At 66.5% G+C, this 55,941-nt stretch carries 52 protein-coding genes, 4 tRNA genes and 1 pseudogene (1 of these 57 cut by a window edge); 41 read left to right on the top strand and 16 right to left on the bottom strand.

The genetic code is table 11. The features are described from left to right. The first annotated feature begins 1 nt into the window (after nt 1). From plsX to nagZ, 20 genes are all read left to right on the top strand, one after another. Entirely contained in the window at nt 2–1,108 is a 1,107-nt protein-coding gene (gene plsX / locus ACTRWB_RS12465; protein WP_129514060.1) for a phosphate acyltransferase PlsX, read from the top strand. Then, a complete protein-coding gene (locus ACTRWB_RS12460) occupies nt 1,109–2,098 on the top strand; it encodes a beta-ketoacyl-ACP synthase III (RefSeq protein ID WP_048249554.1) in 990 nt (329 codons plus the stop codon). 83 nt (nt 2,099–2,181) lie between these two features. Further along, the gene (gene fabD, locus ACTRWB_RS12455) at nt 2,182–3,114 is read left to right on the top strand and encodes an ACP S-malonyltransferase (protein ID WP_446902093.1); all 933 of its coding nucleotides are present in this window, start codon (nt 2,182–2,184) and stop codon (nt 3,112–3,114) included. A gap of 36 nt (nt 3,115–3,150) precedes the next feature. Then, the gene (gene fabG / locus ACTRWB_RS12450; RefSeq protein WP_129514062.1) at nt 3,151–3,900 is read left to right on the top strand and encodes a 3-oxoacyl-ACP reductase FabG; all 750 of its coding nucleotides are present in this window, start codon (nt 3,151–3,153) and stop codon (nt 3,898–3,900) included. Nucleotides 3,901–4,044: 144 nt separating this feature from the next. Further along, nucleotides 4,045–4,284 carry an acyl carrier protein gene (gene acpP, locus ACTRWB_RS12445; RefSeq protein ID WP_004197638.1) on the top strand — a complete coding sequence of 80 codons (240 nt, stop codon included), beginning with the start codon at nt 4,045–4,047 and terminating at the stop codon, nt 4,282–4,284. Between the two features lie 163 nt (nt 4,285–4,447). Continuing rightward, a complete protein-coding gene (fabF, locus tag ACTRWB_RS12440) occupies nt 4,448–5,680 on the top strand; it encodes a beta-ketoacyl-ACP synthase II (RefSeq protein WP_446902092.1) in 1,233 nt (410 codons plus the stop codon). Nucleotides 5,681–5,691: 11 nt separating this feature from the next. Next, nucleotides 5,692–6,147 carry a hypothetical protein gene (locus ACTRWB_RS12435; protein WP_129514064.1) on the top strand — a complete coding sequence of 152 codons (456 nt, stop codon included), beginning with the start codon at nt 5,692–5,694 and terminating at the stop codon, nt 6,145–6,147. A 91-nt stretch (nt 6,148–6,238) separates the two neighbouring features. Next, nucleotides 6,239–6,838, top strand: coding sequence for an RNA polymerase sigma factor RpoE (gene rpoE, locus ACTRWB_RS12430; RefSeq protein ID WP_006490873.1), 600 nt, complete (start codon nt 6,239–6,241; stop codon nt 6,836–6,838). 86 nt (nt 6,839–6,924) lie between these two features. Beyond that, the gene (locus tag ACTRWB_RS12425; RefSeq protein WP_446902091.1) at nt 6,925–7,542 is read left to right on the top strand and encodes a sigma-E factor negative regulatory protein; all 618 of its coding nucleotides are present in this window, start codon (nt 6,925–6,927) and stop codon (nt 7,540–7,542) included. A 5-nt stretch (nt 7,543–7,547) separates the two neighbouring features. Next, nucleotides 7,548–8,600 carry a MucB/RseB C-terminal domain-containing protein gene (locus ACTRWB_RS12420; RefSeq protein WP_174381896.1) on the top strand — a complete coding sequence of 351 codons (1,053 nt, stop codon included), beginning with the start codon at nt 7,548–7,550 and terminating at the stop codon, nt 8,598–8,600. Nucleotides 8,601–8,616: 16 nt separating this feature from the next. Then, complete coding sequence (locus ACTRWB_RS12415) at nt 8,617–10,119, top strand: DegQ family serine endoprotease (RefSeq protein WP_446902090.1); 1,503 nt, start codon at nt 8,617–8,619, stop codon at nt 10,117–10,119. Between the two features lie 7 nt (nt 10,120–10,126). Continuing rightward, nucleotides 10,127–10,363 (top strand): glutaredoxin family protein, encoded by a 237-nt coding sequence (locus tag ACTRWB_RS12410; protein ID WP_193097916.1) that lies wholly within the window; start codon nt 10,127–10,129, stop codon nt 10,361–10,363. Between the two features lie 196 nt (nt 10,364–10,559). Next, entirely contained in the window at nt 10,560–12,353 is a 1,794-nt protein-coding gene (gene lepA, locus ACTRWB_RS12405) for a translation elongation factor 4 (protein ID WP_446902089.1), read from the top strand. A 16-nt stretch (nt 12,354–12,369) separates the two neighbouring features. Next, nucleotides 12,370–13,263, top strand: a complete 894-nt coding sequence (lepB, locus tag ACTRWB_RS12400; protein ID WP_419686705.1) for a signal peptidase I — start codon at nt 12,370–12,372, stop codon at nt 13,261–13,263. 153 nt (nt 13,264–13,416) lie between these two features. Beyond that, nucleotides 13,417–14,643: a ribonuclease III gene (gene rnc, locus ACTRWB_RS12395; RefSeq protein ID WP_446902088.1), complete on the top strand. Its 1,227-nt coding sequence runs from the start codon at nt 13,417–13,419 to the stop codon at nt 14,641–14,643. 60 nt (nt 14,644–14,703) lie between these two features. After that, on the top strand, nt 14,704–15,603 hold the full coding sequence (era, locus tag ACTRWB_RS12390; RefSeq protein WP_129514070.1) for a GTPase Era: 900 nt from the start codon (nt 14,704–14,706) through the stop codon (nt 15,601–15,603). Further along, nucleotides 15,590–16,426 carry a DNA repair protein RecO gene (recO, locus tag ACTRWB_RS12385; protein WP_048249535.1) on the top strand — a complete coding sequence of 279 codons (837 nt, stop codon included), beginning with the start codon at nt 15,590–15,592 and terminating at the stop codon, nt 16,424–16,426. The genes era and recO overlap by 14 nt, the downstream gene beginning before the upstream one ends. Further along, a complete protein-coding gene (gene pdxJ, locus ACTRWB_RS12380) occupies nt 16,423–17,199 on the top strand; it encodes a pyridoxine 5'-phosphate synthase (protein WP_129514071.1) in 777 nt (258 codons plus the stop codon). The genes recO and pdxJ overlap by 4 nt, the downstream gene beginning before the upstream one ends. A 69-nt stretch (nt 17,200–17,268) precedes the next feature. Further along, nucleotides 17,269–17,697 carry a holo-ACP synthase gene (gene acpS, locus ACTRWB_RS12375; protein WP_048249532.1) on the top strand — a complete coding sequence of 143 codons (429 nt, stop codon included), beginning with the start codon at nt 17,269–17,271 and terminating at the stop codon, nt 17,695–17,697. Between the two features lie 16 nt (nt 17,698–17,713). Continuing rightward, entirely contained in the window at nt 17,714–18,742 is a 1,029-nt protein-coding gene (gene nagZ, locus ACTRWB_RS12370) for a beta-N-acetylhexosaminidase (protein WP_446902087.1), read from the top strand. 191 nt (nt 18,743–18,933) lie between these two features. On the opposite strand, the gene ACTRWB_RS12365 is transcribed toward nagZ, so the two are convergent. From ACTRWB_RS12365 to earP, 3 genes are all read right to left on the bottom strand, one after another. Next, nucleotides 18,934–20,319, bottom strand: coding sequence for a sigma-54-dependent transcriptional regulator (locus tag ACTRWB_RS12365; RefSeq protein WP_446902086.1), 1,386 nt, complete (start codon nt 20,317–20,319; stop codon nt 18,934–18,936). A 268-nt stretch (nt 20,320–20,587) separates the two neighbouring features. Then, nucleotides 20,588–21,145: an elongation factor P gene (efp, locus tag ACTRWB_RS12360; protein ID WP_047900193.1), complete on the bottom strand. Its 558-nt coding sequence runs from the start codon at nt 21,143–21,145 to the stop codon at nt 20,588–20,590. Between the two features lie 126 nt (nt 21,146–21,271). After that, nucleotides 21,272–22,465 carry an elongation factor P maturation arginine rhamnosyltransferase EarP gene (gene earP / locus ACTRWB_RS12355; RefSeq protein ID WP_446902085.1) on the bottom strand — a complete coding sequence of 398 codons (1,194 nt, stop codon included), beginning with the start codon at nt 22,463–22,465 and terminating at the stop codon, nt 21,272–21,274. A 76-nt stretch (nt 22,466–22,541) separates the two neighbouring features. Between earP and uvrC the strand changes: the two genes are divergently transcribed. From uvrC to ACTRWB_RS12320, 7 genes and pseudogenes are all read left to right on the top strand, one after another. Next, nucleotides 22,542–24,584: an excinuclease ABC subunit UvrC gene (gene uvrC, locus ACTRWB_RS12350; RefSeq protein ID WP_446902084.1), complete on the top strand. Its 2,043-nt coding sequence runs from the start codon at nt 22,542–22,544 to the stop codon at nt 24,582–24,584. A 99-nt stretch (nt 24,585–24,683) separates the two neighbouring features. Further along, nucleotides 24,684–25,271 (top strand): CDP-diacylglycerol--glycerol-3-phosphate 3-phosphatidyltransferase, encoded by a 588-nt coding sequence (pgsA, locus tag ACTRWB_RS12345; protein WP_011544951.1) that lies wholly within the window; start codon nt 24,684–24,686, stop codon nt 25,269–25,271. A 140-nt stretch (nt 25,272–25,411) separates the two neighbouring features. Continuing rightward, nucleotides 25,412–25,487 (top strand) — tRNA-Gly (locus tag ACTRWB_RS12340). 52 nt (nt 25,488–25,539) lie between these two features. After that, a tRNA-Gly gene (locus tag ACTRWB_RS12335) sits at nt 25,540–25,615 on the top strand. A gap of 51 nt (nt 25,616–25,666) precedes the next feature. Next, nucleotides 25,667–25,742: transfer RNA gene (locus tag ACTRWB_RS12330), tRNA-Gly, on the top strand. 100 nt (nt 25,743–25,842) lie between these two features. Beyond that, nucleotides 25,843–25,916 (top strand) — tRNA-Cys (locus ACTRWB_RS12325). A gap of 273 nt (nt 25,917–26,189) precedes the next feature. Then, a pseudogene (locus tag ACTRWB_RS12320) lies at nt 26,190–26,468 on the top strand (IS66 family transposase); the annotation flags it as partial. Nucleotides 26,469–27,400: 932 nt separating this feature from the next. Here the strand turns inward: ACTRWB_RS12320 and ACTRWB_RS12315 are convergent. Both ACTRWB_RS12315 and ACTRWB_RS12310 read right to left on the bottom strand, forming a co-directional pair. Continuing rightward, nucleotides 27,401–27,949: an N-acetyltransferase family protein gene (locus ACTRWB_RS12315; RefSeq protein ID WP_446902083.1), complete on the bottom strand. Its 549-nt coding sequence runs from the start codon at nt 27,947–27,949 to the stop codon at nt 27,401–27,403. Between the two features lie 46 nt (nt 27,950–27,995). Further along, complete coding sequence (locus ACTRWB_RS12310) at nt 27,996–28,619, bottom strand: helix-turn-helix domain-containing protein (RefSeq protein WP_446902082.1); 624 nt, start codon at nt 28,617–28,619, stop codon at nt 27,996–27,998. 148 nt (nt 28,620–28,767) lie between these two features. Here ACTRWB_RS12310 and ACTRWB_RS12305 point away from each other — a divergent pair, with 148 nt between their 5' ends. Beyond that, nucleotides 28,768–29,004, top strand: a complete 237-nt coding sequence (locus ACTRWB_RS12305; RefSeq protein ID WP_048249522.1) for a ParD-like family protein — start codon at nt 28,768–28,770, stop codon at nt 29,002–29,004. Continuing rightward, nucleotides 29,004–29,810, top strand: coding sequence for a type I methionyl aminopeptidase (gene map, locus ACTRWB_RS12300; protein WP_129514080.1), 807 nt, complete (start codon nt 29,004–29,006; stop codon nt 29,808–29,810). Before ACTRWB_RS12305 ends, map begins: the two co-directional genes overlap by 1 nt. 140 nt (nt 29,811–29,950) lie before the next feature. Here the strand turns inward: map and ACTRWB_RS12295 are convergent, their stop codons facing one another. Both ACTRWB_RS12295 and ACTRWB_RS12290 read right to left on the bottom strand, forming a co-directional pair. Next, entirely contained in the window at nt 29,951–30,454 is a 504-nt protein-coding gene (locus ACTRWB_RS12295) for a GAF domain-containing protein (protein ID WP_343495589.1), read from the bottom strand. Nucleotides 30,455–30,573: 119 nt separating this feature from the next. Next, nucleotides 30,574–31,491: a LysR family transcriptional regulator gene (locus ACTRWB_RS12290; RefSeq protein WP_129514082.1), complete on the bottom strand. Its 918-nt coding sequence runs from the start codon at nt 31,489–31,491 to the stop codon at nt 30,574–30,576. A gap of 109 nt (nt 31,492–31,600) precedes the next feature. Between ACTRWB_RS12290 and ACTRWB_RS12285 the strand changes: the two genes are divergently transcribed. Together ACTRWB_RS12285 and ACTRWB_RS12280 are read left to right on the top strand one after the other, a co-directional pair. Next, on the top strand, nt 31,601–32,467 hold the full coding sequence (locus ACTRWB_RS12285) for a pirin family protein (protein WP_446902081.1): 867 nt from the start codon (nt 31,601–31,603) through the stop codon (nt 32,465–32,467). Nucleotides 32,468–32,591: 124 nt separating this feature from the next. Continuing rightward, nucleotides 32,592–33,083 (top strand): GNAT family N-acetyltransferase, encoded by a 492-nt coding sequence (locus ACTRWB_RS12280; RefSeq protein WP_193097929.1) that lies wholly within the window; start codon nt 32,592–32,594, stop codon nt 33,081–33,083. A gap of 22 nt (nt 33,084–33,105) precedes the next feature. Here ACTRWB_RS12280 and ACTRWB_RS12275 read toward each other — a convergent pair whose 3' ends face one another. From ACTRWB_RS12275 to ACTRWB_RS12265, 3 genes are read right to left on the bottom strand one after another with little or no spacing between them, the layout of a single operon-like run. Further along, complete coding sequence (locus ACTRWB_RS12275; protein ID WP_419686728.1) at nt 33,106–33,975, bottom strand: cytochrome c oxidase assembly protein; 870 nt, start codon at nt 33,973–33,975, stop codon at nt 33,106–33,108. A 10-nt stretch (nt 33,976–33,985) separates the two neighbouring features. Beyond that, complete coding sequence (locus tag ACTRWB_RS12270) at nt 33,986–34,432, bottom strand: copper chaperone PCu(A)C (protein WP_048249512.1); 447 nt, start codon at nt 34,430–34,432, stop codon at nt 33,986–33,988. Between the two features lie 8 nt (nt 34,433–34,440). Then, nucleotides 34,441–35,076, bottom strand: coding sequence for an SCO family protein (locus ACTRWB_RS12265; protein WP_343495593.1), 636 nt, complete (start codon nt 35,074–35,076; stop codon nt 34,441–34,443). A gap of 281 nt (nt 35,077–35,357) precedes the next feature. On the opposite strand from ACTRWB_RS12265, the gene otsB reads away from it, so the two are divergent. Both otsB and otsA read left to right on the top strand, forming a co-directional pair. After that, nucleotides 35,358–36,110 (top strand): trehalose-phosphatase, encoded by a 753-nt coding sequence (otsB, locus tag ACTRWB_RS12260; RefSeq protein WP_412022209.1) that lies wholly within the window; start codon nt 35,358–35,360, stop codon nt 36,108–36,110. After that, nucleotides 36,107–37,486: an alpha,alpha-trehalose-phosphate synthase (UDP-forming) gene (otsA, locus tag ACTRWB_RS12255; RefSeq protein ID WP_419686735.1), complete on the top strand. Its 1,380-nt coding sequence runs from the start codon at nt 36,107–36,109 to the stop codon at nt 37,484–37,486. Before otsB ends, otsA begins: the two co-directional genes overlap by 4 nt. A gap of 81 nt (nt 37,487–37,567) precedes the next feature. On the opposite strand, the gene ACTRWB_RS12250 is transcribed toward otsA, so the two are convergent. Continuing rightward, nucleotides 37,568–39,400, bottom strand: coding sequence for an ABC transporter ATP-binding protein (locus ACTRWB_RS12250; protein WP_446902080.1), 1,833 nt, complete (start codon nt 39,398–39,400; stop codon nt 37,568–37,570). 564 nt (nt 39,401–39,964) lie between these two features. On the opposite strand from ACTRWB_RS12250, the gene ACTRWB_RS12245 reads away from it, so the two are divergent. The 3 genes from ACTRWB_RS12245 to ACTRWB_RS12235 all read left to right on the top strand — a co-directional run bounded on the left by ACTRWB_RS12245 (nt 39,965) and on the right by ACTRWB_RS12235 (nt 42,579). Further along, nucleotides 39,965–41,029 (top strand): glycosyltransferase family 4 protein, encoded by a 1,065-nt coding sequence (locus ACTRWB_RS12245; RefSeq protein WP_446902079.1) that lies wholly within the window; start codon nt 39,965–39,967, stop codon nt 41,027–41,029. Between the two features lie 236 nt (nt 41,030–41,265). Then, complete coding sequence (locus ACTRWB_RS12240; RefSeq protein WP_343495595.1) at nt 41,266–42,075, top strand: hypothetical protein; 810 nt, start codon at nt 41,266–41,268, stop codon at nt 42,073–42,075. A 39-nt stretch (nt 42,076–42,114) separates the two neighbouring features. Continuing rightward, entirely contained in the window at nt 42,115–42,579 is a 465-nt protein-coding gene (locus ACTRWB_RS12235; protein WP_446902078.1) for a DUF2214 family protein, read from the top strand. A gap of 137 nt (nt 42,580–42,716) precedes the next feature. Here the strand turns inward: ACTRWB_RS12235 and gudD are convergent, their stop codons facing one another. Next, nucleotides 42,717–44,069, bottom strand: a complete 1,353-nt coding sequence (gene gudD / locus ACTRWB_RS12230; protein ID WP_446902077.1) for a glucarate dehydratase — start codon at nt 44,067–44,069, stop codon at nt 42,717–42,719. A gap of 362 nt (nt 44,070–44,431) precedes the next feature. Between gudD and ACTRWB_RS12225 the strand changes: the two genes are divergently transcribed. Then, nucleotides 44,432–45,193 (top strand): FadR/GntR family transcriptional regulator, encoded by a 762-nt coding sequence (locus tag ACTRWB_RS12225; RefSeq protein ID WP_129514092.1) that lies wholly within the window; start codon nt 44,432–44,434, stop codon nt 45,191–45,193. Between the two features lie 148 nt (nt 45,194–45,341). Here ACTRWB_RS12225 and ACTRWB_RS12220 read toward each other — a convergent pair whose 3' ends face one another. From ACTRWB_RS12220 to pdxY, 3 genes are all read right to left on the bottom strand, one after another. Continuing rightward, entirely contained in the window at nt 45,342–46,490 is a 1,149-nt protein-coding gene (locus ACTRWB_RS12220; protein ID WP_446902076.1) for a branched-chain amino acid ABC transporter substrate-binding protein, read from the bottom strand. A gap of 371 nt (nt 46,491–46,861) precedes the next feature. Then, on the bottom strand, nt 46,862–49,006 hold the full coding sequence (locus tag ACTRWB_RS12215) for a phosphocholine-specific phospholipase C (protein WP_343491732.1): 2,145 nt from the start codon (nt 49,004–49,006) through the stop codon (nt 46,862–46,864). 268 nt (nt 49,007–49,274) lie between these two features. Further along, complete coding sequence (gene pdxY / locus ACTRWB_RS12210) at nt 49,275–50,135, bottom strand: pyridoxal kinase PdxY (RefSeq protein ID WP_048249496.1); 861 nt, start codon at nt 50,133–50,135, stop codon at nt 49,275–49,277. Between the two features lie 171 nt (nt 50,136–50,306). On the opposite strand from pdxY, the gene ACTRWB_RS12205 reads away from it, so the two are divergent. After that, complete coding sequence (locus tag ACTRWB_RS12205; RefSeq protein WP_129514095.1) at nt 50,307–51,368, top strand: alpha/beta fold hydrolase; 1,062 nt, start codon at nt 50,307–50,309, stop codon at nt 51,366–51,368. Between the two features lie 36 nt (nt 51,369–51,404). On the opposite strand, the gene ACTRWB_RS12200 is transcribed toward ACTRWB_RS12205, so the two are convergent. Beyond that, on the bottom strand, nt 51,405–52,403 hold the full coding sequence (locus ACTRWB_RS12200) for an LLM class flavin-dependent oxidoreductase (RefSeq protein ID WP_193097941.1): 999 nt from the start codon (nt 52,401–52,403) through the stop codon (nt 51,405–51,407). Nucleotides 52,404–53,042: 639 nt separating this feature from the next. On the opposite strand from ACTRWB_RS12200, the gene hpnI reads away from it, so the two are divergent. From hpnI to hpnK, 3 genes are all read left to right on the top strand, one after another. Beyond that, nucleotides 53,043–54,215, top strand: a complete 1,173-nt coding sequence (hpnI, locus tag ACTRWB_RS12195) for a bacteriohopanetetrol glucosamine biosynthesis glycosyltransferase HpnI (RefSeq protein WP_446902075.1) — start codon at nt 53,043–53,045, stop codon at nt 54,213–54,215. A 158-nt stretch (nt 54,216–54,373) separates the two neighbouring features. Next, nucleotides 54,374–55,795, top strand: coding sequence for a hopanoid biosynthesis associated radical SAM protein HpnJ (gene hpnJ / locus ACTRWB_RS12190; protein ID WP_419686746.1), 1,422 nt, complete (start codon nt 54,374–54,376; stop codon nt 55,793–55,795). Nucleotides 55,796–55,798: 3 nt separating this feature from the next. Then, nucleotides 55,799–55,941, top strand: partial view of a hopanoid biosynthesis-associated protein HpnK gene (hpnK, locus tag ACTRWB_RS12185; RefSeq protein ID WP_446902074.1) — the start only. The gene runs 742 nt beyond the window's last position; only the first 143 of its 885 coding nucleotides appear in the window; it begins with the start codon at nt 55,799–55,801; its stop codon lies beyond the right edge, outside the window.

Below are 55,941 nucleotides of genomic sequence, written 5' to 3'. Positions count from 1 at the left end.
CATGACCGTAAAGCTCACTATCGATTGCATGGGAGGCGACCACGGCCCGTCCGTGACCGTTCCCGCAGCAGTCAAGTTCGTCCGCGCGCATCCCGATGCGCACCTGATGCTCGTCGGCATCGAAAGCGCGATCCGCGCCCAGCTGAAAAAGCTGAAAGCCCTCGACGATCCCGCATTGACCATCGTGCCCGCCACCGAAGTCGTGGCGATGGACGACCCTGTCGAAGTGGCGCTGCGCAAGAAGAAGGATTCTTCGATGCGTGTCGCGCTCAACCACGTCAAGGACGGCGCGGCGCAGGCCTGCATCTCCGCCGGCAATACCGGCGCGCTGATGGCCGTTTCCCGTTACGTACTCAAGACGCTGCCCGGCATCGAGCGGCCCGCGATCGCGTCCGCGCTGCCGAATCCGACCGGCTACACGATGATGCTGGACCTCGGCGCGAACGTCGACTGCGAGCCGCAGCACCTGCTGCAGTTCGCGGAGATGGGGCACGCGCTCGTGGCCGCGCTCGAAGGCAAGGAGCGGCCGACGATCGGCCTGCTGAACATCGGCGAAGAGGTCATCAAGGGCAACGACACGATCAAGCGCGCAGGTGAACTGCTGCGCGCCAGCACGCTGAATTTCCGCGGCAACGTCGAAGGCAACGACATCTACAAGGGCACTGTCGACGTGATCGTGTGCGACGGCTTCGTCGGCAACGTCGCGCTGAAGACGTCCGAGGGGCTCGCGCAGATGCTGTCCGACATCATCCGCGAGGAGTTCGGCCGTTCGCTGATGTCGAAGCTGATGGCGCTGCTCGCGCTGCCTGTCCTGATGCGTTTCAAGAAGCGCGTCGATCACCGCCAGTACAACGGCGCGGCGCTGCTGGGGCTGAAGAGCCTCGTGATCAAGAGCCATGGTTCGGCCGATGCCTACGCGTTTGAGTGGGCAATCAAACGCGGGTATGATGCCGTCAAAAACGGCGTGCTGGAGCGCCTCACGCGTGCGATGGCGGATAATTCGGTGTCGCTCGGCGACGGCGAACACAACGCGGGCGGCGCGGGCCAGGCGAGCCCGGCCGCAGGCCATCACGCCGAACCTTCCGCTGCGCTATCCTCTAAAGCATAAATGGCCCAATCGACTCTCTATTCCCGCGTGCTCGGCACGGGCAGCTACCTGCCGCCCGACCGCGTCACGAACCAGCAATTGACCGATCGTCTTGCGAAGGAAGGCATCGAGACGAGCGATGAGTGGATCGTTGCGCGCACGGGCATCCATGCGCGCCATTTCGCCGCACCCGACGTCACGACGAGCGATCTTGCGCTCGAGGCGTCGCGTCGCGCAATCGAAGCGGCCGGAATCGATCCGCAGTCGATCGACCTGATCATCGTCGCGACTTCGACCCCCGATTTCGTGTTCCCGAGCACCGCGTGCCTGCTGCAGAACAAGCTCGGCATCAAGAACGGCGGCGCGGCATTCGACGTGCAGGCCGTGTGTTCGGGCTTCGCGTACGCCATGGCGACGGCCGACAGCTTCATCCGCAGCGGTCAGCACCGCACGGCGCTCGTGGTCGGCGCGGAGACGTTCTCGCGCATTCTCGACTTCAAGGATCGCACGACCTGCGTGTTGTTCGGCGACGGCGCGGGCGCGGTGATCCTGTCCGCGTCGGAAGAGCCGGGCATCCTCGGCAGCGCGCTGCACGCGGACGGCAGCTATTCGCATATCCTTTGCACGCCGGGCAACGTCAATCGCGGCGTGATCGAAGGCAGCGCGTTCCTGTACATGGACGGGCAGGCCGTGTTTAAGCTCGCGGTCAACGTGCTCGAGAAGGTGGCGATCGAGGCGCTCGCGAAGGCGAACCTCGCGCCCGAGCAGATCGACTGGCTGATTCCGCACCAGGCCAACATCCGCATCATGACCAGCACCTGCCGCAAGCTCGGCCTGCCGCAGGAACGCATGGTCGTGACGGTCGACCAGCACGGCAACACGTCGGCCGCGTCGATCCCGCTGGCGTTCGACACCGCGGTGCGCGACGGCCGTATCAAGCGCGGCCAGCACGTGCTGATCGAAGGCGTCGGCGGCGGCTTCACCTGGGGCGCGTCGGTCTTCCGCTTCTGATCCGCGGCGCGCGACTGCTGCGCGCGGATCCCACCGGCGCGCCGTTCGTGCGCGCCGTTCGAATCGATTCAATTGGGGACGATATGAAATTTGCATTCGTTTTTCCGGGGCAGGGCTCGCAGGCGGTCGGCATGCTCAACGCATTCGCCGATCTGGCCGTGGTGCGCGAGACGCTCCAGGAAGCGTCCGATGCACTCAATCAGGACCTCGGCAAGCTGATCGCCGAAGGCCCGGCCGAAGAGCTGAATCTCACCACCAACACGCAGCCCGTGATGCTGACCGCCGCGTACGCGTGCTACCGTGCGTGGCAGCAGGCAGGCGGCCCGGTGCCGTCGATCGTCGCCGGCCACAGCCTCGGTGAATACACGGCGCTCGTCGCGGCCGGCGCGCTCGCGTTCAAGGACGCGGTGCCGCTCGTGCGTTTTCGTGCGCAAGCGATGCAGACGGCCGTGCCGGTCGGCCAGGGCGGCATGGCCGCGATCCTGGGCCTCGACGACGACACGGTGCGCGCGGTGTGCGCCGAAGCCGCGGAAGCGGGCGTCGTCGAAGCCGTGAACTTCAATGCGCCCGCGCAGGTCGTGATCGCAGGCAACAAGGCCGCGGTCGAAAAGGCGTGCGAGATCGCGAAGGCGAAGGGCGCGAAGCGCGCGCTGCCGCTGCCGGTGTCGGCGCCGTTCCATTCGTCGCTGCTCAAGCCGGCATCGGACCAGCTGCGCGACTATCTCGTGAACGTCGACGTCAAGGCGCCGCAGATTCCGGTCGTCAACAACATCGACGTCGCCGTGGTCAGCGATCCGGCCGCGATCAAGGATGCGCTGGTGCGCCAGGCCGCGGGCCCGGTGCGCTGGGTCGAGTGCGTGCAGCACATTGCCGGCACGGGCGTCACGCACGTGATCGAATGCGGTCCGGGCAAGGTGCTCGCAGGCCTGACGAAACGCATCGACGGCAACCTGACGGGTGCGTCGGTGTTCGATCCGGCTTCGCTCGACGACGCGCTCAAGCTGGTGACCGCCTGACGCGGCACCTTTACTCAAGAGACGGATATTCGATTCATGGAAAAGACTCTCGATAAACAGGTTGCGATCGTAACCGGCGCGTCGCGCGGCATCGGCCGGTCGATCGCGCTCGAACTCGCGCGCCAGGGCGCGACGGTGATCGGCACGGCAACGAGCGAATCGGGTGCCGCCGCGATCACCGCGGCGTTCGCGGAAGCGGGCGTCACGGGCCGTGGCGCGGTGCTGAACGTGAACGACGCGGCAGCCGCCGAGGCGCTGATCGATGCGACCGTGAAGGAATTCGGCGCGCTGAACGTGCTCGTCAACAACGCGGGCATCACGCAGGACCAGCTCGCGATGCGGATGAAGGACGAGGACTGGGACGCGGTGATCGACACCAACCTGAAGTCGGTGTTCCGCCTGTCGCGCGCGGTGCTGCGCCCGATGATGAAGGCGCGCGGCGGCCGCATCATCAACATCACGTCGGTGGTCGGCTCGGCCGGCAACCCGGGGCAGGTCAACTACGCGGCGGCGAAGGCCGGCGTCGCAGGCATGACCCGCGCGCTCGCGCGCGAGATCGGCAGCCGCGGCATCACCGTGAACTGCGTCGCGCCGGGCTTCATCGACACCGACATGACGAAGACGCTGCCGGAAGAACAGCAGGCCGCGCTCAAGACCCAGATTCCGCTCGGCCGCCTCGGCAGCCCGGAAGACATCGCCCATGCCGTCACGTTCCTCGCCTCGCCGCAAGCCGGTTATATCACCGGCACGACGCTGCACGTGAACGGCGGCATGTACATGTCGTAACGATTTTCGTTTACCATCCGCGCCGTATCCCGTTTTTCAGGCGGATCGGCGCTTGATCGACCATCAAGCCAACGCGCGTTTTGGCGTCAGCAAACCTGATAAAATGCGCGCACTTGTAAATCTGAACTTTCCCTCGGAGGGGTAATGGACAACATCGAACAACGTGTCAAGAAGATCGTCGCTGAACAACTGGGCGTCGCGGAAGCCGAGATCAAGAACGAAGCTTCGTTCGTGAACGATCTGGGTGCCGACTCGCTCGACACGGTCGAACTGGTGATGGCTCTCGAAGACGAGTTCGGCATGGAAATCCCGGACGAAGAAGCAGAGAAGATCACGACCGTTCAGCAAGCGATCGACTACGCTCGCGCAAACGTCAAGGCGTAAGCGCCTTCGCGCTTGTTCGCCACGTCGCCGCGATCTTCGCGATTGACGCGCCATCCTGCCGGCTTCGCGCCGGACGGACTAACAGCCACAGGGCTCGCAGGGCTGGTTCCTGTGGCCACTGTGGCTTTTGTTTTTGTCATCCAATAATGGAAAAGAGGTTACCGTGAGCCGCCGTCGTGTTGTCGTTACAGGCCTGGGGCTTATTTCGCCTGTTGGCAATAGTGTTGCCGACGGCTGGGCCAATCTCGTCGCCGGCAAGTCCGGTATCGCCACCGTCATGAAGTTCGATCCGTCGAACCTCGCCGTGCATTTCGCGGGCGAGGTGAAGGGGTTCAACGCCGAGGAGTACATCCCGGCGAAGGAAGCCCGCAGCATGGATACGTTCATCCATTACGGCATCGCCGCCGGCGTCCAAGCAATCAAGGACAGCGGGCTGGAAGTGAACGAAGCCAATGCCGAACGCATCGGCGTGCTGGTCGGTTCCGGCATCGGCGGCCTGCCGATGATCGAAGATACGCACCAGACCTACGTCGATCGCGGCGCGCGCCGGATTTCGCCGTTCTTCGTGCCGGGTTCGATCATCAACATGATCTCGGGCCACCTGAGCATCATGTTCGGCCTGAAGGGCCCGAACCTCGCAGCCGTGACGGCCTGCACGACCGGCCTGCACAGCATCGGCCTCGCGGCGCGCCTGATCCAGGCCGGCGACGCCGACGTGATGGTCGCGGGCGGCGCCGAATCGACGGTGTCGCCGCTCGGCATCGGCGGTTTCGCGGCAGCACGCGCGCTGTCGACCCGCAACGACGATCCGGCTACCGCGTCCCGTCCGTGGGACAAGGACCGCGACGGCTTCGTGCTGGGCGAGGGCGCAGGCGTGATGGTGCTCGAAGAGTACGAGTCGGCGAAGGCACGCGGTGCGAAGATCTACGCGGAAGTCTCGGGCTTCGGCATGACAGGCGACGCGTACCACATGACCGCGCCGAACATGGACGGCCCGCGCCGCTGCATGGTCGCGGCGCTGCGCGACGCCGGCGTGAACGCGGATGAGGTCCACTACCTGAACGCGCACGGCACGTCGACGCCGCTGGGCGACAAGAACGAGTCCGACGCGGTGAAGGCGGCCTTCGGCGAGCACGCGTACAAGCTCGTCGTGAACTCGACGAAGTCGATGACGGGCCACCTGCTGGGCGGCGCGGGCGGCCTCGAATCGGTGTTCACGGTGCTGGCGCTGCACAACAACGTGTCGCCGCCGACCATCAACATCTTCAACCAGGACCCCGAGTGCGATCTCGACTACTGCGCGAACACCGCACGTGACATGAAGATCGACGTCGCCGTGAAGAACAACTTCGGCTTCGGCGGTACCAACGGCACGCTGGTATTCAAGCGCGTCTGAAGCAGAATCGCTTGACGAGTCCATTCGATGCTCCGGCCGGGCGTCCGCAGCGCTTTGCGTTGCGGGCCTCGGCCGTGTCGTATCTCGTGCTGGCCGCGTTCGTCGCGGCGGCTGCCGCGTCGGCTTACCTGTTCTGGGCGCCGCGCGCGGGCGCTGCGGCAGGCGCAGGCGTGTCGGCCGCGACGGCCGCGCTGCTGGCCGTGTGTGCCGCGCGGGCCTGCGCCCGTCGGCTGCCGGCCGAATTGCGGATCGACGCATTCGGGGAAATTGCGGCGTTTGGTCGCACCGGGCGGCTGCTCGCCCGCGGCCGCGTGACGGGCCATGCGCACTGGAGCAGCCTGCTGCTGGTGCTGTCGGTCGGGCAGGGCGCCCGGCGGGCCCGGCCGCTGCTGATTCCGGCCGATGCGCTCGACGCCGCGTCGTTCAGCGCGCTTGCCGTGCTGGCGAGGACGGCGGGGCGGGCATGACGGCGGCGCGGTTACGTACCGTAACCAGCGTCCGGCGCGGGAACGTTACAATGACGCTCCGCGTTGCATCCCTAGTTAATGGATTTGTCAGGTGAGTGAAAAAGAAATCGATCAGGCTCTGGTCGAACGCGTACAGAAGGGCGACAAGGCAGCGTTCGAACTCCTGGTCTCCAAATACCACCGCAAGATCATTCGGCTGATCTCGCGCCTCGTGCGGGATCCCGCCGAGGTCGAGGATGTGGCCCAGGACGCGTTCATCAAGGCGTATCGTGCGCTGCCGCAATTTCGCGGCGAATCCGCGTTCTATACGTGGTTGTACCGGATTGCCGTCAACACGGCGAAGAACTACCTTGCGACGCAAGGCCGCCGGGCGCCGACCTCGACCGAGGCCGATGCGGAGGAAGCGGAAACTTTCTCCGACGCAGACCAACTAAGGGATATCAACACGCCTGAATCGATGTTGATGAGCAAGCAGATTGCCGAGACGGTCAACGCTGCAATGGCTCTCCTGCCCGAAGAACTGCGCCAGGCAATCACGCTGCGCGAGATCGAGGGCTTGAGCTACGAAGAGATCGCGGAAATGATGGGCTGTCCGATCGGGACGGTCCGGTCGCGGATCTTCCGCGCACGCGAGGCAATCGCTGCTAAATTGCGTCCGCTGCTCGATACGCCCGAAGGCAAGCGCTGGTAAGCGCGACAGGCGAATCGACGCGGGTCGGGGTCTAGTTACGGATAGAGTCGTGAAGTCACGACGGGGTGTGCAAGATGGGGAGCATCATGGGGTCGGTCAATACGCAGTCGCAAGCGTGCTCGCGCGGCGAGCGCCTTTCCGCGCTGGTCGACGGCGAAATGTTCGATGGCCCGGATCACGGGCAGTTTCTGGCTGAGCTCAACGGCGCGGATCGCGCTGCGTGGGCCGATTACCACCTGATCGGCGATGCGCTGCGCTCGGACGAGCTTGCGCTGTCGCCCGCGCTGAGCGTCGCGTTCACCGCGCGCATGTCGGCTGCACTCGCAAGCGAGCCGCACCTGCTCGCGCCGGCGGCCGCGCCGGTCGCGCGCAGGCTGCTGTCGCTGCGCCGGCGCGTCGTGCCCGCGTTCGCGGTAGCCGCCGCGGCAGCCACGCTGACGTGGATCGTCGTCCCGCAAATGCAGACGGCAGGCGCGCCGGGCGCTGTCCAGGTCGCATCGGTCGGTGCACCGCAGGGCGGCGACCTGCAGCGCGTGACGGTTGCGCAGGCATCGGCCCAGCCGGGGCTGCAGGACGTCAACATCATTCGCGACGCCAGTCTCGACCAATACCTTGAAGCGCACCAGCAATTCGCGCAGCAGCCCGTCGTCACGGGTTCGATGCCGCTGATCCGCGCTGCCGTGACCACCACGCCAGGCCAATAAACCCGATGCGGACATTGCAGTTGAATCACGCCATCTCCGGATGGAAGCGGCTGCCGGCCCTCCTGCTTTGTGCAGCCGCCCTGTTGTCCGTTCAATCCCTCCCTGCCAGCGCCCAGCAACCGGACGATCCCGTCGCGACCCGCAAGGGCGCCGCGGACTGGCTCGACCGTGTCCAGCAGGCGGCACAGCAGCAGAGCTACGAAGGCACGTTCGTCTACCAGCGCGGCGGGTATGTCCAGTCGTCGCGCATCGCGCATGTCGCGTCCCGCGACGGCGAATTCGAGCGGATCGAGACGCTCGACGGCAAGCCGCGCAAGCTGCTGCGGCATAACGACGAGCTGTACACGTTCGTGCCGGAGCGCAAGCTGTGCGTGGTCGAGCGCCGTCAGACGCGCGATTCGTTCCCCGCGTTGCTCGGCGCGAGCGGCGATCATGTGATGTCCGTCTACGACGCGAAGTCGCTCGGCAAGGACCGCGTGGCCGGGATCGACGCGCAGGTCGTCGAGCTCGTGCCGAAGGATGCATACCGCTTTACGTACAAGCTGTGGGCCGACGCGCGCACCGGGCTGCTGCTGCGATCGCAGACGCTCGATGCGAACGATCACGTGCTCGAGCAGATTGCGTTCTCGCAATTGCAGACGGGCGGCGCAAGCGGCGACAAGGCCGCGATCGCGGCCGGCATGCGCAACCTGAGCGGCTGGACGGTCGTGCGCCCGCCGGTTGCGACGGTCGACATGGAAGCGCAGGGCTGGCAGCTCGCGCCGAGCGTCGCCGGCTTCCAGAAGATTCGCGAAGTGCGCCGGCCGATGGCCGCGCGTGACGCGGGCGATCCGCCGATCCCGGTCGACCAAGCCGTCTTCACCGACGGTCTCGCGACGATCTCGGTGTTCATCGAGCCGGCCGAAAAGAATACGCGCAAGGAAGGCGCGGGCAGCACCGGTGCGACGCACGTGCTCGTGAAGCGTCGCGGCGACTACTGGATCACCGTGCTCGGCGAAGTGCCGCCGGCTACGTTGCAGCAGTTCGCGTCTGCCATAGAATACAAGGCTTCCAAGTAACGCTACGGCTTCCGACATGATGAAACTCACGCTGCGCAAATGGCTCGCGGCGGCGGCGCTGTCTGCCTGCCTGCCGCTCGTGCCGCATACCGCGGTCGCGGTGACGCCTCCCGCCGCGAGCCTGCCCGATTTCGCCGATCTGGTCGAAAAGGTCGGGCCGGCCGTCGTGAACATCCGGACCACCGCCAACGTGCCGACGAGCAACGGCCCGCGCGGGATGCTCCCGCCGGGCTTCGACAACGGCGACATGTCGGAATTCTTCCGGCGCTTCTTCGGCATTCCACTGCCGCAGGCGCCCGGCAGCGGTAGCGGCAATGGCAGCGGCAACCCGAAGAACGCGCCGGCGCCGGACAATCCGCCCGACACCGAACAGAATCGCGGCGTCGGCTCGGGCTTCATCGTATCGGCCGACGGTTACGTGATGACCAATGCGCACGTCGTCGACGATGCGGACACCATCTATGTGACGTTGACCGACAAGCGCGAATTCAAGGCAAAGCTGATCGGCGTCGACGATCGCACGGACGTCGCGGTCGTCAAGATCCAGGCGTCGAACCTGCCGGTCGTCGCGATCGGCGACTCGAACAAGGTGCGCGTCGGCGAATGGGTCGTCGCGATCGGCTCGCCGTTCGGTCTCGACAACACGGTGACGGCCGGCATCGTCAGCTCGAAGAGCCGCAACACCGGCGATTACCTGCCGTTCATCCAGACCGATGTGGCCGTGAACCCCGGCAACTCGGGCGGCCCGCTGATCAACATGCAGGGCGAGGTGATCGGCATCAACTCGCAGATCTACAGCCGGACCGGCGGCTTCATGGGTATCTCGTTCGCGATTCCGATCGACGAGGCGATGCGCGTGGCCGACCAGCTGAAGGCGACGGGCAAGGTCACGCGCGGCCGGATCGCGGTGGCGATCGGCGAGGTGACGAAGGACGTGGCCGACTCGATCGGGCTGCCGAAGGCCGAGGGCGCGCTCGTCAGCAGCGTCGAGCCGGGTGGCCCGGCCGACAAGGCGGGCATCCAGCCGGGCGATATCATCCTGAAGTTCAACGGCCGGCCGGTCGACACGGCGTCGGACCTGCCGCGCATGGTCGGCGATACGAAGCCCGGCGCGAAGGCGACGGTCAGCGTATGGCGCAAGGGTCAGGCGCGCGATCTGCCGATCACGATCGCGGAGACGCCGGCCGAGACGACGGCGAAGGCGGAGCAGCGCAAGAACGCGCCGCAGAAGCCGCGCCAGGCCAATGCACTCGGTCTGACGGTCAGCGACATTTCGGCGGATCAGATGAAGTCGCTGAAGCTGAAGAACGGCGTGCAGGTCGACGGCGTCGACGGCCCGGCCGCCCGTGCGGGGCTGCAGCGCGGCGACATCGTGCTGCGCGTCGGCGACACCGACATCACGAGTGCGAAGCAGTTCGCCGAAGTGACCGCGCAGCTCGATCCGCAGAAGGCGGTCGCGGTGCTCGTGCGGCGCGGCGACAACACGCAGTTCGTGCCCGTGCGGCCGCGCCAGAAGTAACGCGCCGATGTTCACGCTCTACGGCCGCGGCTGGTGCCACCTGTGCGACGACATGCGCGACGCACTGGCACCGGTGGCGGCCGAATTCGGTGTCAGGGTCGACTATGTCGACATCGACGCCGATGCGGCGCTCGTCGCGCGCTACGATGAAGACGTGCCCGTGTTGCTGCTGGATGGCACGGAAGTGTGCCGCCACCGGTTCGACGACACGAAGGTGCGCGACGCGCTCGCGGCCCGGCGCTGAGCCAGACCTGCCGCGAGTGTCGTTTCCCCCGGGGCCTTGCCCGACGAATGCCCCCGACAGGGCCGCCGCGCGGCCCGGCGTCCGAAATACCGCCCGGCGAAGGCCTTTTCGGCTAAAATAAGCTGTTTTTTCACCGACTTACACAAGGCGTGCTCCGCAGTCGTCGAGCGCGCCTTTTTCGCTTGATCGGCACTGAATGGATCATATTCGCAATTTCTCGATCATCGCGCACATCGACCATGGCAAGTCGACGCTCGCGGATCGCATCATCCAGGTCTGCGGTGGCCTCGCCGACCGTGAAATGGAAGCGCAAGTGCTCGACTCGATGGATATCGAGCGTGAGCGCGGCATCACGATCAAGGCGCAGACCGCTGCGCTGTCGTACCGTGCGCGCGACGGCAAGGTCTACAACCTGAACCTGATCGATACGCCGGGGCACGTCGACTTCTCGTACGAGGTCAGCCGTTCGCTGTCCGCGTGCGAAGGCGCGCTGCTGGTCGTCGACGCGAGCCAGGGCGTCGAGGCGCAGACGGTCGCGAACTGCTACACGGCGATCGAGCTCGGCGTCGAAGTCGTACCCGTGCTGAACAAGATCGACCTGCCGGCCGCGAACCCCGAGAACGCGATCGAGGAGATCGAGGATGTGATCGGCATCGACGCGACCGACGCGACGCGCTGCAGCGCGAAGACCGGCCTCGGCGTCGAAGACGTGCTCGAAGCGCTGATCGCGAAGGTGCCGCCGCCGAAGGGTGATCCCGACGCGCCGCTGCAGGCGCTGATCATCGATTCGTGGTTCGACAACTACGTCGGCGTCGTGATGCTGGTGCGCATCGTCAACGGCACGCTGCGTCCGAAGGACAAGATCAAGATGATGGCGACCGGCGCGCAGTATCCGGTCGAGCACGTCGGCGTGTTCACGCCGAAGTCGCGCAATCTCGATTCGCTGTCGGCCGGGCAGGTGGGCTTCATCATCGCCGGCATCAAGGAACTGACGGCCGCGAAGGTCGGCGATACCGTCACGCATGTGGCCAAGCCGGCGGTCGAAGCGCTGCCGGGCTTCAAGGAAGTGAAGCCGCAGGTGTTCGCCGGGCTCTATCCGGTGGAAGCGAACCAGTACGATGCACTGCGCGAATCGCTCGAGAAGCTGAAGCTCAACGATGCGTCGCTGCAGTACGAGCCGGAAGTGTCGCAGGCGCTCGGCTTCGGGTTCCGGTGCGGCTTCCTGGGTCTCCTGCATATGGAGATCGTGCAGGAGCGCCTCGAACGCGAATTCGACATGGACCTCATTACGACCGCACCGACGGTTGTCTACGAGGTCGTGATGAACGGTGGCTCGATCGTCAAGGTCGAGAATCCGGCGAAGATGCCGGAGCCGCCGAAGATCGAGGAGATCCGCGAACCGATCGTCACGGTGAACCTGTACATGCCGCAAGACTACGTCGGCTCGGTGATCACGTTGTGCGAGCAGAAGCGCGGCTCACAGATCAACATGCAGTATCACGGCCGCCAGGTGCAGCTGACCTACGAAATCCCGATGGCCGAGATCGTGCTCGATTTCTTCGATCGCCTGAAGTCGGTGTCGCGCGGCTATGCGTCGATGGATTACGAGTTCAAGGAATACCGTTCGGCGGACGTCGTGAAGGTCGACATGCTGATCAACGGCGACAAGGTCGACGCGCTGTCGGTGATCGTCCACCGGTCGCAATCGCAGTATCGCGGCCGCGAAGTGGCGGCGAAGATGCGCGAGATCATTCCGCGCCAGATGTACGACGTGGCGATCCAGGCTACGATCGGCGCGCACATCATTGCCCGCGAGAACATCAAGGCGCTGCGCAAGAACGTGCTGGCGAAGTGTTACGGCGGCGACATCTCGCGTAAGAAAAAGCTGCTCGAAAAGCAGAAGGCCGGCAAGAAACGCATGAAGCAGGTGGGTTCGGTCGAGATCCCGCAGGAAGCGTTCCTTGCGATCTTGCGCGTCGAAGACAAATAACAGGACTGTTCCTTTTATGAATTTTGCGCTGATTCTTTTTGTGCTCGTCGTCGTGACGGGCGTAGCGTGGGTGCTGGACAAACTGGTGTTCCTGCCGCGGCGACGCAAGGCGGCCGACTCGGCGATGGAGGAGTTCGATCGCCAGCAGTCGCGTATCGACAAGCGTTTCGCGGACGAAAACGCCGTGCAGACGCGTTCGAAGCTGCGTGACGAGAAGCTGCGCCAGCCGTGGTGGCTCGAGTACACGGCGAGCTTCTTCCCGGTGATCCTGGCGGTGTTCGTCGTGCGTTCGTTCGTCGTCGAGCCGTTCAAGATTCCGTCGGGCTCGATGGTGCCGACGCTGCTCGTCGGCGACTTCATCCTCGTCAACAAGTTCGAATACGGGCTGCGCCTGCCGGTCACGAACACGAAGATCACGCAGGGCAGCCCGCTGTCGCGCGGCGACGTCGTCGTGTTCCGCTATCCGAAGGACGAGTCGGTCGACTACATCAAGCGCGTGATCGGCCTGCCGGGCGACACGGTCGCGTACCAGGACAAGCAGCTGACGATCAACGGCCAGCCGGTGCCCGAAACGCCGCTGCCCGACTTCTTTGATGACGAGCGTCAGAACTACGCGAAGCAGTTCGAGGAAACGATCGGCAACAAGAAGAACGCGATCCTCAACAACCCCGCCGTGCCGCCGTTCGTGATGGGCGCATACGACTATCCGTATCGCGACAACTGCACGTACAACAGCCGCGGCGTGATCTGCAAGGTGCCGCCCGGTCACTACTTCATGATGGGCGACAACCGCGACAACAGTGCGGACAGCCGCTACTGGGGTTTCGTGCCGGACCAGAACATCGTCGGTCGCGCGTTCTTCATCTGGATGAACTTCAGCGATCTGAAGCGCATCGGTTCCTTCAACTGATCGCATTCGATGCACACGCAATACGCGACGCACGGGCCGTGTCGCGTATTGCCGAACTACTTTAAGAACCGGCGGTAACACCGCCTCGTCACGCCTTTTCGCGTCCGGCCGCGCCGTTTCGGCCCGACCGGCGCCCGCGTTATACTCCTGCACATGCCCCTATCCCAGTTGGAAAGCCGGCTGCGCTACGAATTTCGCAATGCGGAATTGTTGCGCCAGGCTTTGACCCATCGCAGTCACAGTGCCACGCATAACGAACGGCTCGAGTTTCTCGGCGACTCCGTTCTGAATTGCGCGGTGGCCGCCCTTTTGTTCCAGCGTTTCAGCAAGCTGGACGAAGGCGACCTGTCGCGCGTACGCGCCAATCTCGTCAAACAGCAGTCGCTGTACGAAATCGCTCAGGCCCTGAATATCGCGGACGGACTGCGGCTGGGCGAGGGCGAACTGCGCAGCGGTGGCTTCCGCCGCCCGTCGATCCTCGCGGACGCGTTCGAAGCCATCATCGGGGCCGTGTTCCTCGATGGCGGCTTCGAAGCCGCCCAAGGGGTCATCAAGCGCCTCTATATCCCGATTCTCGACCACATCGATCCGCGCACGCTCGGCAAGGACGCGAAGACGCTGCTGCAGGAGTACCTGCAGGGGCACAAGATCGCATTGCCGACCTACACGGTCGTCGCGACGCATGGTGCAGCGCACAACCAGCAATTCGAAGTCGAATGCACGGTGCCGAAGCTCGACGTGAAGGTATCGGGCTCCGGCGCGAGCCGGCGTGCGGCCGAGCAGGCCGCGGCGAAGAAGGCACTCGACGAGGTGATGGCGGCCGCGCCGATGCTGGCCGCGAAGCCGAAACGCTCGAAGAATGCGCGCGGGTCGAAGCATGTCGAACCCGAAATCGTGCCGGGCGTGAAGGGCGTGCAGGAAGCGCTCGACCTGCGCTCGCCCGAACGGAAGGAACGTGCGGCGGTGCGCGAGGCCAAGGCGGCCGGTGCGGCGCCCGCGGCAGCCGCTGCGACCGGAGCCGGCGTGGAGTCGGCCGCGGCGCCGATGGCCGCGATTCGCGCGGCGCATGTCGAGACGGCTGCAGACAAGGGCGAACGGGCGGCGAAGCCGGCGATCGACAAGGTTGCCGACAAGCCGGCCGACCGGCCCGACAAGGCTGCGGAAAAACCCGCGGAAGGCGCGCCGCGCGCAACCGACAAGCCGACGGGCCATGCAGCCGATCCGGCATCTGCGTCCGCCGACAAGCCGTCCACCGGTTCCGACCCTGCTTCGCGCGCGACAGCGCGCGCACGCGATGCCGCGGCGCCCGACTCCGAAACGCCGCCGGGCGGCGCGAGCCTCGCCGCCACGCAGGCGCGCGTGGCCGATGCCGACCACTGAATTGCCCATCGATCGTGCCGCGCACCGCGCGGCCGTTTCCGAACCTGTCTCCCAAACGATATGAACACTCCCGCTCCTACCGGTTTCCGTTGCGGCATGATCGCGATCGTGGGCCGCCCGAACGTCGGCAAGTCGACGTTGATGAACGAACTCGTCGGCCAGAAGATCAGCATCACGTCGCGCAAGGCGCAGACGACCCGCCATCGCATCACCGGCATCAATACGTTCGACGACGCGCAATTCGTGTTCGTCGACACGCCGGGTTTTCAGACCCGTCACAGCACCGCGCTGAATCGTTCGCTGAACCGCGCGGTCACGTCGACGCTGACGTCGGTCGACGTGATCCTGTTCGTGATCGAGGCCGGCCGCTTCGGGCCCGACGACCAGAAGGTGCTCGACCTGATTCCGCCCGGCATGCCGACGCTGCTGATCACGAACAAGATCGACCGCGTCAACGACAAGGCGACGCTGTATCCGTTCATGCAGAAGATGAGCGCGCTGCGTGAATTCGCCGAGCTCGTGCCGCTGTCGGCGCAGCGGCCGGAAGACATCAAGCGCCTGCTGGAAACGATCAAGCCGTACCTGCCGGAAGGCGCACCGATCTACGGCGAGGACGAGCTGACCGACCGCAGCTCGCGTTTCCTCGCGGCCGAGATCCTGCGCGAGAAGGTGTTCCGCTGGACCGGCGACGAACTGCCGTACACGAGCACCGTCGTGATCGACAAGTTCGAGGAGGAAGGGCGCCTGAAGCGCATCTTCGCGACGATCCTCGTCGAGCGCGATTCGCACAAGGCGATGGTGATCGGCAAGAAGGGCGAGAAGCTCAAGCAGATCAGCACCGAAGCGCGGATGGACATGGAAAAGCTGTTCGACGGCCCCGTGTACCTCGAGACCTTCGTGAAGGTGAGAAGCGGCTGGGCCGACAACGAGGCGGGGCTGCGCGCCTATGGGTACGAATGACGCGCTGACGTCGACTGAAGACGCGGTGACGGCCGGCGCGAACGACGCGCCGCTGCCGGCACCGCCCGAACCGCCGCGCAAGGCGCGGCGTGCGACGTCTCGCACGTCCGATTTTCGTGTGGCCGAGCAGCCGGCGTACGTGCTGCACAGCTATCCCTACCGGGAAACGAGCCTGATCATCGACGTGCTGACGCGCGATCATGGCCGGCTCGCGCTCGTCGCGAAGGGCGCGAAGCGCCCGCACTCCGCGCTGCGCGGCGTCTTGCAGACCTTCCAGCCGCTGCTGCTGTCCTGGTCGGGCAAATCCGAGGTGCGCACCCTGACCGGCGCCGAGTGGGTCGGCGGCATGCTGCCGCTCGGCGGCGACGGCTTGCTGTGCGGCTTCTACGCGAACGAGCTGCTCGTGAAATTCTGCGCGCGCGAGGATCCCCAGCCGCCGCTGTTCAATCATTATGTGTTGACCCTCACGCGCCTCGCGCACGGCGAGCCCGCAGTGCAGGTGCTGCGCTCGTTCGAGCGCGTGCTGCTGCGCGAGACCGGTTATGCGATGGCGCTGAACCGTACGGTCGCGCGCCGTGCGGTCGAGCCCGACCGCCGCTACGTGTTCGATCCCGAGCGCGGCGTGCGCAATGCGGACGACGATGTGCCGTCGCACTGGCCGGTCATCACCGGACAGACGTTGCTCGACATGGAGCAGGACGATTACCATCGAGCCCAGACGGTTGCGCAAAGCAAGACGCTGATGCGCTTCCTGCTGAACACCTATCTCGGCGGTACGCCGCTTGCCACGCGTCAGATCCTGATCGACCTGCAAAACCTATGAGCTTCTTCCTGACAACGCCCACCGCCATCGACCTCGGCGTGAACATCGACCACGTCGCGACGCTGCGCAATGCGCGCGGCACGAGCTATCCCGATCCGATCCGTGCGGCGCTTGCCGCCGAAGAGGCCGGTGCGGACGCGATCACGCTGCATCTGCGCGAGGATCGCCGCCACATCGTCGACGCGGACGTGCGCAAGCTGCGCCCGCTGCTGAAGACGCGCATGAACCTCGAATGCGCGGTGACGGCCGAGATGCTCGACATCGCGTGCGAAGTGCAGCCGCACGATGCGTGTCTCGTGCCCGAGAAGCGTGAAGAACTGACGACCGAAGGCGGCCTCGATGTCGCGGGCCACTTCGAGGCCGTGCGCGCGGCGTGCAAGCAGCTCGCCGACGTCGGCGTGCGCGTGTCGCTGTTCATCGACCCGGACGAGACGCAGATCCGTGCCGCGCATGAAGCGGGCGCGCCGGTGATCGAACTGCATACGGGTCGTTATGCCGAGGCGCACGACGAAGCCGAGCAGCAGCGCGAATACGAGCGCATCGTCGCGGGCGTGCAAGCCGGCGCGCAGCTCGGCCTGAAGGTCAACGCGGGTCACGGGCTGCACTACACGAACGTGCAGCAGATTGCTGCGATCGACGGCATCGTCGAGCTGAACATCGGCCATGCGATCGTCGCGCACGCGATCTTCGCGGGCTGGGACAACGCGGTGCGCGAGATGAAGGCGATCATGGTCGCCGCACGCGTTGCCGCGTTGCACGGCGGTGCGCGCTGAAGATGAAGTGCCTCCGCATGCGCGATGTTCGCAACCCGGCCCCGCTGGGATGCCCCGGCGCGTACTGACATGGCGATCTACGGCATCGGTACCGACATCGCCCAGGTGAGCCGCATCGCGGCCGTGCTCGAACGCACGGGCGGCCGGTTTGCCGAGAAGGTGCTGGGCCCCGACGAACTGCGCGTGTTTCATGCGCGCCGCGCGCGCTCCGAGGCGCGCGGCATCGCGTTTCTCGCGACGCGCTTTTCCGCGAAGGAAGCGTTCTCGAAGGCGATCGGGCTCGGCATGCACTGGCCGATGACGTGGCGTGCACTGCAGACCCTCAACCACCCGAGCGGCGAGCCGTACGTGGTCGCGTCGGGCGAGCTGGCCGACTGGCTCGCCGCGCGCGGCATCACGGCACGCGTGACGGTCAGCGACGAACGCGATTACGCGGTGTCGTTCGTGATCGCCGAGACGGACGCCGCACCTGCACCTGTTTCCCGAACCCCCTCCTGACGGAATTCCCGATTCGATGAAAACGACTCCCGGCCCGGTCATGCTCGACGTCGTCGGCACGGCCCTGTCGCGCGACGATGCGCGGCGCCTCGCGCATCCGAATACCGGCGGCGTGATCCTGTTCGCGCGGCACTTCCAGAATCGCGCGCAGCTGACCGCACTGACCGACTCGATCCGCGCGGTGCGCGAAGACATCCTGATCGCCGTCGATCACGAAGGCGGGCGCGTGCAGCGGTTCCGCACCGACGGCTTCACGGTGTTGCCCGCGATGCGCCGCCTCGGCGAGCTGTGGGATCGCGACGTGCTGCTCGCGACGAAGGTCGCGACCGCCGTCGGTTACATCCTGGCCGCCGAGCTGCGTGCGTGCGGGATCGACATGAGCTTCACGCCCGTGCTCGACCTCGACTACGGGCACTCGAAAGTGATCGGCGATCGCGCGTTTCATCGCGACCCGCGCGTCGTCACGCTGCTCGCGAAGAGCCTGAACCACGGGCTGTCGCTCGCCGGCATGGCGAACTGCGGCAAGCACTTCCCGGGGCACGGTTTCGCGGAAGCCGATTCGCACGTCGCGCTGCCGACCGACGATCGCACGCTCGACGCGATCCTCAAGCAGGACGTCGCGCCGTACGACTGGCTTGGCTTGTCGCTGTCCGCGGTGATTCCCGCGCACGTGATCTACACGCAGGTCGACAAGCGGCCGGCCGGTTTCTCGCGCATCTGGCTGCAGGACATCCTGCGCGGGCAGCTCGGCTTCACGGGCGCGATCTTCAGCGACGACCTGTCGATGGAGGCCGCCCGCGAAGGCGGCACGCTCACGCAGGCGGCCGAAGCCGCGCTCGCTGCCGGTTGCGACATGGTGCTTGTCTGCAATCAGCCGGATGCGGCCGAGGTCGTGCTGAACGGACTGAAAGCGCACGCATCGACCGAGTCGGCTCGGCGCATCAAGCGGATGCGCGCGCGCGGCAAGGCGCTCAAGTGGGACAAGCTGATCGCGCAGCCCGAGTATCTGCACGCGCAGGCGCTATTGAGCAGCGCACTGGCGTAAGCGGGAAGGGGATGGCGCGCTGTGCGTCGTTCCGGCCGCTGAAACAAAAAGCCGCGCTGTTGCGCGGCTTTTTTGCGGGTTGCGGCAGGTGCGAATCTGACTGTGGCGGGAATCGAGCAGGCCGGTGCGGCGAGTTTTTTGACGCAACTAACGGTCAAATCCGATCAGCGCCCGTATTCACCACCGTTCGCTCAGTTCACCTTCATCCGCTGCAGCTTGTTGTACAGCGTCTTCGGGCTAATGCCGAGCAGCGTCGCCGCGCGGTGGCGCGTGCCACCGACCGCGTCGAGCGTCGCGCGGATCAGCAGATCCTCGACGTCGGACAGCGGCGTGCCGACCTTGATCTGCACGCTGCTGCCGTTCAGCGCGGCGCTGGCGGAGAAGCTTGCCTCGCCCGCGCGTAGCGTCTCGATGAAGTCGCCTGATGCGTCGTACGCGAAGCGCACGCGCTCCTGCAACTCGCGCACGTTGCCGGGCCATTCGTAGGACAGGCATTCGCGCACGAAGCCCGGTGCCGCTCGTTTGTCGGTGATGCTGCGGCCGGTTGCGCGCGCTTCGCGGTTCAGTTCGTCGATCTGCGCGTCCGCGATCGCGAGTGCGTCGCCGTCACGCTCGCGCAGCGGCGGCATCGTGATCGACGCCGCATCGAGGCGCAACCACAGATCCTCGCGCAGCGTGCCGTTCGCGACCGCGTCGCGCGCCGGGCGGCGTGTGGTCGCGATCAGCCGGAAATCGCTCGTGATCGAGCTCGTGCCGCCGATCCGCATGAAGTTCTGCGAATCGAGCGCATGCAGCAGCGCTTCCTGCAGCACGAGCGGCAGCGCCGTGATCTCGTCGAGGAACAGCGTGCCGCCGCCGGCCTGTTCGAACAGGCCCGACTCGCGTCGCTCGGCGCCGTCGAACGCGCCGCGCTCATGGCCGAACAGCACGCTGTCGAGCGATGCGCCGTGCCGGCCCGCCTGCGCGATCATGCGGCAGTCGAACGATACGAACGGCCCCTTGCGGCGCCGGCTCAGCTCGTGCAGCGTGCGCGCGGCCAGCTTCTTGCCGGTGCCGGCTTCGCCCGAGAACAGCACGGCCGTTTCGGTGCGCGCGTTGTGCTCGATCATGTCGTACACGTGCTGCATTGCGTCGCTGCGGCCGACCAGCGCGCCGAAGCGGCCGAGATGGCGCAGCGAGGCGCGCAGCGACTGCACTTCGTCGATCAGTTCGTATGGGCGGGGAATCCGCGCGAGCAGGCTGCGCAGGCGCGGAATGTTGATCGGCTTCAGCAGGTAATCCCAGATACCGTGACGCAGGCCCTCGATTGCGCTCTCGACCGTCGCGTTACCCGTCAGCACGATGACGGGCAGCGAACCGTTCGGCTGCTGCTGCGGCAGGTGCTGGAGCAGGTCGAACCCGCTGCCGTCCGGCAGGTTCAGGTCGACGAGGACGACATCGGGAATCGAGCGGCCGAGCGCCGTGCGCGCTTCGGCGAGCGACGTGGCCGTGTCGACCGAGAAGCCGTCTGCAGCGAGCAGCGCGGTGAGGCCGGACAGACTGTTGGGATCGTCTTCGACAATCAGGGCGTGTGGCATGGTGGACGCGAGTCGAGTCAAAAGAGGCGGGCTGTCGGCCAACGGGGCCGCAGCCGCATGTCAGATTAAAAACTGATTTTATGCCCCACCGAACGCGTAACGCGCATTATTTCTCCGGCGCTATAAAACAGTTACCGATGATACAAATTGAATATCTTTAGCGGTGGATTTTGTGCTTCATATGGCACTGGTTTTCGGTCGCTGTTTGCGGCAGGCAAACAAAAAGCGCCCCGAAGGGCGCTTTGTTCGATGCGTGTAACGCTGGCGATTACGCGCGGCTGCGGTATTCGTTCGTACGCGTATCGATTTCGATCTTGTCGCCGGTGTTGCAGAAGAGCGGCACTTGCAGTTCGAAGCCCGTTGCGAGCTTGGCGTTCTTCAGCACCTTGCCCGACGACGTGTCGCCCTTGACGGCCGGTTCCGTGTAGGTGATCTCGCGAACCAGGACCGTCGGCAGGTCGACCGAGATCGCCTTCTCGTTGTAGAACACGACTTCGCACGCCATGCCGTCTTCGAGGTAGTTCAGCGCTTCGCCCATCATTTCGGCTTCGACTTCGTACTGGTTGTAGTCGGCGTCCATGAACACGTACATCGGATCGGCGAAGTACGAATACGTCACTTCCTTGCGGTCGAGCACGACGACGTCGAACTTGTCGTCTGCCTTGTAGACCGATTCCTGGCCTGCGTTGGTCAGCAGGTTCTTCATCTTCATCTTGACGACGGCGGAATTACGGCCCGACTTGTTGTATTCCGCCTTGGCGATGACCCAAGCATCGCTGCCGATCTGCACGACGTTGCCTACGCGGAGTTCCTGTGCGGTCTTCATAAAAACTGTCCTGATCAAATCAAATAAATAGGTGCCTGAGCGTTGCGCAACGGCTGACGGCGCAAGCGGCGCGTTCCGGTGGACGCCAAAAGCGAGCGCTTGCCTGGTCAGCCGTCGGATAACCGCTTATTTTAACTGAGATTTTGCGTATTCCGCCAGCTTTCCGGCGAGATCGCCGACGGCCGCGAGCGTGTCGGCCCAGCGGGCCGCGTTGGTGTCCAGGGCGGCACGGTGCTGGTGCAAATCGGCCCAGTCGGGCGTGCCGGCGCCGTTCCATGCATGCCAGAACCGCTCGAGCGCCGCGCGCGGCGCGTCGGCGAGGTCGGCCGACAGGTGCGCGAGCGCGGCGTCGAGCTTCGGCAGGTGCACGTCGTCGGCCTGCGGATAGATGTGCCACACGAACGGCTTGCGCGCCCACTGTGCGCGGACGAACGAATCCTCGCCGCGCACGAAATTGATGTCCGCCACCCACAGCAGCGGATCGTAGTCGGCCTGGGGGACGAATGCGAGGCCATGTGCGACCAGGTTGCCGCTGTGCGCATGCGCGCCCGCGCCGAACGAATCGACCCCGAAAAAGCGCGCGACGGCGGGCGACACGCGGCCGGCCGGCACCAGCGCGACGACCGGCGACGGGCCGTCGCGCCACTGCGCGAGTAGTGCGTCGACGGCGGGATTCTCGTAGGCGAACAGGCTGACGACCGTCGTGCCGGGTGCCGGCGGCGCGCCGCCGGTCGCGCGCTGCCACCACGCGGCGCGTGCGGCCGGGTCGGTTTCGAAGGCCGTGCGCCGCGCGTCGAGGTCGTGCTCCTTCGGCACGCCGCCCGTGCCGGCCGACAGGCCCGGGAAGAAGAACGTCTTCAGCAGCGGGTAGCGCGGATGCGGCGATGGCCGCAAATGGAAATCAGCGACCCAGTCCTCGGCGCTCAGGTATTCGAGGTTGATCCACACGGGGCGACGTTCCCGGCGCGCCATCGCCGCGAGATACGCACCGGGCAGCTCGCACGCGAACGCCTCGATCACGACATCGGCGATCTCCAGCGCGTCGCCGACTTCCGCATGCCAGTGCTCGATCACGATCGCATCGACCGTCTGTCGCCCCGCGTCGGGATCGACCCCCGGCAGCAGGCGCGCGAACGTGCGCAGGTCGTCGACGAACAGGCGAACCTGCCAGCCGTGCTCGTGCGCGAGCTGGCGCGCGACACGCCAGCACACGCCGATGTCGCCGAAATTGTCGATCACCGTGCAGAAGAGGTCGCAGGCGATCGGTTCGTTCGGCGCGAGCGGCGTGGTGGAGAGGGGGGCAGCGGAGGTGCGTGGCATCGAAGCGGGCCGGTGAATGCTCTAAACTGGCGATTCTAATAGACCCGTTCCGCGTTACAAGGCGCCCGGATCACGCATGACATCCCCAGAAGCCTCCGATACTCCGTTCGAACCGAAGAAGATCCTTGCGCAGTTGCCGCACATGCCGGGCGTCTATCGCTATTACGACACGGCGGGTGCCGTCCTCTACGTCGGCAAGGCGCGCGATCTGAAGAAGCGCGTGTCGAGCTATTTCACGAAGACGCAGCTGTCGCCGCGCATCGCGATGATGGTCACGCGCATCGCGCGAATCGAGACGACCGTCACGCGCTCGGAGGCCGAGGCGCTGCTGCTCGAGAACAACCTGATCAAGGCGCTGGCGCCGCGCTACAACATCCTGTTTCGCGACGACAAGTCGTATCCGTACCTGAAGCTCACCGCGCACCGTTTTCCGCGGATGGCCTACTACCGCGGCTCGGTCGACAAGCAGAACCAGTATTTCGGCCCGTTCCCGAGCGCGTGGGCCGTGCGCGAGAGCATCCAGATCCTGCAGCGCGTGTTCCAGTTGCGCACCTGCGAGGATTCGGTCTTCAACAACCGCACGCGGCCGTGCCTGCTGCACCAGATCGGGCGTTGCACGGCGCCGTGCGTCGGCGCGATCTCCACGGACGACTACGCGATCGACGTGTCGAACGCCGCGCGTTTCCTGCTCGGCCGGCAATCCGAAGTGATGAACGAACTCGAGCAGAAGATGCACGCGTTCGCGGCCGAGCTGAAATTCGAGCAGGCGGCGGCCGTGCGCAACCAGATGAGTTCGCTCGCGACGGTGCTGCACCAGCAGGCGATCGAGGTCGGCGGCGACAGCGACGTCGACATCCTGGCCGTCGTCGCGCAGGGCGGGCGCGTGTGCGTGAACCTCGCGATGGTGCGCGGCGGCCGGCATCTGGGCGACAAGGCGTATTTCCCGACGCACGTCGAAAGCGCGCTGACGCTCGCCGAGGGCGGTCTCGGCGATGAAGGCGAGGTGGCGGAGGCAACCGACGCGACCGATGCGGCCGCCGGCGTGCTGCCCGACCAGCCCGCGGAAGAAACGGTCGGCGCACGCAGCGACGCGGTGGCGTCGATCGAGGCCGAGGTGCTCGACGCATTCATCGCGCAGCACTATCTCGGCAACCGCGTGCCGCCCGTGCTCGTCGTGAGCCATGCGCCCGCGAGCCGCGACCTGCTCGAGCTGCTGTCGGAGCAGGCCGGCCACAAGGTGTCGCTGGTGCGGCAGCCGCAGGGGCAGCGGCGCGCGTGGCTGTCGATGGCCGAGCAGAATGCGCAGCTTGCGCTCGCGCGGCTGCTGTCCGAGCAGGGCTCGCAGCAGGCGCGCACGCGCTCGCTTGCGGAGACGCTCAGCTACGAATGCGACGATCTCGCGACGCTGCGGATCGAATGCTTCGACATCAGCCATACGATGGGCGAGGCGACGCAGGCGTCGTGCGTCGTCTATCACCATCACAAGATGCAGTCGGGCGAGTATCGCCGCTACAACATCACGGGCATCACGCCGGGCGACGATTACGCGGCGATGCGGCAGGTGCTCACGCGCCGCTACGAGAAGATGGTCGAGCAGGCCGCGCAGGCGGCCGCCGCTGACGATGCGGCCGGCATCGATGGCGAGTCGACGCGTCAGGCCGAGGCGTCGAGCCTGCTGCCGAACATCGTGCTGATCGACGGCGGCAAGGGTCAGGTCGAAATCGCGCGCCAGGTGTTCACCGAGCTGGGCCTCGACACGTCGATGCTGGTCGGCGTCGCGAAGGGCGAGGGGCGCAAGGTCGGCCTCGAGACGCTCGTGTTCGCGGACGGCCGTACCGCGCTCGAACTCGGCAAGGAAAGCGCCGCGCTGATGCTCGTCGCACAGATTCGCGACGAGGCGCACCGCTTCGCGATCACCGGCATGCGCGCGAAGCGGGCGAAGGCGCGCCAGACGTCGCGGCTCGAGGAACTCGAAGGCGTCGGCGCGAAACGCCGGCAGCGGCTGCTCGCGCGGTTCGGCGGGTTGCGCGGCGTCGTTGCCGCGAGCGTCGAGGAACTGGCGAGCGTCGAGGGCATCTCGCACGCGCTCGCCGAACAGATCTACAAGCAGCTTCACTGACGCCGCCCGTGCGGCCGGCAGCCTGGCACGCGTTTTCGCGTTCTTGTGGCAGGCCGGTCGACACGGCACAATTGCGAATCCTTTACTGTCCCGGATGCCATGCCGTTCAATTTCCCGATTTTCCTGACGTGGGTGCGGATCGTGCTGATTCCGCTCGTCGTCGGCGTGTTCTATCTGCCGGACACGGTGATGGGCGGCGCGCACCGCAATCTCGCGGCGGCGGCGATCTTCATCCTCGCCGCGCTGACCGACTGGTTCGACGGGTTTCTCGCGCGCAAGTGGAACCAGACGTCGTCGTTCGGCGCATTTCTCGATCCGGTGGCGGACAAGCTGATGGTGACGGCCGCGCTGCTGATCCTCGTGCAGATTTCGCGGGTCGACGCGGCGATCGCGCTCGTGATCGTCGGCCGCGAGATCGCGATTTCGGCGCTGCGCGAGTGGATGGCGCAGATCGGCGCGTCGAAGAGTGTCGCGGTGAACCAGCTCGGCAAGTTCAAGACCGCGTGCCAGATGGTCGCGATTCCGATGCTGCTGTTCTACGGACCGCTGCCGCTCGGCGTCGTGACGATCGACACGCGCGTGTGGGGCGAGTGGCTGATGTATCTCGCGGCGGTGCTGACGATCTGGTCGATGCTGTACTACATGAAGCTTGCGTGGCCGCAGATTCGCGAGCGCGGCGGCGCGTGACCTGTGCCACGTACGCGTCGGCGCAGGTTTTTGGAAAAAGGGCAGGAAAAGCCCTTGACACACGAATGTGCCTTCGACATAATCTCGCTTCTCCGCTGCACGGCGAAGTAAGTGCGACGGGGAAGCAGTAGCAGCAATACGCGGGAGTAGCTCAGTTGGTAGAGCGCAACCTTGCCAAGGTTGAGGTCGCGAGTTCGAGACTCGTCTCCCGCTCCAGATTTTTCTGGCAGCGTGTTGATCGGCGAAGCGCTGCAGATGCAGGACAAATGCGGGAGTAGCTCAGTTGGTAGAGCGCAACCTTGCCAAGGTTGAGGTCGCGAGTTCGAGACTCGTCTCCCGCTCCAGGATTTTTTGGCAGCGTGTTGGTCGGCAAAGCGCTGCAGATGCAGGACAATGCGGGAGTAGCTCAGTTGGTAGAGCGCAACCTTGCCAAGGTTGAGGTCGCGAGTTCGAGACTCGTCTCCCGCTCCAAGTAATGGGGAAGCCAAGCTTCCCTTTTTATTTGATGGACCTACGGTCCTCGAATAAAAATCTGTCTCTTGCCTTCATGGCATCCGGACAGTCCGCTTTTGGCGCGATAGCAAAGCGGTTATGCAGCGGCCTGCAAAGCCGTTTAGGCCGGTTCGACTCCGGCTCGCGCCTCCAAGTAGGAAGAGAAAAAGCCCCGCTTCGGCGGGGCTTTTCTTTTTTCTGCTCCGTTTTCATTCTTGTCGGAAAGGCGCCTGGTGTGGTGCGGAGTCGCCTCCGAGCCACTCAAGAAACACGCGTAACCACGCCTAAGTCGGCTCGTTGGCCGTATCGGCGAGTTCGCGGCAGCGCATGGCGACCCTCCGGAGCGTGGGAATACATCATCCGACGTTCGAAGCTTTTCCCAGAGTCACTTTCCCAGACGTTCCAATCCGAAGAAGAGGGCGGTGTGTACTCGATGCCATCCACGCGCTGATGCTCGAGCAGTCGCCTGGTGTCCTACCGAAAAGCCTGCTCGGCCAAGCGCTGACCTACCTGCGCGAGCCATGGCCAAAGCTGCTCCGCTACGTCGAAAACGGTAGCTGGCCCATATCGAACAGCCCCTGTGAAAATTCGATTCGCCCGTTCTGTGTCGGGCGTCGCAGCGGGCTGTTCCAGCGACTTCCGCTGGCAAAGACTGTCGACGACTACGACGCGCTGCTTCCTTGGAGAATGCCGGCCGACCGTCGCAGATCACACTTCCTGCGACACCATTCACGCCATACCGGTACGCACGCTCAGAGCGACGTCCTCGATGGATCGCGTACTCCGGAGTCGCGGGATGGGTGTGTTCTGGATGGCGAGGGGCAATGCCGGCTGATTTGTCGGGTCGTGATCGATGAATTCGTCGGACAGCCAAGATCTTCGCATCCTTAAAAGGCGGGATCGCGTTGCGGTGTGAGACTGCGTCTTTCATTGACACGAGGTGCTGAACATGGAGTCAGGTCGTATTCCGGGAGGTCCTGCCAACTCACATTCGTATGCATCCGAATCCGGGAACGGGCCAGAGGTGGCCGCCCCGGCGGCGCAACGCACCCGACCATCGGCACAGGGTCCGCTATCCGGGCTGTCCCGCCGGTTACCCGGCCCGGCTGACATGGAAAGACTCGTTCCTGTCGACGGTGGGCGGTTTTTGCCGGGGCCTGACGAAATGCTGAGTACGGGACCTTTTGCGTATGCCGGACAGCAGCACCATCAATCCATGGGTTATGCGCCAGCAACTTCTGCGCCGTCGTCTGAAGCGCCGTCCGTCGCTCCGCGTCCTGTTGAAGTCGTTTATCTCGGCGCGGAACCGCCGGCCCACACGAGGCGCTCATATCGGCCGGACGCGCATTATGTGGACCGGAGCGCTTATACGGAGAATGGGAAACTGAAACCAGAGAAACTCGCCGAGATTCGCCAACTGGATAACGATAACCCCGGAGCAAGCTATGCTGCGATCGCCCGTTTGGCGCAGGTGCCGTCGTCGGCAGTCAGAAGTCTTTTGCTTCGCGAAGGACGAGGGCATGCGTCCAGGCAACCTTAGCCGATACCTGCCTGGCGGCGTGCCCGGCTGATTTTGAGCCCCGCTTCGCGGGGCTTTTCTTTTTTCTGCGTCGCGTCGCGCGCCGCCGCGCAGGCGCTCAACCATCCACCGGCTGCGCCGGCGTCTCGAGCTTCAATTGATAGAACGCCGCGTCGAGCCAGCGGCCGAACTTGAAGCCCGCTTCCGTGACCGTGCCCGAGTGGACGAATCCCAGTTTCGTATGGAGTGCGATGCTCCCGGCATTGGTCGCATCGATACAACCCACCAGGACATGCACCTGCGCTTCGCGCGCGCGCCGCACCACTTCGCGCAACAGCAACTCGCCGAGCCCGCGGCCGCGCTGGTCGGGATGCACGTAGACGCTGTGTTCCACCGTGTACTTGAACGCAGGAAACGCACGGAACGTGCCCCAGCTCGCGAAGCCGAGCAGCGTGCCTGACGCGTCCACCGCGCCGATGACCGGAAAGCCGCCCGCACGCTTCGTTGCGAACCACGTGACCATCGCTTCCGGCGGACGCGGCCGGTAGTCGTACAGCGCGGTCGAATTCACGATTGCGTCGTTCAGGATCTCGAGGATGGCCGCGGCATGCTCGATCTCGCTGCAATCGATCAGGCGCACGTCGTCGCGCTGTTTCGGGGAATTCATGGGAGCTCCTGTGGGTTTTGAACGGATCGCGCAAACGGTGCGCGCATCACGCGCTTCGCACGCCGGCCGCGGCGGGCGCATCGCAGATCACGACGACATAGCGCGCGGCATGCGGCGACGGATTGCTGAAAACCAGCGGCCGGTCGAGCCGCATGGCCAGGCAGTCGCCTTCGTTAAGTTCGTGAAGCTCGTCGCCGAACGTGACGTCGATACGGCCGCTGACGACCCACACCTGCTGATGCAGCGCGCTTTCGCGTCCGCCGCTGTCGTACGCGACGCGTGCACCGGGCGGGAAGTCGACCTCGACGAGCTGGATCGGCGACGGCCAGCCGGGCGGGGAGAGATTGCGCCGCACATAACCGGATGCCGGATCGCGCCATTCGGCCTGCTGTGCGCGCCGTGCGAGCGGCTGTGCGGGCGTGTCGTCGCGATCGCCGCCGAACAGTCCGGCCAGCGACACGCCGAGTCCGGCCGCGAGCTTGTCGAGCACGACCGCCGTCGGGCTGGCCGACGCGCGTTCGATGAGCGAGATCATCGAGCGGCTGACACCGGAACGCGCGGCTAGCGCATCGAGCGTGTAGCCTCGCAGGGTGCGCAGGTCGCGCACGCGCCGGGCAATGCGCTCGTTGATGCCGGTGTCTTCGGCAGGCGTGGTCACTGGTTCTTGCATGATGGATTTATTTTCCAGCAAACTGGAATTTGATGTCAACGGTATTTGCTGCAGCCGGATGAGGGTTCGACGGGATCCGAACGGCTTGCCTGACAGTCCCGCGCAGCGTAATATACGATTTGACTACGTTTCGTTTAATTGGGGATATATGGGCATCATCAAGATTTCCGAGCACATGCATGAACGGCTGCGCTCGACGAGCACGGCGCTGAGCCGTTCGATCAACGCGCAGGCCGAACACTGGCTGCGTGTCGGCATGCTGGCGGAACTCAATCCGGCGCTGTCCTATGGCGAGATCTGCCGGATGTTGATCGAGGCCGAAGCACGGGGCGGTGAAGTGGCGCCGGTGGAGCCGGTCGCGCACGGCATCGAGCAGGTGGCGTGATGGCGAAGCGCGAAATCCCGATCCGCGGCGCCGCAGAAATCGCCAAGTCGCGCGAAGCCGCGAAGCTCGCGTCGCAGGTGCTGACGATGATCACCGAGCATGTGAAGCCGGGCGTCACCACCGACGAGCTGGACGCGCGCTGCCGCGACTACATCGTCGACGTGCTTGGCGCGATCCCGGCGAACATCGGCTACCACGGCTATCCGAAGACGCTGTGCACGTCGGTCAACCACGTGGTCTGTCACGGCATTCCGACGTCGCGGCCGATGCGCGACGGCGACATCGTGAACCTCGATATCGCGGTGATCAAGGACGGCTGGTACGGCGACACGAGCCGCATGTATTTCGTCGGCGAACCGGGCGAGCTCGCGCGGCGTCTCGTCGCTGCGACCTATGAGGCGATGCACGCGGGCATCCGCGCGGTTCGTCCGGGCGCGACGCTGGGCGACGTCGGTTATGCGATCCAGCAGGTCGCGCACCGCGAAGGGTTCAGCGTGGTTCGCGAGTACTGCGGGCACGGCATCGGCGATGTCTATCACGACGAGCCGCAGGTGCTGCACTACGGGCGCCCGGGCACCGGCGTGCCGCTGCGGCCGGGGATGATCTTCACGATCGAGCCGATGCTCAACGCGGGCAAGCGCGACACGCGCGTGCTGGCGGACGGCTGGACGGTCGTCACGAAGGACCATTCGCTGTCCGCGCAATGGGAGCACATGGTCGTGGTGACGGAGCAGGGCTTCGAGGTGCTGACCGAGGACGCGAAGCCGCAGGCATTCGCGGCGCTTTCCGGCACGCACGCGGCCTGACGCGTGCAGTGCGCCGCGCACGGCGCCGCAATGGATCGGGCCCCGTCGCGGGGCCCGTTTCGTTGGAGGTCGCGCGGTTGCGCTTCACGCGCGATCGCGGCGACCGGCCGCGGGGCGGTCAACCGCGGCGTAACGGCCGCTTAACCGCGCGCCTTCTGCCACGCGTGTTCGACGAACACGCGGCACAGCGCTTCCATCCCTTGGCGGTCTTCGTCGTCGAAGCGCGCGGCGACCGGGCTGTCGACGTCCCACACGCCGATCAGCGTACCGTCGGCGGCCACCAGCGGCACGACGATTTCCGATTCCGATGCCGCGTCGCATGCGATATGGCCGGGGAAGTCATGCACGTCGCGCACGACCTGCGTCTCGCGCGTCTGCGCGGCCGTGCCGCACACGCCCTTGCCGAGCGCGATCCGCACGCATGCGGGCTTGCCCTGGAATGGCCCGACCACGAGTTCCGACCCGTCGAAGAAGTAAAAGCCGGCCCAGTTGAGGCGGTCGAGCGAGTGGTAGACGAGCGCGGCGAAATTCGCCGCGTTCGCGATCAGGTCGCGTTCGGATTCGACGAGCGCGCGCGCCTGCTCGACGAGCGTTGCGTATTGATCGGCCTTGGAGGCGTTGGGGTCGTTGGACAGCGTGAACATGGCGGGAAAGCGATAGGGGTTGTGAACATGCGCGATACGCAAAATGCGCGATGCGCGTACCGCAGTCTACGGCACGCGCGCGCGGTCTGCAGCGCCCGGTTGTGCGTGGCGCGGCGCGCTCAATCGGGCTCAAGTTCGGCAAACCGCTCCGCAAGAAAATCGAGCAGCGCCCGCACCGCGGGCAGCAGCCCTCGGCGCGACGCGAACACCGCATGCACGATCTCGCGGCGCGGCGCCCAGTCCGGCAGCACGGTCGCCAGTTCGCCGCGCGCGACTTCGTCGCGCACCATCATCGTCGGCAACTGCACGACGCCGACACCCGCGACCGCCGCCGCGCGCAGCGCAAGCATGCCGCCCGTCACGAAGCGCGGCTGGTGATGGATTTCCGCGTGAGCGCCGTCGGGCCCGCGCAGCCGCCACACGTGCGTGGACTGCGGCACACCGTGATCGAGGCTCGGCAGGCGCGCGAGATCGGCGGGAACGGCCGGCGTGCCGTGCTCGCGCAGCAGCGCGGGGCTCGCGACGAGGCATTGGCCGCGCTCGGCCAGCACGCGCAGCGCGAGATCGCTGTCTTCGAGCGGCGGCGGGCGCACGCGGATCGCGACGTCGATCCCTTCGCCGACCACGTCGACGCGCCGGTTGGTCGCTTCCAGATGAATCTCGACGCGCGGGCACGCGGCCATGAACGCGGCGATCATCGTGCCGACCAGCGAATCGAGCAGCACGACCGGGCAACTGACGCGCACGATGCCGCGCGGCTCCTCGTGCAGCAGCGCGATCGCTTCGTCGGCGGCATCGGCCTCGACGAGCATCGCGCGGCAATGCGCGTAATAGGTCTGACCGACGTCGGTGACCGTGAAGCGGCGCGTCGAGCGCTGGATCAGCCGCATCCCGAGCCGTTCCTCGAGCAGCGCGACGCGGCGGCTCAGCTTCGATTTCGGCATGTCCAGCGCGCGCCCGGCCGGGGCGAAGCCGCCGTGTTCGACGACCTGCACGAAGTAGTAGAGATCGTTCAGATCCCGCTCTTTATCGTTCATGAAATGGAACGCTGAGTGCGATTTTGGCAGTCTACCGGATCGATCGTTCCACCTCTATATTCCTACTCAGGATGCGAAACACGTGTTTCGCCGCAATTTGGAGAGGGCAATGAAGAAGATCCAGGGTGTGTACAGTGCGCCGCGCGGCCATTGGGTCGGCGACGGTTTCCCGGTGCGTTCGATGTTCAGCTACCAGTCTCACGGCACGCACCTGAGCCCGTTTCTGCTGCTCGACTACGCGGGCCCCGCGACGTTCGAGCCGGCTGCGGCACCGCGCGGTGTCGGCCAGCATCCGCACCGCGGGTTCGAAACGGTGACGATCGTCTATGACGGCGAGGTCGCGCACCGCGACTCGACCGGCGCGGGCGGCACGATTGGCCCGGGCGACGTGCAGTGGATGACGGCCGCGAGCGGAATTCTGCATGAGGAATTCCACTCGGAGGCGTTCACGAAGCGCGGCGGCCCGCTCGAAATGGTGCAGTTGTGGGTGAACCTGCCCGCCGCGGACAAGATGGGTGCGCCCGGCTACCAGACGCTGCTGAACGCGGACATCCCCGTGGTCGAGTTGCCGGACGGTGCGGGGCGTGCGCGGATCATCGCGGGCGAACTCGACGGGCGGCGCGGCCCGGCCCGCACGCACACGCCGATCGACGTGTGGGACGTGCGGCTCGTGGCAGGCGGCCATGCGCGGTTCCCGGTCGCGGAAGGGCGCACGCTCGCGGTGGTCGTGCTGAGCGGCACCGTGCAGGTGAACGGCGAGACGGTCGCCCGCGAAGCGCAGTTCGTGCAACTGGCCCGCGACGGCCGCGACGTCGAGATCGAAGCGAACGGCGACGCGAAGCTGCTGATCCTGAGCGGCGAGCCGATCGACGAGCCTGTTGTCGGTTACGGGCCGTTCGTGATGAACTCGCAAGCGGAGATCCGTACCGCGATCGAGGATTTCAACAGCGGCCGCTTCGGCCAGATGCCGGCATGACGGACAGCCCCGCGTAATGCGGGGTTTTTTTTGCACGCGGGCGGGCGGTCGCCTGCTGTGGGTGCTTCGAGGCATAATCAACGGTTGCCGCGCGCCGGCCGGCGCGCCCGAATCAGGACCGCACATGAACGCATCCGCACCCGCCGCATCCCCGAGCGCCGACGATCTCGACTGGCGCTGGAAATCCTTCGACGCGCTGACGGCGCGCGAAATCTATTCGATCCTCGAAGCGCGCAGCGCCGTGTTCGTCGTCGAGCAGAACTGCGTGTATCGCGACATCGACGACGCGGACCAGGCCGCGTGGCACCTGGCCGCGTTCGATCCGGCGGGCCGCCTGGCCGGCTATCTGCGCGTGCTGTTGCCCGATGCGCAGCACACCGACGTGCGCATCGGCCGCGTGCTGACGACCGCCGCGTTTCGCGGTGCGGGTCTCGGCAACGGGCTGCTGTCGCGCGCGCTCGAGCATATCCGCGCGCAGTGGCCGGATACGCCCGTGAGCCTGCATGCGCAGGCCCACTTGCAGCGTTTTTACGGGGCATTCGGCTTCACGCCGAGTTCGGACATCCACGACGAGGACGGCATTCCGCACGTGTGGATGAGCAGCGCGCGCGCGTGATTGTCCACGCGCCGCGCCGCAGTCAGTGCGCGGCGTGCGCCACCGGCGGCTTGTCCGCGCGCTGCACGGCCCGTTCGTCGATCAGGCGTCCGCGTGCGGACAACCTCAGCCAGTGCCGCAGCGCGATCAGCGCGCCGATCACGCTCATCATCGATCCCGGAATCCACAGCAGCAGGCCGCCGATCTGCTGGTCGCGCAGCGGGCTCAGCCACGTGAAGGCGCGGCCGCAGATCGAGTAGATCGGATACAACTCGTGCGGCGTGAAGAAGATCAGCGCGCCGAGCGCGATCTGCGGCGGGATCGCCGCGACGACGATCAGGATCCGGCGGCCCGGCGACAGCCGCGCGGGCGGCGCCGGGCGCGGGTCGACGACGAGCCACCAGAACAGCAGCCCGTCGATCACCATGCTCCAGTTCATCACGCGATAGAGACGCCAGTCGAGCATCGCGATGAAGTGGATCGGCGACAGCAGCCAGAAATAGATCAGCCCGACGAACAGCACGACCGCGACGACGGGATGGAACACCACGTTGAGCGTCGCGCGCACGGGCGCCCACGCGAGCGCCGGACGCACGAAGCGTTGCCGCCAACTGAACGGGATGCCTGCGCGAATCGCCGCGCCCGGATAGGACAGCGCGATGAAGAACGGCCCGAGGTGGTGCAGCACGAGGTGCTGCGCGCGGTGCAGGAAGAACTCGTGCTCGAAGAAATAGTCGAGCCGCGTATGCAGCGCGATGTAAAGCGCCGTCAGCCCGAACCAGAACGAGAACTGCCGCAGCGGCGACACCTTCGCCTTCTTCACGCCTCGCGCGAACAGCACGGCGGCCGTCAGCACCGCGATGACGACGGTCGGCGACGGTTCCCACGGATCGAGCCAGTACAGGAGGTTCATCGCGCGCGGATCACTTTGCCTGGGCCGGCGATTTCACGGCAAACGGTGCATCGACGGTTTCGCCGTCGGAGAATTTCAGGCGCAGGTGCACGGTATCGCCGGGCTTGATCGCGTGCTTCGGCTCCTCGAGCATGAAGTGATAGCCGCCCGGTGCGATGTCGACCTTGCCGCGCGCGGGGATCGTCAGCTTGTCGACCATTTCCATCTTCTGCGTCGAGCCGTTCGAGACGGTCTGGTGCAGCATCGCCATCCCGTAGTCGGGGCTGTCGACGTCGACGAGATCGACCGGCTTGTCGCTGGTGTTCACGAGCGTCACGTAGCCGCCCGCGGGCAGCTTGTTCGGCAGCCAGCGCACCCACGCGTTCTGCGCGGTGATCGCGCCGGCGGCATAGGCGTGGGCGCCGGCGCACAGCGCGGCGAGGAGGGCGAACGTCTTGAGTGTCGTCTTCGTCTTCATGTCGGAATTCAGGTCGTGGAGGCGGTGTCGATGATCCGGCGCACATCGGCGGCGATGGCGTCGGGCGAGTCGCGGTCGGTCGCAAGCAGGCGCGCACGGCCGGTCGCGTCGAAGATGTAGACGGCCGAGCTGTGCGTGACTTCATAGCCGCCGGACGGATCGCGTTTTTCCATCTGGTACGCGACGCGATAGCGTTTCGCGAGCGATTCGATCTGGCGGTCGGTGCCGGTCAGGCCGCGCGCATGCGCGGCGTCGAACGCGGCGACATACGACTGCATCGCCTGCGGCGTGTCGCGCGCGGGATCGACCGAAACGAACAGGATGCGCACGTCGTTCGCCTGCGGACCGAGCTTCGCGAGCACTTCCATCAGCCGCGCCATCGTTTCGGGGCAGACATCGGGGCAGTGCGTGTAGCCGAAGTAGACGAGCGAGATGCGGCCGTGGAACGCATCAGCGTCGACCGGATGGCCGTCGCCGCCGGTCAGCGTGAACGACAGGTCGGGCAGGTGGCCGGTGACGTTGGTCAGGTTCCAGCGCGGCTCGTCGTGCGTGCACGCGGCGAGCGTCACGGCGGCGGCCAAGGCAGCCGCCGTGCGGATGAAGCGGGACAGGCGCCGGTGCGGCGCGGGACAGGCAGACGACATCCAGGGGCTCGATCGGACGGAAGGGGACCGGCCGGCACGGCGCCATGCGTCGCGCGGCAGGCGGTTGCGACTGTAGCGCAATTCGCGCGCCCGCGTCCTTTCGAAACCCGTACGGCGCGGGCGAGCGGGGCAATATGTCGCAGTTGACGCGGCTCGCGGCGCGAGGCTTGCGATGCACCGGTTTCGCCCATTTCGATGCGCAGGCACGGTAAGATGCGCACAATTCCATTCGCGCAGCGGCGGCCCTGCCTTTACCGGCCGACCCTCAGACTATCGAATCGATGCAATCCGTTCCGGCTTCCCTGTCCCTGACCGATACCGCGTTCTTCTTCGACTTCGACGGCACGCTCGTCGAACTGGCGCCGACGCCCGACAGCATTCACGTTCCGCCGTCGCTGCTGACGCTGCTCGACGAGCTGCGGCGCCGCTCGCACGGCGCGGTCGCGATCGTGTCCGGGCGCGGCATCGACAACCTCGACACGTTCCTGAAGATGCCCGACCTGCCGATCGCCGGCCTGCACGGCGCGGAGCGCCGCGATGCGAACGGCGACACGCAGCGCATCGGCTTCAACGACGAACGTCTGCTGCGCATCGAGCGCGAGCTGGCGGGGGTCGTCGACCGTCATCCGGGCATGCTGCTCGAAATCAAGGGCGCGGCCGTCGCGCTGCACTACCGCAACGCGCCCGAGCGCGAGGCGGCCGCCCGCGAAGCGGCCGAGCGCCTCGTCGCCGACTATGCCGATGCGTATGTGCTGCAGCCCGGCAAGATGGTGTTCGAGATCAAGCCGAAGGGCGTCGACAAGGGGCGCGCGCTGGCTGCGTTCCTCAACGAACCGCCGTTCGCGGGCCGCACGCCGCTGTTCGCGGGCGACGACCTGACCGACGAGAAGGGCTTCGCGGTGGTCAACGCGCGCGGCGGCCTGTCGATCAAGGTTGGCGCGGGCGAGACGTCCGCCCGCACGCGGCTCGAGTCGGTCGACGCGCTGCACGAGCAGATCGCGCGCTGGCTCGGCACGGGGCAGCCTGACGCATGAGCCGGCTCATCATCGTTTCAAACCGCGTCGCACCGATTTCGGAAGGCGAACCGGCGGCGGGCGGCCTCGCGATCGGCGTCTACGACGCACTGAAGGAGACGGGCGGCATGTGGTTCGGCTGGAGCGGCGAGGTGGTCGCATCCGGCGCGCCGCAGATCCGCATCGAGGAGCGCGGGCCCGTGACGTTCGCGACCGTCGGCCTGTCGCGCCGCGATTACGACCAGTACTACCGCGGTTTCTCGAACGCGACGCTGTGGCCCGCGTTCCATTACCGCGCGGACCTGATCCAGTACGATCGCCACGAATTCGACGGCTACCGCCGCGTCAACGTCTGGCTGGCGCGGCAGCTCGTGCCGCTGCTGCAGGACGACGACGTGATCTGGGTGCACGACTATCACCTGATCCCGTTCGCACGCGCGCTGCGCGAGGCCGGCGTGAAGAACCGCATCGGCTTCTTCCTGCATATCCCGTTTCCGGCCGCGCAGGTGCTCGTCAACGTGCCGCCGCACCGCGAGCTCGTCGAGTCGCTGTGCGCGTTCGACCTGCTCGGCTTCCAGACCGAGCCGGACCTGCGCGCGTTCTGCGATTACGTCGAATTCGAGGCGGGCGGCGAGGTCGAGCGCGACGGGCACACGGTGCGCGTGCGCGCGTTCGGCCAGACGCTGCGCGCGGCCGCCTATCCGATCGGCGTGTATCCGGACGAGATCGCGTCGCTCGCGCAGGCGGGCGAGCAGGGCAAGGCCGTGCGTACGCTCGCGACGTCGCTGCGCGGGCGGCAACTGATCATGAGCGTCGACCGGCTCGATTATTCGAAGGGTCTCGTCGAGCGCTTTCGCGCGTTCGAGAAGCTGCTCGAGCACCAGGCGTCGATCCGCAACCGCGTGTCGTTCCTGCAGATCGCGCCGTCGACGCGCGCGGACCTGCGCGCGTACCAGGACATCCGCCTGCAGCTCGAAGCGGAGTCGGGGCGCATCAACGGACGCTACGCCGAACTCGACTGGGCGCCGATCCTCTACATTCACCGCCAGTACGACCGCCAGGTGCTGGCCGCGCTGTACCGGCTCGCACGGGTCGGCTTCGTGACGCCGCTGCGCGACGGGATGAACCTCGTCGCGAAGGAGTACGTGTCCGCGCAGAATCCGGACGATCCGGGCGTGCTCGTGCTGTCGCGCTTCGCGGGTGCTGCGCGGGAGCTGACGGGCGCGCTGATCGTCAATCCGATCGATATCGACGGGATGGCCGATGCGCTGTCGCAGGCGCTGACGATGCCGCTCGCCGAGCGGCGCGCGCGTTATGCGGACATGATCGCGCAGCTTCGCGAGAACAACGTGTCGGTGTGGCGCGACAACTTCCTGCGCGATCTGCAGCACGTGTAGCCTGCTGGCGGCTCCCGGCGCAATAAAAAAGCCGCAGTGCATGAAGCACTGCGGCTTTTTTGTCGGCTGCGCGCGGACGCGTCAGGCCGCGCGTTCGCCGGTCGGCGTGCTGCCGTCGGGTGCCGCGTGATGGCGGCCGTGCTGCTTCGCGAGCAGGTCGCGATACAGGCCGGGGCGGCTGCGCAGCACGTCGGGGCTGCCGTCGTCGATCACCTTGCCGTTGTTCATCACGATGATCCGGTCGAAGTTGCGCAGCGTCGACAGGCGGTGCGCGATCGCGATCACGGTGCGGCCGACCATCAGGCGGTCGAGCGCGCTCTGGATCGCTTCCTCGGATGCGCTGTCGAGTGCCGACGTCGCTTCGTCGAGCAGCAGGATCGGCGCATCCTTCAGGATCGCGCGCGCGATCGCGATGCGCTGGCGCTGGCCGCCCGACAGCTTGACGCCGCGGTCGCCGACGATCGTGTCATAACCTTCCGGCATCGCCTCGATGAACTCCGCGCAGCGCGCGTCGCGCGCGGCGGCGAGCACTTCGTCGCGGGTCGCGTCGGGGCGGCCGTACGCGATGTTGTCGTAGATCGTCCGGTGCAGCAGCGAGATGTCCTGCGGCACGAGCGCGATCGCGTGGCGCAGGCTGTCCTGTGTGATCGCCTTCACGTCCTGGCTGTCGACCTTCACGACGCCATCCTGCGTGTCGTAGAAGCGCTGCAGCAGCGCGAGCACGGTCGACTTGCCGGCGCCCGACTTGCCGATCAGGCCGACGCGCTGGCCCGGTTCGATATGGAGGTCGAAGTGGTCGAGGATCGCGCGGCGGTGCGGATACGCGAACGTCACGCGCTCGAAATCGACGCGGCCGCCCTTGGCCGACAGCGGCTGCGCGTCGGAGTGGTCCTGCATCCCGTGCGGCTCGAGCAGCGTCTTCACGGCTTCGGACAGGCGCGCGATGTGCTGCGTGACATCGACGAGCGCGACCGCGAGATCGCGCGTGCCGTGCAGGATCGTGAAGCCGAGCGAGCTGACGAGCACGATGTCGCCCGACGTCGCCTGGCCTTGATCCCACAGCCACAGTGCCCAGCCGAGCAGGCCGGCGGACAGCATCGCGGTGATGACCGCGTGCAGCAGGCGCAGCTTCTCGAGGTAGAGCAGGCTCTGCTGGCGCGCGTCCATCTCGGCCTTGATCGTCGCGCCGAAGCGCTTCTGTTCGCGCAGCGTCATCCCGAACGCACGCACGAGGCCCATGTTGCCGATCACGTCGACGAGCTCGCCGTCGACGGCCGCGGCCTTCGCCGCGAACGCATGGTGGCGAGCCGAGCCGCGCCCGGCGAGCTTGAACAGGATGACGGAGAGCACGGCCGAGCAGCCGAGCAGGCCGGCGGCCATCAGCGGATTGACGACGATGATCATCAGGATCGCGCCCATCACCGCGATGCACGGCGGCAGCACGTTCCAGGCCATCGTGTTCTCGGACGTGTAGACCGCGTTCGACGTGGCGGTGATGCGGCTCGCGAGCGTGCCGGGCTGCTTTTCCGAGTAGTAGGTCGGCGAATGGCCGATCAGGTACTGGAACAGGTCGCGCCGCAGGTCGCCGGTGACCGCGACGAACGTGTGCGCGGCGACCCAGCCGCCGACGCGCCACAGCAGGTTGTCGGCCGCGATCAGCCCGACGAGCAGCGCGAACGCGCTCCACAGCGGGCCCGGATGATGGCGCCCGGTCGCCAGCACGTCGATCAGGTGCTTGATCGCGTATTGCGAGCCGAGCGCGCAGCCGACGGCGGCCAGCACGCTGCAGAGCACGATGAGGTGTGCGACAGGATGGAGGCGGATGTAGCGGAACAGAAACGCGATCGGCCGGTGCGCGTAGCTCGACAGCTTCGCGTTGTGGGCGTTGCGCTGGGCAGGGGTGAGAGATTCCAAAATATGCGTGCGGTGATTCGGTGATTGAGCGTGGCGGCGGGATCGCTTGCCGGCGTTCGCCCGGACTGAATAATCCGGCATTGTAAACAAGGCCGTGCGTCGCGCTGCGCGAATCTTGCCTTGGCCAGGGGCTCGCGATCGATTTTGAGATAAAATCCGGCATCCCGTCCTGCCGCATGTGCCGGAATCGCGCTGCCGGCAGCCACGGGTGACAAGGGACGCCAAAAGGGCCTTCCACTCTAGAACGGACACCCAAGTCCGCGGGTTGCAAAGTGTTGCACCTTTGTAACAAAGTAAAGTGTTTGAAATGTTGTGCGCCGTATCGGGATTAACCCTAGATAATCGGCTCCGGGTTCGATTCCAGGTTTTTTACGAACCCCTGTCAACGGGTCTTCGTTTCAAACGTTCTATGCCTGTCGCGTCGCCGACGCTCCTTGAGCAGCGTGGGTTCGACGCCCCCGGCAGGCCGATTCGTCCGATCATCGGACGAAATGCCTCCAGCCCGGACCGCCGGCAGGTTGCCGACCCATACCTGGTTTTTAGCCGATTTTTTAGGAGTTACGCATGCGAATCGCCCAAATCGCTCCGTTGCACGAAGCGGTGCCCCCGAAACTGTACGGTGGTACCGAGCGAGTGGTGTCCTACCTCACCGAAGCACTTGTCGAGATGGGGCATGACGTCACGCTCTTCGCGAGCGGCGATTCGCAAACCTCCGCGAAGCTCGAAGCCTGCTGGCCGCAGGCGCTGCGCCTCGACCCGACGATCCGCGACGTGATGGCACCGCACATGCTGCTCCTCGAGCAGGTGCGCCGCCGCGCGGAAGAGTTCGACGTCTTGCACTGCCACATCGACTACTACCCGTTCTCGCTGTTCTCGCGCCAGCCGGTCCCGCATCTGACGACGATGCACGGCCGTCTCGACCTGCCGGAACTGCAGCCGATCTTCAACGCGTTCAGCGACGTGCCGGTCGTGTCGATCTCCGACAACCAGCGCATCCCGCTGCAGCAGGCGAACTGGCTGTCGACCGTCTACCACGGCCTGCCGGAAAACCTGCTGACGCCGATCCCGAACGTGAAGCCGAGCTATCTCGCGTTCCTCGGCCGTATCTCGCCGGAGAAGCGCGTCGACACGGCGATCCGCATCGCCGAGCAGGCCGGCCTGCCGATCAAGATCGCCGCGAAGCTCGACAAGGCTGACCGCGCGTACTACGAAGAGAAGATCAAGCCGCTGTTCGCGCTGCCGCACGTCGAGTACATCGGCGAAATCAGCGAGTCCGAAAAGACCGAATTCCTCGGCAACGCGCACGCGCTGCTGTTCCCGATCGACTGGCCGGAGCCTTTCGGCCTGGTGATGATCGAGGCGATGGCCTGCGGTACGCCCGTGATCGCGTTCAAGCGCGGCTCGGTGCCGGAAGTGATCGACAACGGCGTGTCGGGTTTCGTCGTCGAAGACGAACTGTCGGCCGTCGCGGCGCTCAAGCGCCTCGATACGCTGCCGCGCGAGAAGGTCCGTGCCGCGTTCGAATCCCGCTTCTCGTCGAAGGTGATGGCGCAGAACTACGTGAAGGGCTACGAAGAACTGCTGCGCCAGAAGCGCCGCACGGTGCTCCGCGAAGTCAACGCAAACTGATTGCGGGCCGCCGCCGCGCTGCGGCGCGCGGCCTTCATCGACGCCCCGTCCGGGTTCCCGGCGGGGCGTTGTCACATCTGCGGCGCGGATCTGTTGTATTCTCGCCGCGCCCGACACCGCGAACACCCTCCGAAGCGGCCCGGCACGCCATCCTGCCGTCTGTCCAGACGGTAATGTCCCTATAATGGCCGTGCCGTGAAATCCGGCCCCGCACGATCATCCAGAGGAGAGCAGTCTTGGCGAGAACGAAAACCACGCGCGCAGCGCCGGCCCCCGGCGCCGGTGTGATCTTCGCGTTGCGCGCGATCGGTCTCGTGCTGCTCGCGCGCTGGCTGTTCTCGATGTCCCAGATGGGCTATCGCTCGTCGCTGTCGGCGATGGTGTCGTCGCCGTGGGCGTTCGTCTACCTCGTGCTGATCTTCCTGCTGCTCGCGCTGCCGGGCGCCGTCGCGCGCGCCGAGCGGCCGTTCCATCCGTTGCCGCAGTGGCTGCGCCAGGCGCTGCGCGTCTTTGCGCTGATCGGTTTCCTGTTCGCCGTCTGGTCGATCGGCATGTTCGCGTGGGCGGCCGGCTGGCGCGGCGCGCTGCATGCGGTGACGGCGACCAACGGCTGGCTTGTCGCCGCGCCGGCGCTCTACGCGGCGATCGTCTGGATCTGCCGTCCGCGGCCGCTGTGGCGGACCAATGTGGCGGCACGCCGCTTCGCGGTCGGCCGTTATGCGATTTCGCTGGACGTGCTGACGCGCACCGCGATCGTCTGGATGGAAAGCCGCAAGGTCGGCCAGTACGACGCGCGCGAGCTGTCGGTGCGCTGGCCCGGCCGGGCGGCGCCCGCCACGGGCGAGCAGGCTGCGCAGGACGTGCCGCCTGCTGCCGTGCCGCCGCGCCGCGGCGGCCTGTTCCAGCGGCCGAAGGTGGAACTGCTGTGGGATTCGCCGGCGGCCGTCGGCCATAACCGGCAGATCGTGATGCGCGCGCCGCTCGCGACCGAGGGCGACCGCGTCGCGGTGCTCGCGCTCGACGCGGCGCTCAAGCAGATCGTCTGACAGGGCCCGCGCACCGCGTGCGGGCGACAAGGAGGCACGATGATCGTCCGTTGGTTGCTGGCTGCCATTCACCTGAGTGCGTTCGGCGTCGCGTTTGCCGCGATCGTGGGGCGCAACCGCGCATTGCGCCGGCTCATCGCGTCGGCGCAGGCGGCCGACCTGCCCGGTGTATTCAAGGCTGACGCTGCCTGGGGGCTGTCGGCGCTCGTGCTGATCGTGACGGGCCTCACGCGCGCGTTCGGCGGTTTCGAGAAAGGCACCGCGTACTACCTGCACGAACCGCTCTTTCACCTGAAGATGACCGCGCTCGTGCTGATCCTGCTGCTCGAGGTCGTGCCGATGCTGGGGCTGATCCGGTGGCGCGTCGCCGCGCGGCAGCAGCAGATGCCCGATATCGGCCGTGCGCGCACCTATGTGCGGATCGGCCATTGGCAGGCGGTGCTCGTGATCGTCATCGTGTTCGCCGCGTCGGGGATGGCGCGGGGGATTGGGGCGGCCGGCTAGGTCTGGCCGGGTAGGTGCGGCCGGCTAGGCGTGGCCGGGTAGGTGCGGCCAGCTAGGTCTGGCCGGCTAGATCCGACCCGCCACGCGCGGCCAGCCAGACGTGACCGGGCGACCTTGCCGCCCGGCCTGTCCCGTACTCAGCGCACGAGGCAAGGGCGCTTGTTGTTGAACGTCCACCCCGGAATCAGATACTGCATGGCCGCCGCGTCGTCGCGGGCGCCGAGGCCGTGCTGCTTGTACAACTCGTGCGCGACCGCGACGGCGTCCATGTCGATGTCGATACCGAGCCCCGGCCGCTTCGGCACTTCCACCAGCCCGTTCTCGATCTTCAGCGGCTCGCGCGTCAGCCGTTCGCCGTCCTGCCAGATCCAGTGCGTGTCGATCGCGGTAACCTGGCCCGGCGCGGCGGCCGCGACATGCGTGAACATCGCGAGCGACACATCGAAGTGGTTGTTCGAATGCGAGCCCCACGTGAGACCCCAGTCGCGGCACATCTGCGCGACGCGCACCGAGCCCTGCATCGTCCAGAAGTGCGGATCGGCGAGCGGGATGTCGACGGCCTGCAACTGCACCGCGTGGCCCATCTGCCGCCAGTCGGTCGCAATCATGTTGGTCGCCGTCGGCAGCCCCGTCGCGCGGCGGAATTCGGCCATCACCTCGCGGCCCGAGTAACCGTTCTCCGCGCCGCACGGATCTTCCGCATAGGCGAGCACGTGATGCTGGTCGCGGCACAGCCGCACGGCCTCGTCGAGCGACCACGCGCCGTTCGGATCGAGCGTCACGCGCGCATCGGGGAAGCGCTCGGCGAGCGCCGTCACGGCCTCGATCTCGCCGGCGCCTTCGAACACACCGCCTTTCAGCTTGAAGTCGTTGAAGCCGTAGCGCGCATGCGCGGCCTCGGCGAGCCGCACGACCGCCTCGGGCGTCAGTGCCGGTTCGTCGCGCACGCGCGTCCAGTCGTCGGTCGCGCCGCTGCCGTCGCGATAGGACAGGGCGGTCTTCGTGCGGTCGCCGATGTAGAACAGGTAACCGAGCATCTCGACGCGCTCGCGCTGCTGGCCCTCGCCGAGCAGCGCGGCAACCGGCACGCCGAGGTGCTGGCCGAGCAGGTCGAGCAGCGCGGCCTCGAGCGCGGTGACCGCGTGGATCGTCGTGCGCAGGTCGAAGGTCTGCAGCCCGCGGCCGCTCGCGTCGCGGTCGGCGAAGGTGCGCCGCACGTCGTTGAGCACCGCGTGGTAATTGCCGACCGGCTGGCCGACGACGAGCCCGCGCGCATCGTCGAGCGTGCGGCGGATGCTTTCGCCGCCCGGCACTTCGCCGACGCCGGTCCGGCCCGCGCTGTCCTTCAGGATCACGAGGTTGCGGGTGAAGAACGGACCGTGCGCGCCGCTCAGGTTGAGCAGCATGCTGTCGTGGCCGGCGACCGGAATCGCTTGCAGGTCGACGATGCGCGGCGTGTCGTGGGAAGGCGAGGCAGTGACGGCGTTCATGGGCGGCGATGGCGAAAGGGTGGGCAATGCCGTGCGGCAAAAGCTTTGCCGCGCGCGGCGGGAGGTGCGATCATTCGACAACCGACGTGCGCGGCGCGCAAGGCCTGCATGTCGACAGCAACCCGGAACGGGGTGGAAGCGACAACCGAACCAGCGGAGCGCGGAACGCGAACGCTGGCTGATCGTAAGGCATGGGACCGGGCAGGCGCTGAAATGCCGGCTTGAGTCGACAGGAGATCCGTGCATCGATCATCAGTCGTCGGATGACTTGTGACGCAGTATAATGAATCATCGGCTTTCGCTCAAACCCCGCGTAAACCCTCGGCCCACATATTACGATCATTCAAAAAGGAACCGGCCTCATGTCCGTGCCTACGTTTCCCGCAGCGCCGCGCCGTCGCGCACGCAGCCTCGCACAAGATGTCGTCGACGCGCTGACCGCGCAGATCGAAAACGGCACGCTGCGTCCCGGCGACAAGCTGCCGACCGAAACCGAAGTCATGGCGGCGCAGGGCGTGAGCCGTACGGTCGTGCGCGAGGCGATCTCGCGGATGCAGGCGAGCGGCCTCGTCGAAACGCGCCATGGCATCGGCAGCTTCGTGCTGGAGCCGTCGCGCCGTCAGACGCTCGGCATCGATCCCGCGACGATCACGACGCTGCGCGACGTGCTCGCGGTGCTGGAGTTGCGCATCAGCCTCGAGAGCGAGTGCGCGAGCCTCGCCGCGCAGCGCGCGAACGATACCGACCTCGCCGCGCTGCGGCGCGCGCTCGACGCGATCGCGACGGGCGCGGGCGGCGGCCGCGACACGGCGCAGCTCGACTTCCAGTTCCACCTGCAGATCGCGCAGTCCACCGGCAACCGCTATTTCGTCGACATCATGTCGCAGCTCGGCACGTCGATCATCCCGCGTACGCGCGTGAATTCGGCGCGCTTCGCCGGTGACGATCTCGAGCGTTATGTCGGCCGGCTGAACCACGAGCACGAGGATATCTACGAGGCGATCGCGCGCCACGACCCGGAGGCCGCACGCGCGGCCATGCGCACACACCTCACCAACAGCCGCGAGCGGCTGCGCCGCGCGCACGAGGCGGCCGAAGCCGAGCGCGACACGCAGGCCAGCTGACGCGCCGGGCTGCGAGGCCTGCGTTGCCGCTGGCTTCGCCCGATCGCCTGAATATCAGTCGTCATATAAGATCGATGTAGCTTCATCGATCCGCAGGGCCGGGCGGCGTTACCGCCGCCGGCCGCCGCCACCACCACCGATAGGCTGATCAGCCTCCCTTGGTCACGATCGTCTTCCACGCACCGCTCTTCACCTGGTACAGCGTCGACATCCCGCTCTTCAGCGAGCCGTCGTTCGCGAACGAGATGCGGCCGGTGACCCCTTCGAAGTCGATCTTCTTGAGCGCCGGGCGATAGACCTTCGGGTCGGTCGAGCCGGCCGCCTGCATCGCCCTGATTGCCGCCCAGGCCGCGTCATAGCCGAACTGCGCGTACGACAGCACGTCGACGCCGAAGCGCTTCTTGAAGCGCTGTTCGAAGTCCTTGCCTTGCGGCAGCTCGTCGAGCGGCTGGCCGTATTCCCACGCCATCGCGCCTTCGGCGGCCGGGCCCGCGATCTTGATGAACTCGTTGTCCTTCACGCCGCCGCCGCCGACGAACTGCGCGTTCAGTCCGAGCTGGCGCATCTGCTTGATGAAGTTCGCGGCGAGCGAATCGAGGCCGCCGAAGAAGATCAGGTCGGGGTTCTTGCCCTTCAGGCTCGTGATCTGCGCACGGAAGTCGACCGCCTGGTTGCTGGTGAACTCGCGGCCGATGATCGTGCCGCCGGCGGCCTTCACGGCCTTCTCGAACTCGTCTGCCTCGCCCTGGCCGAACGCGGTGCGGTCGTCGATGATCGCGATGCGCTTCGCCTTGGTCACGTCGACCGCGTACTTGCCCGCGTTGCCGGCGTTCTGCCCGTCGGTCGCGATCACCATGAACATGTTCGCGAGCCCGCGCGACGTCAGTGTCGGGTTGGTCGCGGCCGGGTCGATCACCGGAATGCCGGCCTTGTCGTAGACGACCGACGCCGGAATCGTCGTGCCCGAGTTGAAGTGGCCGACCACGACCGACACGTTCTGGTCGACGAGCGCCTGCGCGGCCTGCACGCCGATGCGCGGGTCGGCCTGGTCGTCCTGCACGACGAGATTGAAATGCACGGGCTTGCCGGCGATCTGCACCTTCTGTGCGGCGGCATCGTCGAGCGCGAGCTGCACGCCGTTCTGCAGATCCTTGCCGTAGCCGGCGTTCACGCCCGTGAGCGGCGCGGCGAAGCCGACTTTCACGTCGGTTGCGTCGGCGGCCCAGGCGGCCTGTTGCGAGAGGAGGGCAAGCGCGGATGCAATCGACACCGACAGCAGGGAATGGCGGAATTTCATGTTGTTCCTCTTGTTCGACACCTGCGAGTGGGTACCGCACGCGCTCGTGCGAGCCGGGCGCGTGCGACGGGCGGGCGGTTCGACCGCTTCTCGGAATCGGGCGGGGAGGTCGGCATCGTGCGCCTCGGAAGAATCTCCCGTCAGGCTCTACGAAGAGCCCCGATCGCCTCGATATATAGGTCGCCGATATGCACGGGTCTTGGCAATTTGCCGCGCATTCGGTGAGGATTTGCGCATAGCTTCCGCGTGTGCGGTGGCGGCCGGTATCGGGAGTTTCCCGTCGCGAACGGAACGGGCGGGGAGGAGGGGGTACGGCGCGGGGCAGACGCGCGGCGCGACCCGCCGGGGCCGCGCCGCGCTGGGGGATACCGTCAGTCGGACAACGCGTCCGATGCGGCTTGCTCGTCGTGATGCGACGCGGTCGTGCGGATCAGCGGATCGCTGGTGCTCGGGCGGCCGGTCTCGACGTGGCCGGCGAAGCGGCGCTGGAAGCCGAGCGGCTTGCCGTCGCTGATGGTCAGGTCGTACCAGCCGTGGCTGCCGCGCAGGTCCCAGTAGTCGTCGACGTGGGTGCCCGGCTTGAGATCGAACTCGCGCGCATGGCCGTGGCCGTAGGCGTTCGTCACCTTGAGCCGTACCGTCCGGTGGCCGCGGTTCATCAGGCGCAGCGTGATGTTGCCGTTCGCGACGTCGTAGCCGTAGACCACTTCGGGGTTGACGCTCGCCGGCCCGACCGCCGACGCGGCAGGGCTGCGGAAGTGGCAGTAGAAGCCGTTCGGGCCGTACACGTCGAGGTCGTACAGGCCGAGCGACGGCGCGGGGCTCCACGTGTCGGACAGCCGCTTGCCGGCGTCGACCGTATACGCCCACGGGCCGTCGACGCGGTTGCGCGCCTGGACCTGGAACGCCGCGCCCGCGGTGCCGGTGTTCGCGAAGGTCAGCCGGAACTGGCCGCTCGCGTCATCGATCCGCCCGTGCACGAACAGTTCGTACGGCAGCGCGCGTGCCGGACGCAGGCCGTGCTCCTGCTTCGGCAGATGCTGGACGACCGGCGGCACCGGGATGTAGTCGGGGTGCCGGGTGCGGTCCGGCGGCGCGTAGCCGCTCGTGTCCGGGAGCTGCGGCCAGCTTGCGTCGGGTGTCGAGAAGTCGAACGCGGACGTCAGGTTGCCGCACACCGTGCGGCGCCACGGCGACACGTTCGCCGCCGCGACCGCATGCTGCGCGCCGAAGCGTGCCTCGATGAATTGCAGCAGCGACGTGTGATCGAAGGTCTGCGAGCAGACCCAGCCGCCCTTGGTCCACGGCGACACGACCAGCATCGGCACGCGCGGCCCGAGCCCATACGGGCCGGCCATGTGCGACGCGTCGCCGGCGAACACCTCGTTGGTCGTCGCGACGGTCGACAGCCCGTTGTCGCGCGACTGCGGCGCGAACGGCGGCTGCACGTGGTCGAAGAAGCCGTCGTTTTCGTCGTACGTGATGAACAGCGCGGTCTTGCTCCACACCTCGGGATTCGACACCAGCGCCTGCAGCACCTGCTCGATGTACCACGCGCCGTAGTTCGCGGGCCAGTTCGGGTGCTCGGAATACGCTTCCGGCGCGCAGATCCACGACACCTGCGGCAGCGTGCCGTTCTTCACGTCCTGCTGCAGCACGTCGAACAGCGTGCCGCCGGCGCTGATGTTGGTGCCGGTGCGCGCCTTGTCGTACAGCGGCGTGCCGGGCAGCGCGGTGCGGTACTGGTTGAAGTAGAGCAGCGAGTTGTCGCCGTAGTTGCCGATGTACGGGTTCTGCGTCCAGCCCCACGAGCCGTTCGCGTCGAGCCCCGTGCCGATGTCCTGGTAGATCTTCCACGACACGCCGGCCTGCTCGAGCACTTCCGGATAGGTCGTCCAGGCGTAGCCCTTTTCCTCGTTGCCGAGCACCGGGCCGCCGCCCGTGCCGTCGTTGCCGACGTAGCCGGTCCACATGTAGTAGCGGTTCGGGTCGGTCGAGCTCGGGATCGCGCAGTGGTACGCGTCGCAGATCGTGAACGCGTCGGCGAGCTGGTAGTGGAACGGGATGTCGTCGCGTTTCAGGTACGCCATCGTCGTGGTGCCCTTGTTCGGCACCCACTGGTCGTAGCGGCCCTTGTTCCATGCGGCATGCATGTCCTGCCAGCCGTGCGGCAGGTCCTGCAGGAACTGCAGGCCGAGCTTGTCCGCGCCGGGGTGGAACGGCAGCAGTTCGGCGGGGCCGACCGGCTGGTGAAACACCGACTTGCCGTTCGCGAGGCGCAGCGGGCGCGGATCGCCGAAGCCGCGGACACCGCGCATCGTGCCGAAGTAGTGGTCGAACGAGCGATTCTCCTGCATCAGAATCACGATGTGTTCGATGTCGCGGATCGTGCCGGTGCGGCGGTTCGCGGGAATCGCGAGCGCATCGCGGATCACGGGCGGAAACAGGTTCAGCGCGGCGGCGCCGGCAGTGCCGGCGGCGGCGCGCAGGAAGTCACGACGGTTCGATCGGGTCATGGTCGTTATCGTGTGATAAAGGGGGGAGCCGATTGGCGGGGCCTACGGGAAGGGCGCGCCCGGGTCGCAGGATGCGGCTGCGCCGGTTCGTGCCGCCGCGAGCATAGCGAGAAATCGGTGTCATTCATGTGAAGTCCGGAAACGTTTGCATCCGCGTCGAAGCCGCATCGGGATGCGTCGCGCCAACGGCGGCGTGCGGGAGGAGCGGGTCGGGAAAGCGGGGCGGCGCGCGATCTGCGCCGCTGAAACGGCGGGTGGTGCCGACGCGTCAGGCGTCCGTCACCCACGCGCCGAACCATTCGCTCGGGCGCGCGATTTCGTCCTGCGCGGCGACGAGTTCGAGCTCGTAGCGGCGCGCGTCGTAGGTCGCCTTCACGACCGCGTGCACGGCCGCGAGCGTGTGCTCGAACGCGGCGCGCACGGAGTCGCCGCGCAGCCGGCACGCGACGAAGATCGCGCTGGTCAGGTCGCCGACGCCGACCGGATGGCGCGGAAACGCGTACAGCGGACGCTGGCCGATCCACGCCTCGGTTTCAGTGACGGCGAGCATGTTGAAACGATCGGCCGGGCTGTTGCGGTCGTGCAGGTGCTTGACGAGGATGATTTGCGGGCCGCGGCGGATCAGCGTGCGGCACGCGTCGACGGCTTCGGCGACGGTTTCGATGCGCCGCCCGGCGAGTTTCTGCAGTTCGGTGTGGTTGGGCGACATGCCGTCCGCGAGCGCCGGCATCTCCTGGACCATGTATTCCTCGACGCCGGGTTCGGGCCGGATGCCGCCCGTCTGGCCCATCGCCGGATCGCAGAAGTACCACGCGTTCGGATTCATTGCCTTCACCGTGCGCACGATCTCGGCTGCCGCACGTGCCTGCGGCGGCGAACCGAGGAAGCCGGACAGCACGGCGTCGCAGCGCTTGAGCGCGCCGATCGCGGCGATGCCGTCGACGAGCTGTTCCATCTTCGCGGCATCGATCGCGCTGCCGGCCCAGTGGCCGTACTGCATGTGATTCGACAACTGGACGGTATTGAGCGGCCAGACGTTGACGCCGAGGCGTTGCATCGGAAACACGGCCGCACTGTTGCCGGCATGGCCGTAGATGACGTGCGACTGAATGCTGAGGACGTTTTTCATGGGAATTCGCCTGCACGCGTTTCAGGGTCACGTCACACGATACCCGAGTTCGTCGCGCACGCGGAAGTTGCGCGGCGCCGGTGTTGCGCGCCGTCGTCACGCGACCGCGTAGAATCGCGGGGCGCGGCGCCGTCCGGCTGCCCGCGTGCGTTTCCAATCACCGTGACCGCCATGCTTCCGATTTGCAAGTTGTTGTCTGTCGCGCGCGCTGCCCTGTTTGGCGCGGGCATTGCCTTCGCATGTGCGACCTCCGCGGCCGAGGCCGCCCCGGTGCCCGCCGGCAACGACGGGCCGGTGTACGGCCCGCGGCTGGAAGGCTTCGACTACCCGGAGCCCGTGCATCGCTACGCGTTCACATCGCAGCGCGAAACCCTCGAGATGACGTACATGGACGTGCAGCCGGCACACCCGAACGGCCGCACCGTCGTGCTGCTGCACGGCAAGAACTTCTGCGCGGGGACCTGGGAAGACACGATCGGCGTGCTGAGCCGCGCCGGCTATCGCGTGATCGCCCCGGACCAGATCGGCTTCTGCAAGTCGTCGAAACCCGATCGCTACCAGTACAGCTTCCAGCAGCTTGCGCGCAATACGCACGCGCTGCTGGAATCGATCGGCGTGAAAGCGGCGACGATCGTCGGGCACTCGACGGGCGGGATGCTCGCGATGCGCTATGCGCTGATGTATCCGAAGGCGACCGACCAGCTCGTGCTCGTGAACCCGATCGGCCTGGAGGACTGGAAGGCGCTCGGCGTGCCGCCGCTGTCGGTCGACTACTGGTATGCGCGTGAGCTGAAGACGACGGCCGAAGGCATTCGCCGCTACGAACAGTCGACGTACTACGCGGGCAAGTGGTCGCCGTCGTACGAGCGCTGGGTGCAGATGCTCGCCGGGATGTATCGCGGCGCCGGTCGCGACGCGGTCGCGTGGAACTCCGCGCTGATCTACGACATGATCCTCACGCAGCCGGTGGTCTACGAACTCGGTGCGATTCGCGTGCCGACGCTGCTCATGATCGGCGACAAGGACACGACCGCGATCGGCAAGGACGTCGCGCCGCCCGACGTGCACGCGAAGCTCGGCCACTATCCGGAACTCGCGAAGCGCACGCAGGCGGCGATCCCCGGCGCGCAGCTCGTCGAATTCCCGGCGCTCGGGCACGCGCCGCAGATCCAGGATCCGGACGCATTCCACAAGGCGCTGCTCGACGGGCTGGAAGCCGTGCACCCGCAGTGACGCGGGGCGGGCCGCAGCCCGCCCGCGCCAGTACCGTCAGCGCGCCTCGTTCGCGAGCTCGTCGCGGATCTGCGCGGCCAGTTCGAACGAGCGCAGCCGCGCGGCGTGATCGTAGATCTGCGCGGTGATGATCACTTCGTCGGCGCCCGTCTGCGCGATGCGGTCGCGCAGCTTGTCGCGCACCGTGTCGCGCGAACCGACCGCCGCGAACGACAGCGAATGCGCGACGTTCGCGAGTTCGAGCTCGTTCGCCTCGAGCACGTCGACGGGCGGCGGCAGCTTGCCCGGCGTGCCGCGCCGCAGGTTGATGAACTGCTGCTGCAGCGATGTGAACAGGCGCCGCGCCTCGTCGTCGGTATCGGCCGCGAACACGTTGACCCCGACCATTGCGTGCGGCTTCGGCCATGCGGCCGACGGCCGGTACTGGGCACGATAGATCTCGAGCGCGCGCATCAGGTAATCCGGCGCGAAGTGCGACGCGAACGCGAACGGCAGCCCGAGCATCGCGGCGAGCTGGGCGCTGAACAGGCTCGAACCGAGCAGCCAGACGGGCACGTCGAGCCCCGCGCCGGGCACCGCGCGCACGCGCTGGCCGGGCACCGGCTCCGCAAAGTAGCGCTGCAGTTCGGTGACGTCGTCCGGAAACGAGTCGGCGCTGCCGATCAGGTCGCGGCGCAGCGCGCGCGACGTGGTCTGGTCGGTGCCGGGCGCGCGGCCGAGGCCGAGGTCGATGCGCCCCGGATACAGCGACGCGAGCGTGCCGAACTGCTCGGCGATCACGAGCGGCGCGTGGTTCGGCAGCATGATGCCGCCCGAGCCGACGCGGATCGTCTTCGTGGCGCCCGCGACATGGCCGATCACGACGGCGGTCGCCGCGCTCGCGATGCCGGGCATGTTGTGGTGCTCGGCGAGCCAGTAGCGCTGATAGCCCCAGCGTTCCGCATGCTGCGCGAGATCGACGGTGTTGCGGAAAGCCTGGGAGGCGTCTGCGCCGTCCGGAATGGGGGCGAGATCGAGTACGGAAAACGGAGTCATCGGGTGGCCTTCGAATGGGGGCGCGCGGTGATGCGCTTACGCAACAAATGCCAAGGATTTTGCCAAAGGGTTCCGGAACGTGCTTGCGACGCGCCGATACCCATGCGCCTTTCAGGGGTGCCGGGGCGATTTGGGTCATTGTTGCAAAAATAAAGCTAATCGCCAAAGAATTACCAATCTTTACGGCGATTGGATGTGAATCCGCATCGACCTACAAATTTGCACGAAACGTTTGATTTTCAAGACTGCAATACGCCTGCAAAGCGCTTACGCTAACGTGAACGCGGTTGCGCCCAAATGGTTCTCCGGCAGCACAGCTTTGCCGGAATTGCACCAGTCCGTTTCTCGTAGTGCCGAGCGCGGTATGCCGCAGGCTGCTAAAATCCGGCGCCTGCCCATGTTGTGCCGATGGTAGCCATTCGAGTCTTCCCGCATCCCGTCCGGGCGGCGCGCGAAGATGCGCCAAGCGAAGCCGGGCATGGTCGTACCCGAGGAATGGGTCGTGCCTCCCCCATACACAGACGCTGCTGGAACAAGGAGTCGGGTCGTGCCCGCGTTCGTCGTTGTCGGAATACCGCATCACGCTGAATCACGCTCAAGCGTTCTCCGTGGCGATCAGGTCGCCGGGAGGCGTTGCGCATGACGCAAACCGCAACGCTGCTCGACTGGCTCCTGATCGTGTTCACGCTGGCCGCGGCCGGCTATGCGCTCGTCGCCGCGTTCGCACCGCGGCCGCGCACGCCGCGCACGGCCGCGCGCGACGGCTTCGATCCGGTCAGCGTGCTCAAGCCGCTGTGCGGCGCGGAGCCGCACCTGTACGAAAACCTCGCGACGTTCTGCGAGCAGCGTCATCCGCGGTATGAAGTGCTGTTCGGCGTCCAGTCGGCGGCCGATCCGGCCATTGCCGTCGTCGAGCGGCTGCGCGCCGACTATCCCGAGTGCGACATCACGCTGGTGGTCGATTCGCGCGTGCATGGCAAGAACCTGAAGGTCAGCAACCTGATCAATCTCGCCGAGCGCGCGAAATACGGCCGCATCGTGATCGCGGACAGCGACATCGCGGTGAAGCCCGACTACCTGGAGCGCGTGACGGCACCGCTCGCCGATGCGGCGGTCGGTGTCGTCACGTGCCTGTATCATGCGCGCAGCGTCGGCGGGTTCTGGACGCGGATCGGCGCGCAGTTCGTCGACGCCTGGTTCGCGCCGTCGGTGCGGATCACGCACCTCGGCCGCTCGAGCCGCTTCGGCTTCGGCGCGACGCTCGCGCTGACGCGCGACACGCTCGACCGGATCGGCGGTTTTCTCGCGCTGAAGGACGAGCTGGCCGACGACTTCTGGCTTGCCGAGCTGCCGCGCCGCCTCGGGCGGCGCACCGTGCTGTCGGAAGTCGAGGTCGCGACCGACGTGATCGAACCGTCGTTCGGGCCTTTGTGGCACCGCGAGACGCGCTGGCTGCGCACGATCCGTTCGCTGAACCCGGCTGGTTTCGCGTTCCTGTTCATTACGTTTACGGTGCCGTGGCTCGCGATCGGCGCGGCGCTCGCGCTGCGTCTCGACGGAACTTTCGCCGGCACGCTGGCGGGCGGGGCGGCCGTGGTCGGCGCATTCGGGCGGCTGGTGCTGCACGCGCGCGGCGAGGACGGCTGGCGCGCATTCTGGCGCGATCTGCCGCTCGTCGCGGTACGCGACACGCTGCTCGCGCTCGAGTGGCTCGCGGCCGCGTTCGGCACGCACGTCGTGTGGCGCGGCGCAAGGATGACGGTCGTCGGCGGCGAACGCGCGACGGCGGTGGAAGCGGTGGACGGTCGCTAGGGCCGTTCCCGACCGAACCCGGCCCGAGGGCCGAGACGCGTTGCGCGGCGAGGCCGCGCGGCGTGACATGACAGAGAGGCGGGCGCCGGCAGGGCGGCCCGCGGTTGATTGACTGAATCGTTGTAACGAATCGAACTATGCAGGCTACCGGAGCACTCATGAAAACGCTGTTCTTGCAGGCCCCTTCGTATGACGGCTTCGACGGCGGAGCCGGCTCGCGCTATCAGGCGAAGCGCGAAATCCGTTCCTTCTGGTATCCGACGTGGCTCGCACAGCCGGCCGCGCTCGTGCCGGGCAGCCGCGTCCTCGATGCGCCGGCCGACGGCCTGTCGGTCGAGGAAACGCTGAAGATCGCGAACGACTACGACCTCGTGATCATCCACACGAGCACGCCGTCGTTCCCGACCGACGCGATGTTCGCGCAGGATCTGAAGAAGATGAAGCCGTCGATGCTGGTCGGCATGGTCGGCGCGAAGGTGATGGTCGATCCGCACAACTCGCTGACGGCGAGCGACGCAATCGACTTCGTGTGCCGCGAGGAATTCGACTACACCTGCAAGGAAATCGCCGAAGGCAAGCCGTTCCCCGAGATCAAGGGCTTGAGCTGGCGCGCGAAGGACGGCTCGATCGAGCACAACGAAGCGCGTCCGATCCTCGAGAACATGGACGAACTGCCGTTCGTCGCGCCCATCTACAAGCGCGACCTGAAGATCGACAACTACTTCATCGGCTACCTGAACTACCCGTACGTATCGATCTACACGGGCCGCGGCTGCAAGTCGCGCTGCACGTTCTGCCTGTGGCCGCAGACGGTCAGCGGCCATCGCTACCGCACGCGCTCGGTCGAGAACGTGCTCGCGGAAGCGAAGTGGATCCGCGACAACATGCCGGAAGTGAAGGAACTGATGTTCGACGACGACACCTTCACCGACGACCTGCCGCGCGCCGAAGCCATCGCCATCGGTCTGGGCAAGCTCGGCATCACGTGGTCGTGCAACGCGAAGGCCAACGTGCCGTACAAGTCGCTCAAGGTCATGAAGGAAAACGGCCTGCGCCTGCTGCTGGTCGGCTTCGAATCCGGCGACGACCAGATCCTCGTGAACATCAAGAAGGGCGTGCGCACCGATTTCGCGCGCCGCTTCAGCGCGGACTGCAAGAAGCTCGGCATCAAGATCCACGGCACCTTCATTCTCGGCCTGCCGGGCGAGACGCAGGAAACCATCAAGAAGACGATCGAGTACGCGAAGGAAATCAATCCGCACACGATCCAGGTCTCGCTCGCCGCGCCGTATCCGGGCACGACGCTCTACAAGCAGGCCGTGGAAAACGGCTGGATGGAAGAGAACAAGACCATCAACCTGGTGAGCAAGGAAGGCGTGCAGCTCGCGGCGATCGGCTACGCGCACTTGTCGCGCGACGAGATCTATCACCACCTCGAGCAGTTCTATCGCCAGTTCTACTTCCGTCCGTCGAAGATCTGGGAAATCGTCCGCGAGATGCTGACGAGCTGGGACATGATGAAGCGCCGCCTGCGCGAAGGTGTCGAGTTCTTCCGCTTCCTGCGTGCGCACGAGGCCTGATTCGTGGCGACGCAGCAGGCGGCGCGGGCGCTGATCTTTACCGCGGACGACTTCGGGCTGCACCAGCGCGTCAACGCGGCGGTCGAGCGTGCGCACTGCGACGGCGTGCTGAACGCCGCAAGCCTGATGGTCGGCGCGCCCGCCGC

The sequence above is a fragment of the Burkholderia sp. YIM B11467 genome (assembly GCF_052952715.1).
The sequence above is the reverse complement of the archived record's forward strand: the minus strand, read 5'-3'. Positions and strand labels throughout refer to the sequence as shown.

Bases quoted from the DNA above. Each gene is read 5' to 3' on its own strand.
- plsX (WP_129514060.1), top strand. From the start codon at position 2: ATGACCGTAAAGCTCACTATCGATTGCATGGGAGGCGACCACGGCCCG.
- ACTRWB_RS12460 (WP_048249554.1), top strand. From the start codon at position 1,109: ATGGCCCAATCGACTCTCTATTCCCGCGTGCTCGGCACGGGCAGCTAC.
- fabD (WP_446902093.1), top strand. From the start codon at position 2,182: ATGAAATTTGCATTCGTTTTTCCGGGGCAGGGCTCGCAGGCGGTCGGC.
- fabG (WP_129514062.1), top strand. From the start codon at position 3,151: ATGGAAAAGACTCTCGATAAACAGGTTGCGATCGTAACCGGCGCGTCG.
- acpP (WP_004197638.1), top strand. From the start codon at position 4,045: ATGGACAACATCGAACAACGTGTCAAGAAGATCGTCGCTGAACAACTG.
- ACTRWB_RS12425 (WP_446902091.1), top strand. From the start codon at position 6,925: ATGGGGTCGGTCAATACGCAGTCGCAAGCGTGCTCGCGCGGCGAGCGC.
- ACTRWB_RS12420 (WP_174381896.1), top strand. From the start codon at position 7,548: ATGCGGACATTGCAGTTGAATCACGCCATCTCCGGATGGAAGCGGCTG.
- ACTRWB_RS12415 (WP_446902090.1), top strand. From the start codon at position 8,617: ATGATGAAACTCACGCTGCGCAAATGGCTCGCGGCGGCGGCGCTGTCT.
- ACTRWB_RS12410 (WP_193097916.1), top strand. From the start codon at position 10,127: ATGTTCACGCTCTACGGCCGCGGCTGGTGCCACCTGTGCGACGACATG.
- lepA (WP_446902089.1), top strand. From the start codon at position 10,560: ATGGATCATATTCGCAATTTCTCGATCATCGCGCACATCGACCATGGC.
- lepB (WP_419686705.1), top strand. From the start codon at position 12,370: ATGAATTTTGCGCTGATTCTTTTTGTGCTCGTCGTCGTGACGGGCGTA.
- rnc (WP_446902088.1), top strand. From the start codon at position 13,417: ATGCCCCTATCCCAGTTGGAAAGCCGGCTGCGCTACGAATTTCGCAAT.
- era (WP_129514070.1), top strand. From the start codon at position 14,704: ATGAACACTCCCGCTCCTACCGGTTTCCGTTGCGGCATGATCGCGATC.
- recO (WP_048249535.1), top strand. From the start codon at position 15,590: ATGGGTACGAATGACGCGCTGACGTCGACTGAAGACGCGGTGACGGCC.
- pdxJ (WP_129514071.1), top strand. From the start codon at position 16,423: ATGAGCTTCTTCCTGACAACGCCCACCGCCATCGACCTCGGCGTGAAC.
- acpS (WP_048249532.1), top strand. From the start codon at position 17,269: ATGGCGATCTACGGCATCGGTACCGACATCGCCCAGGTGAGCCGCATC.
- nagZ (WP_446902087.1), top strand. From the start codon at position 17,714: ATGAAAACGACTCCCGGCCCGGTCATGCTCGACGTCGTCGGCACGGCC.
- ACTRWB_RS12365 (WP_446902086.1), bottom strand. From the start codon at position 20,319: ATGCCACACGCCCTGATTGTCGAAGACGATCCCAACAGTCTGTCCGGC.
- efp (WP_047900193.1), bottom strand. From the start codon at position 21,145: ATGAAGACCGCACAGGAACTCCGCGTAGGCAACGTCGTGCAGATCGGC.
- earP (WP_446902085.1), bottom strand. From the start codon at position 22,465: ATGCCACGCACCTCCGCTGCCCCCCTCTCCACCACGCCGCTCGCGCCG.
- uvrC (WP_446902084.1), top strand. From the start codon at position 22,542: ATGACATCCCCAGAAGCCTCCGATACTCCGTTCGAACCGAAGAAGATC.
- pgsA (WP_011544951.1), top strand. From the start codon at position 24,684: ATGCCGTTCAATTTCCCGATTTTCCTGACGTGGGTGCGGATCGTGCTG.
- ACTRWB_RS12315 (WP_446902083.1), bottom strand. From the start codon at position 27,949: ATGAATTCCCCGAAACAGCGCGACGACGTGCGCCTGATCGATTGCAGC.
- ACTRWB_RS12310 (WP_446902082.1), bottom strand. From the start codon at position 28,619: ATGCAAGAACCAGTGACCACGCCTGCCGAAGACACCGGCATCAACGAG.
- ACTRWB_RS12305 (WP_048249522.1), top strand. From the start codon at position 28,768: ATGGGCATCATCAAGATTTCCGAGCACATGCATGAACGGCTGCGCTCG.
- map (WP_129514080.1), top strand. From the start codon at position 29,004: ATGGCGAAGCGCGAAATCCCGATCCGCGGCGCCGCAGAAATCGCCAAG.
- ACTRWB_RS12295 (WP_343495589.1), bottom strand. From the start codon at position 30,454: ATGTTCACGCTGTCCAACGACCCCAACGCCTCCAAGGCCGATCAATAC.
- ACTRWB_RS12290 (WP_129514082.1), bottom strand. From the start codon at position 31,491: ATGAACGATAAAGAGCGGGATCTGAACGATCTCTACTACTTCGTGCAG.
- ACTRWB_RS12285 (WP_446902081.1), top strand. From the start codon at position 31,601: ATGAAGAAGATCCAGGGTGTGTACAGTGCGCCGCGCGGCCATTGGGTC.
- ACTRWB_RS12280 (WP_193097929.1), top strand. From the start codon at position 32,592: ATGAACGCATCCGCACCCGCCGCATCCCCGAGCGCCGACGATCTCGAC.
- ACTRWB_RS12275 (WP_419686728.1), bottom strand. From the start codon at position 33,975: ATGAACCTCCTGTACTGGCTCGATCCGTGGGAACCGTCGCCGACCGTC.
- ACTRWB_RS12270 (WP_048249512.1), bottom strand. From the start codon at position 34,432: ATGAAGACGAAGACGACACTCAAGACGTTCGCCCTCCTCGCCGCGCTG.
- ACTRWB_RS12265 (WP_343495593.1), bottom strand. From the start codon at position 35,076: ATGTCGTCTGCCTGTCCCGCGCCGCACCGGCGCCTGTCCCGCTTCATC.
- otsB (WP_412022209.1), top strand. From the start codon at position 35,358: ATGCAATCCGTTCCGGCTTCCCTGTCCCTGACCGATACCGCGTTCTTC.
- otsA (WP_419686735.1), top strand. From the start codon at position 36,107: ATGAGCCGGCTCATCATCGTTTCAAACCGCGTCGCACCGATTTCGGAA.
- ACTRWB_RS12245 (WP_446902079.1), top strand. From the start codon at position 39,965: ATGCGAATCGCCCAAATCGCTCCGTTGCACGAAGCGGTGCCCCCGAAA.
- ACTRWB_RS12235 (WP_446902078.1), top strand. From the start codon at position 42,115: ATGATCGTCCGTTGGTTGCTGGCTGCCATTCACCTGAGTGCGTTCGGC.
- gudD (WP_446902077.1), bottom strand. From the start codon at position 44,069: ATGAACGCCGTCACTGCCTCGCCTTCCCACGACACGCCGCGCATCGTC.
- ACTRWB_RS12225 (WP_129514092.1), top strand. From the start codon at position 44,432: ATGTCCGTGCCTACGTTTCCCGCAGCGCCGCGCCGTCGCGCACGCAGC.
- ACTRWB_RS12220 (WP_446902076.1), bottom strand. From the start codon at position 46,490: ATGAAATTCCGCCATTCCCTGCTGTCGGTGTCGATTGCATCCGCGCTT.
- ACTRWB_RS12215 (WP_343491732.1), bottom strand. From the start codon at position 49,006: ATGACCCGATCGAACCGTCGTGACTTCCTGCGCGCCGCCGCCGGCACT.
- pdxY (WP_048249496.1), bottom strand. From the start codon at position 50,135: ATGAAAAACGTCCTCAGCATTCAGTCGCACGTCATCTACGGCCATGCC.
- ACTRWB_RS12205 (WP_129514095.1), top strand. From the start codon at position 50,307: ATGCTTCCGATTTGCAAGTTGTTGTCTGTCGCGCGCGCTGCCCTGTTT.
- ACTRWB_RS12200 (WP_193097941.1), bottom strand. From the start codon at position 52,403: ATGACTCCGTTTTCCGTACTCGATCTCGCCCCCATTCCGGACGGCGCA.
- hpnI (WP_446902075.1), top strand. From the start codon at position 53,043: ATGACGCAAACCGCAACGCTGCTCGACTGGCTCCTGATCGTGTTCACG.
- hpnJ (WP_419686746.1), top strand. From the start codon at position 54,374: ATGAAAACGCTGTTCTTGCAGGCCCCTTCGTATGACGGCTTCGACGGC.